Origin of the sequence: Nocardia anaemiae NBRC 100462 (assembly GCF_001612725.1) — a bacterium.
In the GTDB taxonomy this organism is placed as follows: Bacteria; Actinomycetota; Actinomycetes; order Mycobacteriales; family Mycobacteriaceae; genus Nocardia; species Nocardia anaemiae.
The window spans coordinates 1-57,671 of the sequence record NZ_BDAZ01000006.1 but is presented as its reverse complement, the minus strand read 5'-3'; the positions used below and the strand labels follow the sequence as shown (position 1 = coordinate 57,671).

Annotated in this window: 38 protein-coding genes (1 of these 38 running past the window's edge); 25 read left to right on the top strand and 13 right to left on the bottom strand. The window is 67.1% G+C overall.

Annotation, left to right across the window (positions count from 1 at the left end):
• A protein-coding gene (locus NA5_RS05345) for a serine/threonine-protein kinase (protein ID WP_062982522.1) crosses the window boundary here: on the bottom strand, nucleotides 1–904 show its 5' portion. Its footprint begins 1,352 nt before the window's first position; the window shows 904 of its 2,256 coding nt (coding positions 1–904); the start codon lies at nucleotides 902–904; its stop codon lies beyond the left edge, outside the window.
• 775 nt (nucleotides 905–1,679) lie between these two features.
• Between NA5_RS05345 and NA5_RS05340 the strand changes: the two genes are divergently transcribed.
• The 10 genes from NA5_RS05340 (at nucleotide 1,680) to NA5_RS05295 (ending at nucleotide 31,117) form a co-directional block, all read left to right on the top strand.
• Nucleotides 1,680–1,958, top strand: a complete 279-nt coding sequence (locus NA5_RS05340; RefSeq protein WP_084483902.1) for an acyl carrier protein — start codon at nucleotides 1,680–1,682, stop codon at nucleotides 1,956–1,958.
• On the top strand, nucleotides 1,955–3,052 hold the full coding sequence (locus NA5_RS05335; RefSeq protein WP_062982520.1) for an acyl-CoA dehydrogenase family protein: 1,098 nt from the start codon (nucleotides 1,955–1,957) through the stop codon (nucleotides 3,050–3,052). Before NA5_RS05340 ends, NA5_RS05335 begins: the two co-directional genes overlap by 4 nt.
• Complete coding sequence (locus NA5_RS05330; protein ID WP_245672104.1) at nucleotides 3,049–4,026, top strand: beta-ketoacyl-[acyl-carrier-protein] synthase family protein; 978 nt, start codon at nucleotides 3,049–3,051, stop codon at nucleotides 4,024–4,026. Before NA5_RS05335 ends, NA5_RS05330 begins: the two co-directional genes overlap by 4 nt.
• 3 nt (nucleotides 4,027–4,029) lie before the next feature.
• Nucleotides 4,030–5,055, top strand: a complete 1,026-nt coding sequence (locus NA5_RS05325; protein WP_062982516.1) for an HAD-IIIC family phosphatase — start codon at nucleotides 4,030–4,032, stop codon at nucleotides 5,053–5,055.
• Nucleotides 5,052–6,965: a non-ribosomal peptide synthetase gene (locus NA5_RS05320; protein WP_245672103.1), complete on the top strand. Its 1,914-nt coding sequence runs from the start codon at nucleotides 5,052–5,054 to the stop codon at nucleotides 6,963–6,965. The genes NA5_RS05325 and NA5_RS05320 overlap by 4 nt, the downstream gene beginning before the upstream one ends.
• Before the next feature lie 14 nt (nucleotides 6,966–6,979).
• On the top strand, nucleotides 6,980–11,284 hold the full coding sequence (locus NA5_RS05315) for a condensation domain-containing protein (protein ID WP_245672102.1): 4,305 nt from the start codon (nucleotides 6,980–6,982) through the stop codon (nucleotides 11,282–11,284).
• The gene (locus NA5_RS05310) at nucleotides 11,281–12,126 is read left to right on the top strand and encodes a 3-hydroxyacyl-CoA dehydrogenase family protein (protein WP_062982511.1); all 846 of its coding nucleotides are present in this window, start codon (nucleotides 11,281–11,283) and stop codon (nucleotides 12,124–12,126) included. Before NA5_RS05315 ends, NA5_RS05310 begins: the two co-directional genes overlap by 4 nt.
• Nucleotides 12,113–22,600: a non-ribosomal peptide synthetase gene (locus NA5_RS05305; RefSeq protein WP_084483901.1), complete on the top strand. Its 10,488-nt coding sequence runs from the start codon at nucleotides 12,113–12,115 to the stop codon at nucleotides 22,598–22,600. The genes NA5_RS05310 and NA5_RS05305 overlap by 14 nt, the downstream gene beginning before the upstream one ends.
• Nucleotides 22,597–30,231 (top strand): non-ribosomal peptide synthetase, encoded by a 7,635-nt coding sequence (locus NA5_RS05300; RefSeq protein WP_062982507.1) that lies wholly within the window; start codon nucleotides 22,597–22,599, stop codon nucleotides 30,229–30,231. Before NA5_RS05305 ends, NA5_RS05300 begins: the two co-directional genes overlap by 4 nt.
• Before the next feature lie 385 nt (nucleotides 30,232–30,616).
• On the top strand, nucleotides 30,617–31,117 hold the full coding sequence (locus NA5_RS05295) for a hypothetical protein (protein WP_062982505.1): 501 nt from the start codon (nucleotides 30,617–30,619) through the stop codon (nucleotides 31,115–31,117).
• Nucleotides 31,118–31,630: 513 nt separating this feature from the next.
• Here the strand turns inward: NA5_RS05295 and NA5_RS05285 are convergent.
• The 5 genes from NA5_RS05285 to NA5_RS05265 form a co-directional block, all read right to left on the bottom strand.
• Nucleotides 31,631–32,875: a dihydrolipoamide acetyltransferase family protein gene (locus NA5_RS05285; RefSeq protein WP_174555196.1), complete on the bottom strand. Its 1,245-nt coding sequence runs from the start codon at nucleotides 32,873–32,875 to the stop codon at nucleotides 31,631–31,633.
• 11 nt (nucleotides 32,876–32,886) lie between these two features.
• Nucleotides 32,887–33,870, bottom strand: coding sequence for an alpha-ketoacid dehydrogenase subunit beta (locus NA5_RS05280; protein WP_218020054.1), 984 nt, complete (start codon nucleotides 33,868–33,870; stop codon nucleotides 32,887–32,889).
• Between the two features lie 39 nt (nucleotides 33,871–33,909).
• Nucleotides 33,910–34,977: a pyruvate dehydrogenase (acetyl-transferring) E1 component subunit alpha gene (gene pdhA / locus NA5_RS05275; RefSeq protein WP_062982500.1), complete on the bottom strand. Its 1,068-nt coding sequence runs from the start codon at nucleotides 34,975–34,977 to the stop codon at nucleotides 33,910–33,912.
• A 9-nt stretch (nucleotides 34,978–34,986) separates the two neighbouring features.
• A complete protein-coding gene (gene lpdA / locus NA5_RS05270; protein ID WP_062982499.1) occupies nucleotides 34,987–36,441 on the bottom strand; it encodes a dihydrolipoyl dehydrogenase in 1,455 nt (484 codons plus the stop codon).
• Nucleotides 36,442–36,589: 148 nt separating this feature from the next.
• Nucleotides 36,590–37,789, bottom strand: a complete 1,200-nt coding sequence (locus NA5_RS05265; protein WP_062982497.1) for a PucR family transcriptional regulator — start codon at nucleotides 37,787–37,789, stop codon at nucleotides 36,590–36,592.
• A gap of 253 nt (nucleotides 37,790–38,042) precedes the next feature.
• Between NA5_RS05265 and NA5_RS05260 the strand changes: the two genes are divergently transcribed.
• From NA5_RS05260 to NA5_RS05205, 12 genes are all read left to right on the top strand, one after another.
• Nucleotides 38,043–38,714 (top strand): hypothetical protein, encoded by a 672-nt coding sequence (locus NA5_RS05260; RefSeq protein ID WP_063813206.1) that lies wholly within the window; start codon nucleotides 38,043–38,045, stop codon nucleotides 38,712–38,714.
• Nucleotides 38,715–38,719: 5 nt separating this feature from the next.
• Complete coding sequence (locus tag NA5_RS05255) at nucleotides 38,720–39,841, top strand: SRPBCC family protein (RefSeq protein ID WP_062982493.1); 1,122 nt, start codon at nucleotides 38,720–38,722, stop codon at nucleotides 39,839–39,841.
• On the top strand, nucleotides 39,838–40,242 hold the full coding sequence (gvpJ, locus tag NA5_RS05250) for a gas vesicle protein GvpJ (protein WP_157110239.1): 405 nt from the start codon (nucleotides 39,838–39,840) through the stop codon (nucleotides 40,240–40,242). The genes NA5_RS05255 and gvpJ (NA5_RS05250) overlap by 4 nt, the downstream gene beginning before the upstream one ends.
• Nucleotides 40,242–41,000: a GvpL/GvpF family gas vesicle protein gene (locus NA5_RS05245; RefSeq protein WP_062982491.1), complete on the top strand. Its 759-nt coding sequence runs from the start codon at nucleotides 40,242–40,244 to the stop codon at nucleotides 40,998–41,000. Before gvpJ (NA5_RS05250) ends, NA5_RS05245 begins: the two co-directional genes overlap by 1 nt.
• A gap of 3 nt (nucleotides 41,001–41,003) precedes the next feature.
• The gene (locus NA5_RS05240) at nucleotides 41,004–41,258 is read left to right on the top strand and encodes a gas vesicle protein GvpG (RefSeq protein ID WP_062982489.1); all 255 of its coding nucleotides are present in this window, start codon (nucleotides 41,004–41,006) and stop codon (nucleotides 41,256–41,258) included.
• 14 nt (nucleotides 41,259–41,272) lie between these two features.
• Nucleotides 41,273–41,599: a gas vesicle protein GvpO gene (gene gvpO / locus NA5_RS05235; RefSeq protein WP_062982487.1), complete on the top strand. Its 327-nt coding sequence runs from the start codon at nucleotides 41,273–41,275 to the stop codon at nucleotides 41,597–41,599.
• On the top strand, nucleotides 41,596–41,988 hold the full coding sequence (gene gvpJ, locus NA5_RS05230; protein ID WP_062982485.1) for a gas vesicle protein GvpJ: 393 nt from the start codon (nucleotides 41,596–41,598) through the stop codon (nucleotides 41,986–41,988). Before gvpO ends, gvpJ (NA5_RS05230) begins: the two co-directional genes overlap by 4 nt.
• Nucleotides 41,981–42,775 carry a GvpL/GvpF family gas vesicle protein gene (locus tag NA5_RS05225; RefSeq protein WP_062982483.1) on the top strand — a complete coding sequence of 265 codons (795 nt, stop codon included), beginning with the start codon at nucleotides 41,981–41,983 and terminating at the stop codon, nucleotides 42,773–42,775. The genes gvpJ (NA5_RS05230) and NA5_RS05225 overlap by 8 nt, the downstream gene beginning before the upstream one ends.
• Nucleotides 42,772–43,005, top strand: a complete 234-nt coding sequence (locus tag NA5_RS05220) for a gas vesicle protein (protein ID WP_062982481.1) — start codon at nucleotides 42,772–42,774, stop codon at nucleotides 43,003–43,005. Before NA5_RS05225 ends, NA5_RS05220 begins: the two co-directional genes overlap by 4 nt.
• Nucleotides 42,998–43,288: a gas vesicle protein K gene (locus NA5_RS05215; RefSeq protein ID WP_062982479.1), complete on the top strand. Its 291-nt coding sequence runs from the start codon at nucleotides 42,998–43,000 to the stop codon at nucleotides 43,286–43,288. The genes NA5_RS05220 and NA5_RS05215 overlap by 8 nt, the downstream gene beginning before the upstream one ends.
• 68 nt (nucleotides 43,289–43,356) lie before the next feature.
• The gene (locus NA5_RS05210) at nucleotides 43,357–43,800 is read left to right on the top strand and encodes a hypothetical protein (RefSeq protein WP_062982477.1); all 444 of its coding nucleotides are present in this window, start codon (nucleotides 43,357–43,359) and stop codon (nucleotides 43,798–43,800) included.
• A 330-nt stretch (nucleotides 43,801–44,130) separates the two neighbouring features.
• Nucleotides 44,131–44,730 (top strand): FHA domain-containing protein, encoded by a 600-nt coding sequence (locus tag NA5_RS05205; RefSeq protein WP_062982570.1) that lies wholly within the window; start codon nucleotides 44,131–44,133, stop codon nucleotides 44,728–44,730.
• Between the two features lie 72 nt (nucleotides 44,731–44,802).
• On the opposite strand, the gene NA5_RS05200 is transcribed toward NA5_RS05205, so the two are convergent.
• The gene (locus NA5_RS05200) at nucleotides 44,803–45,465 is read right to left on the bottom strand and encodes a S1 family peptidase (protein ID WP_062982475.1); all 663 of its coding nucleotides are present in this window, start codon (nucleotides 45,463–45,465) and stop codon (nucleotides 44,803–44,805) included.
• 34 nt (nucleotides 45,466–45,499) lie between these two features.
• A complete protein-coding gene (locus NA5_RS05195) occupies nucleotides 45,500–45,748 on the bottom strand; it encodes a hypothetical protein (RefSeq protein WP_157110238.1) in 249 nt (82 codons plus the stop codon).
• Nucleotides 45,749–45,964: 216 nt separating this feature from the next.
• On the opposite strand from NA5_RS05195, the gene NA5_RS05190 reads away from it, so the two are divergent.
• Nucleotides 45,965–47,443, top strand: coding sequence for a dynamin family protein (locus NA5_RS05190; RefSeq protein ID WP_062982472.1), 1,479 nt, complete (start codon nucleotides 45,965–45,967; stop codon nucleotides 47,441–47,443).
• A gap of 6 nt (nucleotides 47,444–47,449) precedes the next feature.
• Here NA5_RS05190 and NA5_RS05185 read toward each other — a convergent pair whose 3' ends face one another.
• The 5 genes from NA5_RS05185 to NA5_RS05165 all read right to left on the bottom strand — a co-directional run bounded on the left by NA5_RS05185 (nucleotide 47,450) and on the right by NA5_RS05165 (nucleotide 53,885).
• Nucleotides 47,450–48,874: an Hsp70 family protein gene (locus tag NA5_RS05185; RefSeq protein WP_169811265.1), complete on the bottom strand. Its 1,425-nt coding sequence runs from the start codon at nucleotides 48,872–48,874 to the stop codon at nucleotides 47,450–47,452.
• A 136-nt stretch (nucleotides 48,875–49,010) separates the two neighbouring features.
• A complete protein-coding gene (locus NA5_RS05180; protein WP_062982468.1) occupies nucleotides 49,011–50,855 on the bottom strand; it encodes a dynamin family protein in 1,845 nt (614 codons plus the stop codon).
• 65 nt (nucleotides 50,856–50,920) lie between these two features.
• A complete protein-coding gene (locus NA5_RS05175; protein ID WP_062982466.1) occupies nucleotides 50,921–51,736 on the bottom strand; it encodes a hypothetical protein in 816 nt (271 codons plus the stop codon).
• A 223-nt stretch (nucleotides 51,737–51,959) separates the two neighbouring features.
• Nucleotides 51,960–52,766, bottom strand: a complete 807-nt coding sequence (locus tag NA5_RS05170) for a DUF4344 domain-containing metallopeptidase (RefSeq protein WP_169811264.1) — start codon at nucleotides 52,764–52,766, stop codon at nucleotides 51,960–51,962.
• Between the two features lie 285 nt (nucleotides 52,767–53,051).
• Nucleotides 53,052–53,885 (bottom strand): DUF4344 domain-containing metallopeptidase, encoded by an 834-nt coding sequence (locus tag NA5_RS05165; protein WP_062982462.1) that lies wholly within the window; start codon nucleotides 53,883–53,885, stop codon nucleotides 53,052–53,054.
• 661 nt (nucleotides 53,886–54,546) lie between these two features.
• On the opposite strand from NA5_RS05165, the gene NA5_RS05160 reads away from it, so the two are divergent.
• Nucleotides 54,547–55,368, top strand: a complete 822-nt coding sequence (locus NA5_RS05160; protein ID WP_062982461.1) for an LLM class F420-dependent oxidoreductase — start codon at nucleotides 54,547–54,549, stop codon at nucleotides 55,366–55,368.
• Nucleotides 55,369–55,718: 350 nt separating this feature from the next.
• The coding region (locus NA5_RS05155; RefSeq protein WP_157110236.1) for an ATP-binding protein at nucleotides 55,719–57,671 on the top strand (1,953 nt) is incomplete at its 3' end.

The following is a 57,671-nucleotide window of genomic DNA, read 5'->3' as shown; positions in this document are numbered from 1 at the left end:
CCAGCCGGGCGCCCAGCCAGGCTACGGTTTCCGGCCAGGTGAGCTGTTCCAGTTCCGCACGCGCGTGCGAGGCCTGCGGCTCGAGCACGCCGCCGCTGGTGGTGGCGGCGTCGATTGCCTGTAGCAGCAGCTTGCCGCTGCGTCGGACCGGTGCGGTGCCGCGCATCTCCCGCAGCACACCGAGCAGGGTGCCGCCGGGCACGTACTGCATGTACATCAGCTTCAGATGCTGTTCGGCGAGCTGACGCTGATCGAAGACGCGCACGATGTAGTCGTGGTCGAGTTGGGCCAGCGTCTGCGGTTCGGTGCCGCGGTCGCGGGAGATCTTCACGGCCACCAACCGGCTCATCGATCGCTGCCGAGCCAGGAATACCCGCGCGAAGGCACCGCAGCCCAGCAGCAGCAGCAGATCGAAATCGTCGACGGAGGCACCCGTACCGATGGAGTCGAGGGCATCGAGTGCCTTGGGGTCGGCCAGCAGCGTGCTGCGCAGGCCGCCGACGTCGAAAGTCTCGGAGATGCGCGCCATCTGGGTCGGATAGTCGTGCTCGTACTCGGTGAGGTCGACGTCGTGGCGGGAGCTGCGGGCACTGATCTCCTCGTAGATGAGATCCGGCGGCAGCGGGGCGGTGCGCAATTCCGGGAACTGTTGGCGATAGTCGGCAAGCCGCGGCGCGTTATCGTCGCGCTGCCATCTTTCGTGCAGATCCACTTTGATCAGTTCGATCAGCGTGGTCCGCCGCAGCGCGGGCTCCACAGGCAGGTGTGCCGACAGATCGGGCGGTTCGCTCGATGATTTCCAGTCCCCGGCGAACTGGGCGACCAGCGTCGTCAACGCGGTCTGCGTTGCTGTCGCGTGGGCAACACCGGCGCCGGGTGTGCTCGCGCCGAGGTTCTGGTCCATGGTCGCTCGCTTCGAAGTGATTGAGCCCGGTCCCGCACCGAGGGGTATCCGATCCCTTCGGCACGCACTTCACCAATAGCCTTTCGCCCATGTGCCCATTTGTCCACCCCTGTCCACCCGGCCACCATTAATTCGGCAGCGAAGCTGGCATTCGTCGCCGCCCCGTATCGCCACGGTTTATGAGCGGGTAGGAGAATTCGTCTGTCCGGGGTCGCTGTGCGATAGCTCCGCCTTTGCACAAAATGCGCACCCGGTCGGCGTTACTGCCGATCTGTCCATCTCGCGGACTCGACGGTCTCTGCACGCCGTTCCCGCCGATCGCGGCCGCGTCGATATTGGGAACAGAGGCGAGTGCTCGACGATATCTCGTATGTCGCGCTCGGGCCGAATTTCCTTATCGGAGAACGTAATGTCGCTCGTCGGATTTCCCGACCCTGGAATCCTGCATCCCTGTCGCCGTAATTGGGGTGATTCGCGATTGACGGTGGCTATTCGCGTGCTTCGTGTGCGAAGAACCTCGGTGATCGGGGTGGGTCGATCTGATTTCCGAATCATGCGCGGAGAGTGGGATTTTCGCTTCTTTTGTGGGCTCGTGATCACCCTGCGTGCCGCACAGGCGTACCGAGTAGATCCGTGATTCGGCGGTTGGGCAGAGCACATGGCCCGTGGAAACCGGGGGCTTGTCGGGTGATCACGGCCCGTGTTGTCGTGGTCCGCGGGGGGCGAGGGCGCACGGCCGTTCGCCACCGGATTACGTCGAGAGGTGAGGTTGCGCGTGGAACAGGTGGAGCCGATCGTGGCACGCCGCGCGGAGTTGGCGGAGGAGTTGCGGGTGTACTTCGGCTCGATCGCCGCCGTCGAATTGTCCAGTGACGACGATATTTTCGCGCTGGGCATGGTCAACTCGCTGCGGGCACTGGAGATCGTCGTACACGTGGAACAGACCTACGGGATCTCGGTCGATGTCGAGGATCTCGATCTCGACAATTTCCGCACCGCGGCCCGCGCGGCCGCGTTCGTCGAGCGCAAGCGGTCCGGGAACGGGCCGTCGTGATCGATGTCGAGAAGGTGGTCGCGGCCGCGGAATCGGATGCGGCCCAGTGGGATCGGGCGGGCTTGCCCGACGAGATGATCACGCTCGCGGCCCGGACCGGGCTGCTGGGCGCCGATCGGCCGGTGACATTCGGTGGTGCGGGTCTGGACGCGCGTGAACTCGGCCGGATCGCCGCCACGCTCGGGGAACACTGCACCAGTCTGCGCTCGCTGGTCACCGTGCACGGCATGGTGGCCGCCGCGCTCGATCGGTGGGGCACCGCCGAACAGCGCCGCGACTGGCTGCCCAGGCTCACGTCCGGGGAAGTTGTTGCCGCGCTGGCGGCGACCGAAGCGGGGGCGGGCACCGACTTAGCCTGTGTTGCAACGAGTTTCGCGGACAAGGGTGCGGACCGCATCGTGTCCGGACAGAAGCTGTGGGTGACGTTCGGGCAGGTCGCCGACGTCTTCCTGGTACTCGGCACAGCACCCGGCGGACTGTGCGCCGCACTCGTCGATCGCGACCGTCCCGGCGTTTCCGTTGAACCGGTCGAGGGTCAGCTCGGCATGCGCGGTGCCAGGTTGGCGCACATTCGGTTCGATCGCGTGCGGATACCCGCAGCACAACTGATCGCACCGCCCGGGTTCGGCCTGTCCCATGTCCTCGGCACGGCGCTCGACCACGGGCGGTTCACCGTCGCGTGGGGGTGCGTCGGGATCGCGCGAGCCTGTCTCGCCGACGCCGCCGCGCACGCCGCCACCCGCGTCCAGGGCAGCGCCACCCTCGCCGAGCACCAGTTGATCCGTGCGACGCTCGGCCGCTGCTGGGTGGATGTCGAAGGCGCACAGGCCATTTGCGAAAGCGCGACCGACGACCGGATCGCCGGATCAGCGCACGCCCTCGTCGCGACCGTCGCCGCGAAGTACGCGGCATCCAACGCCGCGGCCGCGGTGAGTGAACGCGCGGTGCAGGTACTCGGCGCGGCGGGGTGCGCACCGGATAGCCGCGTCGGCAGGTTCTACCGCGACGCGAAGGTCATGCGGATTATCGAGGGAGCACAGGAGGTCGCCGAGGTGACCATCGGTGAACACGTATTGCGGGGTGCGCGATGGTGAGCGGGCCGGTGCGGCTTGGCCCGGTGGCGACGTGGTTCCCCGCCACCTCCGCGCGGGTGGCCGGCCTGACCGAACTGGACGAACTTCCGGCGCACCGACGCGAACACGCGCTGGCACTCGGCATCGAGACGGTGCGCACGGCGGGCGAGCTGTCCGAGGTGGACTTGGCCGCGGCGGCGGCGACGGCGGCGCTGGACGAGGCCGGGCTCGAAGCCGCCGACCTCGACGCGCTACTGCTCGTCACGGGGCGCGCGCCGCAGTACCTGCTCGCATCGGAAACGACACGGCTGCAACACCGGATCGGCGCCACCCGTGCCTTCACCGCGGGCGTAGGCGACCTCGGCTGCGTATCGGTCTCCGCCGCGCTGACCCTGGCCGCGGCCCTGCTGCGCGCCGACGCCGGGTACCGCACCGTTCTCGTCGTCGCCGCGGCCAAGACGCCAACCCGCAACCGCTACCGCCCGCCGATGACGATGCTCGGCGACGGCGCGGCCGCGCTGCTGGTCACCACCTCCGGTGGGCGCTGGGAGTTCGTCGACCAGATCCTGCGCAGCGACGGCAAATACGCCGACCTGTTCCGAATCGACTACCGCGACACCCCGTCGCAGGCGTGGACGGAGGCGTGCACCGACGAATCCACCTACTCGTTCCGGCTCGCGGTCGAAAGCAAGAAGCGGTTCGACGTCATCATTGCGGAACTGCTGGAACGCAATCACATTCGGGCCGACTCGGTGGGACCGATCCTGATGCAGAACCTGTCGGGCGGTGCGTTCGCCTTCTGGGAGGAGGCCCTCGGCGCCACGATCGATGCGGCGTGCCGGAGCAATCTGGCGGCATACGGACATCTGGGTTCGGCGGACATGCTGGTCAACCTGGACTCCGCGGCGGCAACCCGGTCATCCGGTGCGTATGCGCTGCTGTTGAACAGCAGTCCGGTGGCGGCGTGGAGCGCCGCCCTGATGCGGAGGGTCTGAGCCATGGCGGCAACGGTGAAATGCCTGGTCTGGGATCTCGACGACACGGTATGGCCCGGCGTCGTGCTCGAATCCGACGGTGGGACTCCCAAACCCGAAGTGCTGCGGGCGATCCGGACCCTCGACGAACGCGGCATCCTGCACGCCGTCGCGAGCCGCGGCGAATTGTCGGTCGCCACAGAACATTTGCGTCGGCACGGTATCGAGGACATGTTCTCGGCGGTCGAGATCGGCTGGGGCCCGAAGTCGGAGGCGATCCGCCGGATCGCCGAATCGCTGAATATCGGGCGCGAGACCATGGCGTTCGTCGACAACGATCCGGTCGAGTTGGCCGAGGTGGCGACCTCCTGTCCCGAGGTACGGTGCTATCCGGCCGATCGCGTACCCGACCTGGCGAACCTACCGGAATTCACGCCGAAGACCGTGACATCAGAAGCGCGGCAGCGCCGGTCCTACTATCGCGCGGAACATGCCCGCCGAGTCGGCGAGGCCGAATTCGCCGGATCCGATGCGGACTTCCTCGCTTCGTTGGGCCTGGTGATGACCGTGCGCGCGGCATCGGAGGCCGACCTTGCCAGGGCCAATGAGCTGACCATTCGCACCCACCAGCTCAATACCACCGGGGCCACCTTCGACATCGACGAACTGCGGGAACTGTGCGCGTCCCCGCGCCACGAGGTGCTCGTGGCATCCCTGCGCGACCGATTCGGCGGTTACGGCACCATCGGGCTGGCGGTCTCGGAGATCCGCGGCTCCGATTCGGTGCTGCTCCTGCTGCTCATGTCGTGCCGGGTGATGTCACGCGGAGTGGGGACGGCGCTGATCCGGGAAATCGTCCGGCGCGCACGCGCGGCGGGGCGGCGGCCGACGGCGGAATTCGTGGCGACCCCGGTGAACCGGGTAATGCTCGTGACCTTGAGATTCGCCGGATTCGAGGTGCTCGAGTCCGACGGCGACCGCGTCCTGCTCGCCTGCACGGTGCCGCCGGAGGACATCAACGGAACCGGCCATGTCGAGGTGACTGGATGAGCACTGCATCGAGTAGCGATTCCATGAGGGGCGGTGGCCGGGTGACGGATGGGCGCACGGTATCGAGCGATTCGACGCCGGGTGATCGATCGACGGACCTACTGCGTGGAATCCTCCATCAAGCCCAGCGGATACCTGACCGCACCGCGCTCGTGGTGGGGGACCGGTCGCTCACCTACCGCGAACTCGACACCGCCACAGCACATCTCGCGCGCCGCCTGGTCGCCGCGGGCGTACGCCCCGGGCAGACGGTGATGGTGTTCCAACGGCAGAGCCTGGACACCGTGATCGGGATGATCGCGGCTCTGCGCGCGGCTGCGGCATGGTGTGTCGTCGAACCGGGCCGTCCCGCGTCGGCGGTGCGTTCGGTGCTGGCGGCCACGACCTGTACCGCGCTGATCGTCGACGGTTCCACCCCGCGTGACGAGGTGGCCGCGCTGGTGTCGGGCACGGCGGCGGTGCTCGATATCGCCGAGGACACCGAGCCATCCGGCGTGGCATTGCCGGACCAGCCGCCCCTGCGGGCGCCCGCCTACGTCATCAGCACCTCCGGCTCGACCGGCGAGCCGAAGGCGGTCGTCGTCTCGCGGGCCAACCTCGCCACCTTGATCGGTTCACGGAACTATCCGTACACCGACGGCGAACTCGTGACATTCTCGGCGATGCGCCTGATCTGGGACGGCTCCCTCTCGGCGCTGGCCTGGGCGCTCACCGTCGGCGGCACCAGCGTGCTCCCGGACGCCCGGATGCTGCCCGATGTCGACGCGGTCGCCGAACTCGCTGTCCGCCATGGCGTATCGCATTTCGTCGCGACGCCCTCGTTCTATCGGGTGCTGCTGCCGCGACTGGTCGAGCTGAAGTCGACGCTGCGGATCGTCACCCTCTGCGGCGAGCCGGTGTCGGTTCGCCTCGTCGAACAACACCGCGAGGTTCTGCCCTCGACAAGCCTGCACAATGAATACGGTCCGACCGAAGCGACCGTCACCTGCATCTGCCACGTCGTCCCGGACACGCCCCAACCCGTCGTGCCGATCGGCACACCGACCGATGGTACGACGGCGCACATTCTCGACCGCTCGCTGCGGCCGGTCCGTTGGGGCACCCGCGGTGACCTGTACCTCGGGGGTGGACAGATCGCCGACGGTTACGCGGCACAGCCTGGACTGACCGCGGCCAGGTTCGTGGCCGACCCGTTCTCGACCGAGCCGGGCGGGCGCATGTATCGCACCGGGGACCTCGCGCGGGTCGACGCGGGCGGTCACATCGAATTCCACGGGCGGGCCGACAGTCAGGTGAAGGTCCGGGGCGTGCGGGTCGAACGCGCCGCGGTCGAGACGGTACTTGCGGGACATCCCGCCGTTCGCGAGGTGGTCGTGCTGGATGCGACGGACCCCGACGATGCCGTGTACCTGGCCGCTTTCTGGGTGCCGGTGGCCGGTTCCGCGCCGACCACGGTTGCCGCGCTGACCGCGCACTGCGCGGAACGCCTTGCGCCCGAATCGGTTCCGGAAAGGTTCGTGGAGGTCGACACTCTGCCGATCGCACCGGGCAGCAGCAAGCTCGACGAGGCGGCGCTGCGTGCCCTGCTGCGCTCCCGTCCCGAACAGCGCACGGCTCCGTCGCGGGATGGCTGGACCGAGAACGAACGGGCGGTCGGCGAGATCTGGTCCGAGGTGCTCCAGCACGACGAATTCGACCGTACGGACCGGTTTTTCGACGTAGGCGGCAATTCCCACCGGGTAGTCGCGCTCCACCTGCGCCTGGAAGCCGGGTGGCCGGGCGCGATCTCGGTGGGAATGCTGTTCGACCTCGACACCGTGGCCGCACAGGCGGACGCGCTGTCGGCGGGTCCGGCGACCCGAATCGAGTCCGAACCGGCGGACAGCTCGCCATTGGCTTTCGAGGTGTGAAGGACACCGTAATCGTGAATACAGCAAACAACGACGACATCGCGATCGTCGGCATCGGAGTGCGCCTTCCGGACGCGTCCGACCTCGGCGAATTCCGTGCGAATCTCGCCGACGGCCGGGACTCGATCGGGCCGATGCCGGACGCCCGCGCGGCGGCGACCGCATTGGACCGCACCGTCGGCTACCTGCCGATGGGACATCTGGCCGACATCCACACCTTCGACTACGCCTTCTTCGAATTGTCCAAACGCGAAGCGTCGCTGATGGATCCGCAACAGCGCATCGCGCTCGAGCTGGCGCACCGGGCGATCGAAGACGCCGGATACGCGGCCGCAACCCTGCGCGAGGCCACGACCGCCGTGGTGTTCAGCGCACCGATGCCCACCTACCACGCCATGGCGGTCGATCCCGGCCCGCTCAGCATGCTGGGCAACCTGCCATTCGGCGTCACGGCCCGCATCGCGCACCTGCTGGGGCTGACCGGACCGTGCTATGCGATCGACAGCGGCTGCAATGCCTCGCTCATCGCCGTGCACCACGCCTGTCGCGAGTTGCGTTGTGGCGATGCGGATTACGCGCTCGCGGGTGGGGTCAGCGTGCGGGCCAACGGTTCTCCGGAATGGACCGCGCAGACGATGACGGAGATCGCTTCGCACAGCGGACAGTGCCGGGCGTTCGACGCCGACGCCGATGGCACGGTACCCGGCGAGGGCGGCGCCGCCCTGCTGCTGACCACACTCGGCCGTGCCCGCGCCGACCGCGCGCCCGTATATGCCGTCATCCGTGGCAGTGCGGTACTGCACAACGGACACTCGTCCGCGACGATCAGCACCCCCAGCGCCGCCGCCCAGGCGCGGGTGATCGCGAAAGCCTGGCGCAACGCTGGGCTCGATCCGCGCGATGCCGGATACCTCGAGGCACATGGGTCCGCGACCCGGTTGGGGGACGCGGTCGAGCTCGAGGGCCTGCGCACCGTGTTCACGGGGCGCTCGCGGCCGCTGCCGATCGGGTCGGTCAAGACCAATATCGGACATCTCGACCATGCCGCCGGAGTCGCCGGACTGGTCAAGGCGGCGCTGACCGTCGCCGAGGGCCGCCTGTACCCATCGCTGCATTTTCGCCGTCCCACCGGCGATTTCGATCTGGCCGCGGCCGGAATCGAGGTGGTCACCCGGCCGCGGCCGTGGTCCACCGAAAGCGGGCCACGTCTCGCGGGTGTCAGCTCCTACAGCCTCGGCGGTGCGAACGCGCACTGTGTCGTGCAACAGGCACCCGACGAACCGGTACTCGAACGACCGCGAGAGCCGGGTCACCGACTCATCCCGATCTCGGCGCGGACCCCGGCGGCGCTGGCCGAGCTGTGCCGCGAGCTGGTGACCACGCTGCGCGGCGGCGAGGTCGATCTCGCCGACGTCGCATTCACCCTCGGCCGGGGCCGCACGCATTACGGCTATCGCGTGGCGGTATGCGCAACGGGCACACAGGATTTCGTCGAGGAGCTCATGCGGCGTTGCGCTGACATCGATCCGGACGGCGAGCAGCCGGTCCCGCCGCGGGTGGCGCTACTGCTCTCGCCCGGTGCGGCGCCCGCCGGAATCGAGCCTGCTCGGCTGCCCGATCAGCTGCCCGCGACGGGTGCCGTTGCCGATGTGCTCGCTGGTCAGATCGCGATACACGATCGGTTGCGCGCCTGCGGTATCGGGTTCGCCGCGATTCTGAGCGGCGCGGCGTCGAAGTTCGCGGCCAGATACCTGCTCGGATCCTCGGCGCCCGTCGATCCGGACGAGCTGGCCAGTGCCGCGGCGGCACCCGTCGTGGACCGCTCCCGACTGCTCGCGGCGGCGGAAACGCTGCTGGCTGCTGGGCCGGTCGTGTTCGTGGACCCGAGTTCGGACGGCATGCTGGGCCGGTTGCTCGCCGAAGACCTGCGGGGCCGTCCCGACGCGGAGATCCTTTTCGGCACAGGGGATTCGGGTAATCCGATCGGTCTCCTCGGCCGCCTGTACGAGCGCGGGGTGAACCTGGACTGGGCAGGGGTGAATGCCGATGACGGTCGCCGGGTGCGGCTGCCGGGACATCCGCTGCACGGCTCCCGATGCTGGGTCGAGCTGCCAACGGCGGCGCCTCCGGTCAGCCTTCCCGCGGTGCCGTCCACTCGGGAACGACCGGAGGATGCGACGGCATGGCTGCGAGCGATGCTGCGCGAACTGCTGCACTCGGAGACCGAAATCGGCCCGGAAGACGACTATTTCGACCTCGGCGGCAATTCGATCATCGCTGTGCAACTGGTCGAGCGGGTCGCCGAGACCTACGGATTCCGGCCCAAGCTGCTCGATGTCTACGAGCGACCCAAGGTCGCCGATTTCGCCGAGTTGCTGCGCACGGGGGCCGTCCCGGCCACGGCCCAGCCGGGCGTGTCGCCGATCACCCGGACCGATGAGCTGGTCATGTCGGCCGGACAGGAGCGAATGTGGTTCCACCACCAGCTCGTTCCGGATACCACGCTCTACAACTACCCGGTGGTCAACGTGCTGCGGGGCGCGATCGATATCGCCGCCGTCAAGGGAACCTTCGAGGACTTCGCCGAGCGGCACGAACCACTGCGCTACAACCTCGTCGAGGTCGACGGAAAGCCTGCGGTCCGGGTCCGGCCGTCGCTCGGCGATTTCTTCCGTGTCGCCGATGTTTCCGGCGCGGCCGACCCGGTCGCCGCCGCGCGCGAGTTGATTCGCGAGGCCGCACTGGCGCCCTTCGACCTGGCCCGGGACCCGCTGGTGCGGGTGCTGCTGGTGGCGCTGGCACCCCAGGAGCATGTGCTGCAGGTGACCTGCCATCACTGCGTCACCGACGGCGCCACCCCGGGCATCCTCGCGCGCGAGATCCCCCAGCTGTATGCCGCCCGGCAGGAGGGCCGGGCCGCCGCGCTCGAACCACTGCCGATCCGCTATCGCGACTACGCGCGGTGGCACCGCGACATGGTCGAGTCGGGCGCCCTCGAGCACGAGCTCGAATACTGGGTGCACCTGCTGCGTGATGCGCCGAAACTGCAGTTGCCCACCGATTTTCCCCGGCCGCCGCGCAAGACGTTCGTCGGCGATCTGGAACCGTTCACGGTTTCGGCCGAGTTGCTGGAGCAGTCGCGCGCGGTGGCGAAGCGGGCGTCGGTGTCGCTGTTCGTAGTTCTGCTGAGCGGCCTGTACGTCCTGCTCGCGCGCCGCAGCGGGCAACGCGACATCGTGATCGGCACGCCGACCACCGGCCGCACCCGCCGCGAACTCGAAGGGCTCATCGGCTTCTTCAACAGCACGGTCGCCCTGCGCGCCGACCTGTCCGGTCCCGCGACGGTGGCCGATCTGCTCGCGCGGGTGCGCGCAATCGTCCTGGGAGCGCTGGAGAATCAGGAGATCCCCTTCGAACGGGTGGTCAACGCACTCGACGACCAACGCGACCTGTCGCGCACCCCGATCTTCGACGTCCTCTACGTCCACCAGGAACTCCCCGGCACGGGCAATCCCCTCGGTGACGGCGAGCCGGAATTCTTCGACCTCGAGCACTCGATACACAACGCGTTCGGCGGATTGCCGGTCGGCACGGCGAAATTCGACCTCAGCCTGATCACCTACGATCGCAGCGACGGCCGGGACATGCTGGCCTGTTTCGAGTACAGCACCGAGCTGTTCACCCAGCGCACGGCAGCCGGATTGGCCGCCGCCTATCTCGATGTCCTGGCCGAGCTGGTGGGGTCGGCCCCCGACCGTCCGATCGACGAGCTCGTGATCCCCGAGACGGCACCGGAACCGGCGGCGGCACTGGAGATTCCGACGGACCGACCGCGCGGTAGCGCCACCATGCCGTACACCACCGCGGCCGTCCGTGCGCCCCTGGACGCGGCGCCCGGCGATGCTGAGCTGCTCGGCGCGTGGATTGCCCTGCTGGGCTGGTATTCCGGTTCGGACGAGGTCGTGGTGGGACTCGCGACGGGTGCGGCCCGCATCGACCTCGCCGACGAACCGGACGGGACCGAACTGCTCGCGCGGGTCACCGCGGCGCTGGCAACACCGACCGCCACCGTCGGCGACACGGCGATCAGCTACCGCGTCTGCGGTCCGGACGCGACGGAGCTGGCGCTCGATCTGGCGCGGGAAGGCGACGCCGTGCTCCTCGAAATGTCTTATGCCACACAACTGTTCGACGAATCTACCGCGCGGGAGATGCTCGGTGATCTGCACCGGCTGCTGCGCGTTCTGCAGGAGACGCCCGACGATCCGGTGCCGGATATCACGCTGCGCAGTATCGAGGCAACGGAGGTGACCCGATGAACGACGTCGTCGCGGTGATCGGAGCGGGCACCATGGGTAGCGGTATCGCGCAGTGCCTTGCGCAGGCGGGATACCGGGTGGAGGTCGTCGAACCCGATCGCGGCGCGGCCGAGCGGGCGCGACGCGGTCTCGACGAGGCGGTGCGCTTGGCACTGCTGCTCGGGCGCGGTGATCGCCGGACCGCATCCGGCATCGGCGGGCGGGTGCGATGGTTGGAGCGGATCGACGAGCTGAGCGCCGTCGGCTTCGTCATCGAGTGCGCGACCGAGCGGATCACGCTGAAGGAGCGGGTGTTCGGCGAACTGGACCGGCGCTGTCCCGAGGACGCCGTGCTCGCATCGTGTACGTCCGCCATCCCGATCGCCCGATTGGCCGCCGCGACCGAACGACCGGATCGGGTGCTCGGCCTGCACTTCATGAACCCGGCGCCCTTGACGACCGCGGTCGAGGTGGTACGCGGCGAGCAGACCGCACCGCAGACCCTGAAGCGGGCCACAGAGCTGATCGCCGCGCTCGGCAAGGAGGCGATCGTCGTCGGCGACCGCCCGGGTTTCGTGTTGAACCGCGTACTCATGCTGAGCATCGCCGAGGCCGCCGCCACAGTGGACACCGGAACGGACGCAGCGACGGTGGATGCACTGTTCGAGCAGTGCCTCGGGCACCGGATGGGCCCGCTGCGCACCGCCGACCTGATCGGGCTGGACAACGTGGCCGACACCATCGAGGTACTGCGACGCGAGACCGGCGAATCGCACTATCGCGTGCCGCCCGCGCTCGCGGCACTCGTCGACGCCGGACACTTCGGGCGCAAGACCGGACGGGGATTCCATGACTATCGCTGAGACGATGCACACGTGGGCACCGAGCGACGCGCAACGCGCGGCGCTCGCGGCCGGTGATCACTGTGTCGACCTGTACCTCGAGCTGAGCGGCCCGGTGGACGCGGAGGCATTGCGATCCGCCGTCGATGCCGTTATGGGGGAATGTCACCTGCTGCACAACGTGTTTCGCGGCGACAACGGCGGCGTGCGGGTGTACGAGATCGTGCCTGTGCCGACCGAGGTGATCGTCGCCGACGGCAGCGATCCGCACCGATTCGTGTCCTCGTGGCTGGCGGAAGAACGCTCGCGCACAGTGGATATCGTCCATGGACCGCTGTACCGGCAGGTGCTGTTCCGGCTCGCGGACGACCGGCTCGGCTGGTTCCAGCGCTACCACCGCCTAGTCAACGACGAACCGGGAATGCTCGCGATCATCGCCAGGGTGCGCGAGATCCTGGACGGAGTGCGCTCGGATCCGCCCGCGAGCGCACCGTTCGGCGCGATCGCGGACCGGCTCGAGAACGAGCGCCGTTATCGCGAGTCGGGCACGTGGGCCGCCGACCGCGCGTACTGGGTGCGGTCCCTGGCCGCCGCGGCCCGTCCCGAACCGATCCCGGTGAGCAGCGGGCCGGTTCCGGTGAGCAGCGGGCCGGTTCCGGTGAGCAGCGGGCCGGTTCCGGTGAGCAGCGGGCCGGTTCCGGTGAGCAGCGGGCCGGTTCCGGCGGGCAGCGGATTGGTTCCGGCGGGTAGGGGGCCGGTTCCGGTGACCGCGGGGCTGTGGACCGAAGTGGCGGCATCGAAGGAGCTCACCAGGATCGCGCGTACCAGCGGTGGTGGCGCCGCCGCGGTCGTGCTGGCCGCCTCGGCCGTGTACGGATCCCGGCTGACCATGACGAGCGAGTATGTGGTCGCGTTCGCCGACGGGGAAACCACGGTGCCGCTGCGGATTTCGGTGCCGCCGCACGCGAGCTTCGACACGATCGCCAAACAGGTGGGGCTGGAACTGCGCCGGGCGCGGCGACACCGGTACATCCCCGACATCGACGAGCCATGGTCCGAATCGCCCGTGCACGGGCAGTGGCCGCTCTCGGTGCGGACGCTTTCCGGCACCGCACTGGACCGGCTGAGCGGATCCGCGGTGACCGCGTCCTTCGGTCGGGGAGACGGGCTCAGCGTATGCGTCGACGACCGTGCCGCGGGAGGCTGGCGCATTACCGTTGCCGCGCAGGAGCATCGGGACCGCGTGGTCCGGCTGCTGGATCGGCTCGCCCGCACATCGCGCGTGCCGATCGGCCGCATCGACCTCACCGGGCTTGATGACATCGAATACCTCGCTGGCCCCCGTACGGAAGACCCGCCGGTGACACTGGCAGCCCTGCTCGCGGACCGGGCTTCGCGCTCGCCGGATGCTGTCGCGCTCGTCGGCAACAGCCGCCGGATGTCCTACGCGGAACTGCACGACGGGTCGAATCGCCTGGCGCGCAGACTGATTCGCCTCGGAGTGGGACCGGAGCAGGTGGTGGCCGTGGCGATCGGTCCCTCGCCGGAGCAGATCTCGGCGATACACGCGGTACTGGCGAGCGGCGGTGCCTACCTGCCGCTCGACCCCGACCACCCTCGCGATCGCCACGCCTACCTGCTCGAGGTCACGCGGCCGGTGTGTGTCCTCACGACCCGGCGCGACGGATTCGACGCGCCACCGGGCACCCAAATGCTCCACATCGACGAACTCGACCTGTCCGGCGAGTCGCCCGCCACGGTGACCGATGCCGATCGGACCGCCTCACTGCGCCCGGAAAACCTCGCGTACGTGCTGTTCACGTCCGGGTCGACCGGACGGCCGAAGGGCGTCGGCGTCACGCACGCCGCCCTCTGCACACACCTCGGCTGGATGCAGGACGCGCACCGACTCGACGGCACCGATGTCGTGCTGCGCAAGACCGCGCTGTCGTTCGACGTGTCGGCGTGGGAGGTGCTGTGGCCCTTCACCGCCGGGGCCAGTGTCGTGGTCGACGATTCCGGAGCGCACCGTGATCCGGTCGAGCTCGCGCGCCTGATCGCCGAGAACGCGGTCACCACAGTGCAATTCACGCCGACTACGCTCGCCGCGCACCGACGCGCGGTTGCTGAGCCGTTCGCGGCGAGCGTGCGCCGCGTACTCGTCGCGGGTGAGGCGATGACGCCCGCCCTCGCCGCGCAGCTGCCCGCGGTCGCGCCGGACGCCCGATACGACAACCTCTACGGCCCGACGGAGGCAACCGTCGCGGTCACCCGGCACGAGATCGACGCGCACGACATCGACACGGTCCCGATCGGCACGCCGTCCTGGGATACGTGTGCTTATGTGCTGGATGCCTGCCTGCGGCCGGTCCCGGCAGGGGTACCGGGCGAGCTCTATCTCGGCGGCACCGCACTCGCTCGCGGCTACCTCGCACGCCCCGGACGCACCGCCACCCGGTTCGTCGCCGACCCGTTCGGTGCTCGAGGACGGCGGCTGTACCGCACCGGCGACATCGTGCGCACCAACGGATACGGGGAGCTGGAGTTCCTCGGCCGCCGTGATTTCCAGGTGAAGTTGCGCGGTATCCGGATCGAACTCGGCGAGATCGAGGCGGTCCTCGCCGGGCAGGAGTCCGTCGCGCAGGCGGTCGCGGCCGTCCACCAGGGCAATCGACTGGTTGCCTACGTCACGGCCGCGGCCGGACACCGCATCGACCCGGAGGCAGTGCAGCAGCGGCTCGGCGAGGTACTGCCGCGGCACATGGTGCCCTCGTCGGTCATCGTGCTCACCGAGTTGCCCGTGAACCGCTCCGGCAAGGTGGACCGAAAAGCCTTGCCCGCACCCGAATTCGAGCCGGTGCCCTTCCGAGCGCCGCGCACCGAGACCGAACGCGAACTCGCCGCCGCCTTCGCCGAGGTGCTCGGCCGCGAAACCATCGGCGTCGACGAGTCCTTCTTCGCTCTCGGCGGCGACAGCATCATGTCGATCCTGCTGGTGTCCCGCGCGCGGGCGCGCGGCATCGCGGTGACGGCGCAGCAGGTATACGAGCACCGCACTGTCGCGCGCTTGGCGGCCATCGCCGAGGCCGCCTACGCGGATGAAACAGTGCGGCTCCCGGAGTTGCCCGGCGGTGGCGTCGGGGAGCTGCCGCTCACACCGGTTATTCGCTACCTGGTCGAGCGCGGCGGCAACTTCGACCGCTTCTGCCAGTCGATCACCCTCGATCTGCCCGACGGAATCGACCGCGGCGCAATGGTTTCCACCATTTCCGCCGTCGTCGATCACCACGACATGCTGCGGTCGCGGCTCTACCGCGATGACACCGGTGAGTGGCATCTGACGGTCGCACCGCCCGGCAGCGTCGATGTCGACTCGTTGATCGACCATGTCGTCCACGACGCTGATCTCGACGGTACCGAGCTGGCGGCGCTGGCCACCGCCGAGCTGAATGCGGCGGTCGACCGGATCGACCCGGCGACCGGCGCGGTCCTGCGGTTCGTCTGGCTAACCCCCGAGCAGCGCACGTCACCCGGCCTGCTCATCATCGCCGCGCACCACATTGCCGTCGACGGCGTCTCATGGCGAATCCTGCTGCCCGACTTCGTCGCCGCGTGGGCGGCCGTCTCGGCGGGGAGCACACCCGCGCTGCCCGGCGTCGGCACATCCATGCGGACGTGGGCGCATGCGCTGGTCGGCGCCGCGCGGGACGAGGCCCGAGTCGCGGAACTGCCGCTCTGGCGCGAAATCGTCGCCGGATCGGATCCCTCGTTCGGTGACCGGCCGTTCGACCCGCTCCGGGATTTCGCGGCCGACGTGGCGCACACCCCGATCGAACTCGACGAACGGGACACCGCCGCGCTCATCACCGCGATACCCGGCCGCTACCGCGCACGGGTGGCGGATGCACTGTTGACGGCGCTCGCGCTCGCGGTTATCCGATGGCGGTCGCGGCGCGGTGAAGACGAGCGGTCGGTGCTGCTGCGCCTCGAAGGCCACGGACGCGAGCAGGACGCGGTACCGGGCGCGGACCTGTCCCGCACCACCGGCTGGTTCACCTCGATCGTCCCGGCGCGGCTCGATCTGACCGGGATCGATATCGACGACGCCTTCACCGGCGGCCCAGCCATGGGCGCCGCGATCAAGGCCGTCAAGGAACAGCTGCGTTGCGCACCCCACAACGGCTTCGGGTACGGCCTGCTCAGATATCTGAACGAGGACACGGCGGCGGCATTGCCGCGCAAGGAGCCGGGGGAGATCTCGTTCAACTACTTCGGACACATCACCGGTGTCGACCTCCCGGCGGAGCTGGCCGGAATCGGCTGGCTGCCCGCTCCCGACTACGCCATGCTGCCGATCCGGCCCGACGCCCGGCGCGGTGCGCTCGGCGCCGTCGAAGTGGATTCCATCGTCCTGGGCAACCGGCTCAGGACCAGCATCGGCTATGCGCGCACGCTGTTCACCGACGCGTCGGGCGGGGAGCTGATTACCCTGTGGCGCGATGCGTTGGCCGCCGTCGCGCGGCATGCGCGGGATCCGCGCACTAGCGGCGGGCACACCCCCTCCGATTTCCCGCTCGTCACCCTCGATCAGGAGGAGATCGAGACGTGGGAGGCACGGTATCCCGCGCTGACCGAGGTGTGGCCGGTCTCGCCGCTACAGGCCGGAATGATGTTCCACGCCATGTTCGATCCCGGCGCGGTGGACGTCTACACGGTGCAGCTGGTGCTGACCCTGGACGGCACCGTCGACGCCGTCCGGCTGCGGTCGGCCACGGCGGCCGTGCTCGAGCGGCACCCGAATCTGCGCGCCGCATTCGTCGTCGGCCGAAACGGATCGCCCATCCAGCTGGTTGCCGAAGAGGTGGCGCTGCCGTGGCGCGAGGTGGATCTGACCGAGGCACCGGCCGGGGAACTCGACCGCGTGCTCGACACCGAACGTGCGACGCCCTTCGATCTCGCGCGACCGCCGCTGCTGCGGTTCCTGCTGGCTCGCGTCGGCGCGGGGCGCACCGAACTGGTCGTGACCTATCACCACCTGCTGCTCGACGGCTGGTCCATACCGCTGCTGCTGCGTGAGATCGTCGCCGGATATGCCGGTGTCACCGGCGCACTGCCGCGTCCCTATCGCCAGTACGTGGAATGGCTTGCCCGACAGGACAAGTCGGTCTCCGCGCAAGCCTGGACGGAGGCCCTGTCCGAGGTGCGGGAGCCGACGCTGCTGGCGGGCGATGCACCCGTGCACGCACCTGCCGTTCTGCCCCTGGAGCACGAGATCACGCTGGACGAGCCACGGACACAACGGCTTTCCCGCCTCGCGACCGAACTCGAGGTGACGGTGAACACCGTGCTGCAGGTCGCGTTTGCAATCCTGCTGGGGCGCATGACCGATCGTGCGGACGTCGTTTTCGGCACCACCGTATCGGGTCGCCCCGCCGACCTGGCTGGCGTCGAATCCATGGTCGGATTGTTCATCAATACGATCCCGGTCCGGGTTCGGCTGGATCCGGGCGAAACCGCGGGATCACTGCTGCGCCGGGTGCAGCGCGAACAATTCGCGCTGTCGGCGCACCACCACGTGGGTCTGCCAGACATCGTTTCGCGCGGCGATGTCGATGAGCGTGGCCTGTTCGACACGCTACTGGTCGTCGAGTCGTATCCGTTCGATGTGGCGCGGCTGCGCGCGGACGCCGCCACGGGCGCTGGCATGGCCATCACCGGGTTGCGATCCCGGGAGGCGACCCACTACCCGCTGACGCTGACCGTTCGACAGCGCGACCGCCTGCACATCCTGGCAGGCTGGCGTCCGGACCTGCTCGACGAGGCGACCGTGACCCGGCTGGGTGAGCGCCTGGTTCGGGTGCTGCTGGCGATCGCCGAGAATCCGGATATCACGGTGGCCGATATCGATCCGCTCGGTGCGGCGGAACGAAATCTGGTGCTGCAGCGCTGGCAACGGCCCGCAGAAGTGCCCGAGGCCACCCTCGTCGACCTCTTCCTGGCGCAGGCGGCCGCTCGACCGGACGGCATCGCCGTGCGGCACGGGGCCCACGCATTGACCTACCGCGAGCTCGACCGTGTCTCCACCGAGCTGTCGCGCACCCTCACCGCCCGCGGGGTACGGTCCGAATCGCTTGTAGCGGTTGCCGTTTCGCGTTCGGTCGAGTTGATCATCGCGATGCTCGGCGTGTTACGTTCCGGGGCAGGCTACATACCGTTGGACCTCGACAATCCCGCGCGGCGCATGGAATTGGTTCTCGCGGAGACGAATCCGGACTGCGTGGTCACGACGGCGGCCGACCGTGCCGCGCTGCCCATCGGTGACCTGCCGTGCCTTGTGCTCGACGGTGGCGGCGGTCTTGTGCCGCCCGATATCACGCCCGCGTCGCCGCGCCCGGACAACGTCGCCTATGTGCTGTACACCTCCGGTTCGACCGGCAGGCCGAAGGGCGTATGCGTGACGCACCGCAATGTCGTCGCGATGCTCACCGCCACCACCTCGCTACTCGACGTCGACCACAACGACATATGGACGATGTTCCACTCGCACGCTTTCGACTTCTCGGTTTGGGAGATGTGGGGTGCGCTCTCGACCGGCGGCACGCTGGTCATCGTGGACCCCGACCTGACGCGCTCGCCGCTACAGTTCGGTGAACTGCTTGCGCGGGAAGCGATTACGGTGCTCAGCCAGACACCGTCGGCGTTCTACACGCTGCTCGACAACGACAGCCCCGCAATGGGTCCCGCCCTGCGGCACATCGTGCTCGGCGGTGAGGCCCTCGACCTGCGCAGGCTGCGCGCATGGTACGACGCCCGCCCGGCCGACCGAACGCGGATCTCGAATCTGTACGGCATCACCGAGGCGACGGTGCATGCCACGCACCAGGCGGTGGATCGCGAACGGGCCGCGTCGGCACGGGCCAGTGTGATCGGTCGCGGCCTACCGGGAATGACCGTGCGCGTCCTGGATTCGCGGCTGCGCCCGGCACCGGTCGGCGCAGCGGGCGAGATCTATCTCGCCGGGCATCAGATCGCCCGGGGCTATCACGCGCGCCCGGCGATGACCGCGGGCCGCTATGTGGCCGACCCACTCGGCGCGCCCGGCGCCCGCATGTACCGCACCGGCGACCTGGCGCGCTGGAACACCGACGGGCACCTCGAATACCTCGGACGCGGCGACGAACAGGTGAAGATTCGCGGCTACCGGATCGAACCGGGCGAGATCGAGGCCGCACTGCTCGAACACGAGTCGGTCGCGCAGGCCGCCGTCGTGGCCCGCGCCGAGGGCTCGCGACTGGTCGCGTACGCGGTTCCCACGCCGGATTCGACACTGGACCCGGCTGCGCTGGAAACGCATGTGGCGCAGTGTGTTCCGCCCTACATGCGGCCCGCCGCCATCGTGGTGATCGACGCGCTTCCGCTGACCTCCAACGGCAAGCTGGACCGTGCGGCGCTGCCCGATCCGGTATTCCGGCCGCAGTCGACGCAGGCACCGCGCACCCCCGCCGAGCGGGCAATAGCCGAGGTGTTCGCCGAGGTGCTCGGCGTCGACCGAGCGGGTGTGGACGACTCCTTCTTCGCCCTCGGTGGGGACAGCATCATCTCGATTCAGCTCGCCTCCCGGGCGCGGGCCAAGGGCCTGCACATCACGCCGAGGGACGTCTTCGAACATCGCACGGTGGCCGCGATCGCCGCCGCGGCACGCACGGTGGATTCCGGCGCCGGGATGCCACGCCTGCCGGAACTGCCCGGCGGTGGGGTCGGCGAGCTCCCACTCACACCCGTCGTGCGCTGGTTGACCGAACGCGGCGGCAGCTTCCGCCGCGTCAATCAGACCGTCACCGTCGAGCTTCCCGTCGGCATCGACCACGACACCCTGTCATCCGGCGTCGCGGCGGTCGTCGACCGGCACGACATGCTGCGCAGTCGGCTGTTCCGCGACGGCAGCGGCGAGTGGCGGCTGGAGACCGTGCCGCCGGGCACGGTCGACCGGGCGGAGCTGTTGCGCCGGTACGAAATCCACGACGCCGACACGCTGCACGCGGTCGCCGTGGCGGAGGCCGACGCCGCGCTCGACCTCCTCGACCCGGCGAACGGCATCGTGGTGCGGTTCGTCTGGCTGGATCCGCGGCACCCGGGCGTGCCCGGTCGACTGATCATCTGCGCGCACCACATCGCCGTGGACGGTGTGTCGTGGCGAATCCTCATTCCCGACCTGTTCGTGGCGATCCAGGCGAGCGCGAAGGCCGCACCGCCGCAACTGGATCCGCCCGGCACATCCATGCGCCGCTGGTCGCACGCCCTCGTCGACGCGGCGCGTGATCCGAGCCGGATCGCCGAAGTCGGTCTGTGGCGGCGCATCTGCGCGACACCGGATCCGCTGCTGGGGGCCCGGCCGCTCGATCCCGGCATCGATGTCGCGTCGCGCATCGCGACGGTGGACGTCGCCGTGGACGAGGCGGTCACCGAGGCGCTCGTGCGGACCGTACCCGGTCTGTTCCACGCCGGTGTGGACGAGATCCTGATATCCGCGCTGGCTGTCGCGCTGCTGATGTGGCGGGCGCGGCGGGGCGAGAACGCACCGGTGGCCCTGCTCCGGCTGGAGGGCCACGGCCGCGAGGAGCAGATCGCGCCCGGCGCGGACCTGTCCCGCACGGTCGGGTGGTTCACCTCGGTCTACCCGGTTCGGTTGGACCTCAGCGATATCGATGCCGCGGCGGCGCTGTCCGGTACCGATGCGACCGGGACGGCGATCAAGGCGGTCAAAGAACAATTGCGGGCCATCCCCGATCACGGGATCGGCTACGGATTGCTGCGCTACCTCAACCCCGACACCGCGGAACTGCTGCCGGGACCGATGCCAGGGCAGATCGGCTTCAACTACCTCGGACGCGTCGACGACCGCGGTGCCGACGTGCTCACCACGCCAGCCGCTCCGGACCCCGACCTGCCCGCGGCCGCCGTGATCGATATCAACGCGATCGTGACCGGCTCCCGACTCCGTGCCGGATTCGCTTATCCCGAAACACTTCTCGACGCCGCCGAGGTGTCGGAGCTGGCCGACCTGTGGGTGCGCGCGCTCGGCGCGATCACCGCCCACGCCGGGACCGCGCACGCGGGCGGGCACACGCCCTCGGACTTCCCACTGGTCCGGGTGAGCGGCGCCGACATCGCGCGGTGGGAGCGCAGCTATGGACGGCTCACCGATGTGTGGCCGCTCGCGCCGCTGCAACCGGGGCTGTACCTGCACGCCATGCTCGCCGAGCCGCTACCTGCCGGTCGCACCGCCGTCGACGTCTACAACGTGCAGGCGGTGCTGCGCGTCGGCGGAGCGGTGGACGGCGATCGGCTGCGCCGGGCCGCGCAGGAAATACTGCGACGGTATCCGAACCTGCGCGCGGCATTCGTGGCCGACAGCACCGGCACACCCCGGCAGGTAGTGCCCGATACGGTCGAACTCCCGTGGCGCGAAGTGGATTTGCGTGCCGAGGGCGAACTGTCCGCACTGCTCGCCCGGGACCGTGCGCACTGGTTCGACCCGGCCAGGCCGCCGCTGATGCGATTCACCCTCGCCCGCCTCGGGGACTCGGCATACGTATTGATCGCGACGTACCACCACATTTTGCTGGACGGCTGGTCGGTGCCACTGGTGATGCGAGATCTCATGGCGCTCTACGGCTCCGACGATCCACTGCCGCCGCCCGGAGGTTCGTTCCGCGCCTACCTCGCATGGAACCACGACCGCGACGCGGCGGCATCCGCGGCGGCTTGGCGGCGGGTACTGGACGGTGTCTCCGCGCCGACACTGGTCGCCCCGGCCACCCGCAACCGGAAAATCACCGCGGCCGCCGCGGAATACCGCTGGGCGCTCGACCCGGACGCCACCACGGCGCTCGGTACAACCGCGATGCAACTCGGGATCACGGTCAATACGGTGCTACAGGTCGCCTGGGCAATTCTGTTGGGGCGCAGGCTCGGCCGTGCGGACGTGGTGTTCGGCGCGATCGTTTCGGGCCGTCCGGGCGCGCTGCCCGGCGTCGAATCGATGGTCGGACTGTGTATCAACACCGTCCCCGTGCGGGTGCGCTTCGCTACGGATATGCCAGCGGCGGCGCTCATGCGAGCCGTACAGGCCGAGCAGGCGGAACTGATCGAGCACCACCACCTCGGCCTTACCGAAATCCATGCCGCCGCTGGGCTGCGGGACACCCTGTTCGACACGGCACTGGCATACGAGTCCTATCCGGTCGACACCGAGCAGCTCACCGCCGTGGCCGCCGCCGTCGGCGGCGTCACCGGCAGCGGCGTCGAACTGCACGACGCCACGCACTATCCACTGACGCTCACCATCACTCCGGGCGCCTCGCTGACCATCCGATTCGGTTACTTGCGTGACCTTTTCGACGAAACACGGGTGGCCGCACTCGGCGCGGAACTGCACGAGTTGCTCGCCGCATTCGTGCGAAACCCGGATGCCGCCATCGAGGAGCTGCGATGACATCGAGCTGGCCACTGACGAGAGCTCAGCAACATGTCTGGGTCGCCCAGCAACTCGACGACACCGGGCGACGGTTCGTAGTCGGCGGGTATGTGCACATCCACGGCACGCTCGACGAGGCGGCGTTCGAGCGGGCGCTGCGCATCGTCGTCGCGGGCGCCGAGACGATGCGGGTGCGGTTCGACACCGATGCCGAGGGCGAGGTCGTGCAGATCCTCGAGGACGCGGCCGACTGGCCCCTGCACCGCAGCAGTTTTCGCGATGCGGCCGACCCGCGCGGGGAGGCGGTGCGTTTCATGTACGCGGCGCTCGACCGGCCCTTTGACCTGCGCAGCGCCCCGCTGTTCGAACACCATCTGATCGATCTGGGCACCGAGGGCACCGCGTGGTTCGTCAGATCGCATCACGCGGTTCTCGACGGTGCCGCCTCGGCCGCGATGATCAAGCGGGTCGCCGACACCTACACCGCGCTGGTCGCCGGTCGACCGGTGCCGGAATCGGTGTTCGACCGGGTGGAAGCCCTGGTAGCGGAGGACATTCGCTACCGCGCCTCCGCCCGGTTCGCCGACGATCGGCGGTTCTGGGCACAACGGCTCGCGATCCCCGGACCCGACGATGCGCCGCTGTTCGCGGGAATCCCGGCGACGGCCGACGTGCCCCGCTACATCCGGCATGTCGGAGCGCTCGACGCACCGGCATGGCATGCTCTCCGAGCCCGTGCGGACGCATCCGGAACCGCATGGCCCGCCTGGGTTTTCGCCGCGATTGCACTACTGCTGCACGCGGATTCGGGCGCGCGCATGATCACCCTCGGCGTCGCCGTGCCCGCGAAACGCTCCCGCACCGCCCTCGGTGTCACCGCGAATGTCGTCCCGCTGCGCATACCGGTCGACCCGTCCGCGTCCCTCGGCGAACTCGTCGGCGCGGTGCGTGCCGAATCCCTGATCATCCTGCGTCACCAGCGGTACCAGCAGGCCGATATGCTCGCCGACCTCAGGGCGGGCGGTGTCGGGGGCGGTATCGTCGGCCCCACGATCAATGTGCTGCCCATGCAGAAGGACCTCCGCTTCGGCACCGACACCGCTACTCTGCGCCATCTTTCGGCAGGCCGCTCCGACGACCTGACGATCGGCGTATACGACAACGGCGAGCCGGTCCTGCCCCTCGTACTGGAATCCAACACGCTCCGGTATTCCGAGCGCGACCTGGCCGCGCACCATCGACGGCTCACCGAGACGATCGCGGCCATCGCCGCGGCCCCGCAGGACCTTCCGGTCGGCCGCCTACGAACACCGGCGGATCACCGCTCGGCGGTCCTGCCGGACTCTGTAGCGCGAACACCGCCGCACCGAACACCGCTGGATGCGGCGCTTCCGACACCGCCGGAGTCCGGGCTCCGATCCTTCCCGGAAGATCCAGCGGCGCCGTCCTCCACTGCGGATCGGCCGCAGACGCTTGTCGACTGGTTCGAGCGGACCGTCACCGAACGCGGCGACGCCACCGCCGTCGTTTGCGGCGCGGAGTCGCTGACCTATGCCGAACTGGACGGGCGTGCCCGGAGGTTGGCCGAGCTCATTGCCGGATATGGCGGGGGCGCAGGGGAATTCGTGGCCCTCGCGCTGCCCCGATCCCTGGATCTCATTGTCGCCATGGTCGCCGTGCTGCGGACCGGCGCCGCCTACGTTCCGCTGGATCCCGGCTATCCGGAGCAGCGGCTGCGGGCCATCGTCGCCGATGCGGCCCCCGCGCTGATCGTCACCGGAGGGGGAGTCGCCCTGCCCGATTCGCTGGCGGCGGTGCCCGTCCTGCGGATCGGGGATCGGCCGCGGGTCACACCGCCCGATCCCCCGGCCCGACCGTCAGCGCGGCACCCCGCCTATGTCATCCACACCTCCGGCACGACCGATCGGCCCAAGGGTGTGGTGGTTACGCACGCGAACGTCGTAGGACTGCTCGCCTCGGCACAGCGGTGGTTCGGCTTCGGCGCCGATGACGTGTGGACCCTGTTCCACTCCACCGCCTTCGACTTCTCGGTGTGGGAGATCTGGGGTGCGCTGTGCTACGGCGGCAAGCTCGTCGTCGTCGACGCCGAGGTCGCGCGCTCGCCGAGTGATTTCCTGGATCTTCTGGTGGCGCAACGGGTTACGGTGCTCAATCAGACACCGTCCGCATTCGGGATGCTGGTCGACGCCCAGGCGGCCAGGCCCGCTGCCAGCGACGAGCTGTCGCTGCGCCATGTGATCTTCGGCGGCGAACCGGTGGAGCCGTGGCGGCTGGCCGCGTGGTGGTCGCGACGCGATCCGCGGCGGACGCGTCTGGTCAATATGTACGGCATCACCGAGACGACGGTGTTCACCACCGGAACGCCCTTGCCGCGCAACCCGTCAGCGGGCGACATCGGCACACCGTTGCCGGACCAGTCCGTATACGTGCTCGACGCCACGCTGTGTCCGTGCCCGCCGGACATCCCGGGCGAACTCTACGTCGCGGGACCCGGCGTCGCCGCGGGGTACCTGCGCCGACCCGGCCGCACCGCCGAACGTTTCGTCGCCGATCCGTTCGGCGCGCCCGGCACCGTCATGTATCGCAGCGGGGATATGGCGCGATGGACCGCCACCGGCACGCTCGAATACCTCGGTCGGGTCGACCGGCAGGTGAAGGTGCGTGGCTTCCGGATCGAGCCCGCCGAGGTCGAGGCCGCCCTGTGCGGACAACCGGCCGTACGTGCGGCTGCGGTCCTCACCGTCGAGTACCACCCCGGTGACCGCAGGCTCGTCGCCTTCGTCACCGGGGACCGGGTCGACGTCGACACCGTTCGCACCGGCATCGCCGAACGACTTCCCGCGCATGCGATTCCCTCCGCCATCCTGGCCGTCGACACGATCCCGATGACATCCAACGGCAAGATCGACGAACGGCGGCTGCGCGCCATCGCCACGAATGGCGCCGCACGCGTCGTCGGCGCATCACCGAGCACCGATATCGAGGCACGGCTGCGCGCGCTCTTCGTCGATGTCCTCGGGGATGACGGCATCGGCATCGACGACGGCTTCTTCGCCTCCGGTGGTGACAGCATTCTGGCCGTGCGGCTGGCGGATCGGGTGCGCGCGGCCGGGCTCGCCATCTCGCCGCGGGAAGTGTTCGAACAGCAGACGGTGCGCGCGCTCGCGCGTACCGCCCGGCCGGTCGCCGCGCCCGCGCTCACCCCGGCCACGCCGAGCGATGGCCACCGGTTCCTACCCGCGACACCATTGCAGTCCGGCCTGCTATTCCACTCCCTGTACGAGCGCGACGGCGAGGATCCCTATCTCGTCCAGTTCGCATTCGAGTTGGACGGCGATGTCGACGCGGATCGGCTGGGCGCCGCGCTGCGATCGGTGCTCTCGCGGCACCCGCATCTGATCGGCCGCTTCGTCGTCGACGACAGCGAGCAGCCGCGGTACGAGATTCGCGACGACATCGAATTGCCCTGGCGCGTCGTCGATCTCGTCGCGACGACCGCTGGCGAGCGCGAGTCCGCCGTCCACCGGATACGCGCGGCGGACGCCAGGATCGACCCGCTCGCGGCACCACTGCTCACGGTCACTTTGATCCGCACCGAGGTGCGGCGCTTTATATTGCTGCTCACACACCACCACGCGCTGCTCGACGGCTGGTCGGTGGGAATCCTGTTGCGCGAGTTGCTGATCGGCTACCGCGGTATCGAGCTGCCGCCCGCGACACCGTTGCACCGGTTCGTGGAATGGTCCGCGGCGCAGGACCGCGACGGCGCCCGCCGGGCCTGGGCGCGAGCGCTCGTCGGCGCAGAACCGAGCAAGGTGGCGCGAGCCGATCGGCAGCCGTGGCAGCGGCCCGAAGACCACACCTTCCGCATGCCCGACGCCATGGTCACCGCGCTGCGGGAACGGGCCGCCGAGCGTGGGTTGACGCTCAACTCGCTGATGCAGGCCATGTGGGCGATGGTGCTGTCGAATCTGACCGGCAGCGATGATGTCGTCTTCGGTATCACCGTATCCGGCCGTGCGGGCGCCGAGATGGAAGATGTTGTCGGGTTGCTCATGAACACGGTGCCGCTGCGAGTTCTATTGGTTCCAGGAGAGTCGCCGCTCGACCTGGCCGCTCGGATCCAGACCGGACGGGCGGAACTGATGGAGCACGACCATCTCGGACTGCCCGACATCGTGTCCGCGGTGGGGGAGACCGACCTCTTCGACACCTCGCTCGTCTTCGAGAACTTCCCCGTCGACACCGGTCTGCTCGCCGACCCGGACCCGGACTTCTCGGTCGCGTCCGTCGAAGTCCGTGGTGGCACCCATTTTCCGCTGACCGTAGTCATCGTCCCCGGCAGCGACGAGTTGACCTTCCGGATCGGTGTGCAGCTGGCCCGCATCGATTGCCTCGCCGACGCGGGCGAGCTGTGGTCGCGGATTCTGGCCGCCTGCGAGGCGCTCGCCGCAGCACAGCAGCCGCTGGTCGGGCGAGTCGTGCTGGTCGAGCCCGCGCGCCGGACCGAGCTCCTCGCCGCCGGACGCGGCATGCGCACCGATATCGAAAACGCCAGCATCGCAGACTGTTTCGAATCGGTCGTGCGACGGTCCCCGCAGGATGTCGCTATCTGGTCCGACGGCATGGAGATCACCTACGCGGAACTGAACGCCCGTGCCAATCGTGTCGCCAGATGGCTGCGAGACCGCGGCGCCGGACCGGGAGTTCCGATCGGCATCGCGCTGCCGCGCTCGGTCGATCTCGTGGTCGCCTTTCTCGCCGTCTACAAACTGGGTTCGGTATGCGTACCGCTGAGCGACCGCTATCCGCCCGCACACGTGCGGCGTCTGCTGCGGTTCACCCGAACCGAATTGGTGCTCGACGATCTCGACGGCGTGGCCGCGGCCACCGACGATGACAGTGACCTCGGTATCGCCATCGCCCCCGACACGGTCGCGACGCTCATGTTCACCTCCGGGTCGACCGGAGCGCCGAAGGGCGTCGAGGTGACCCATCGCAATATCGTGGCCAGGGCGCGCGATCGCGTCGGCCACGGCGACGGGCACGAACGGGTGCTGATGCATCTGCCGCACACCTGGGACATGGTGGTCTACGAGCTATGGCGGCCGCTGCTGACCGGTCGCACCGTGGTGCTCGCACGTCCCGGTGTGCTCGATGTCCATGAATACATGCGCGTGCTGCGCGCGGGCCGCGTCACGTCGATGCTGTTGTCGGCAGGCCTGTTTCACCTACTGGCGGAGCAGGCTCCGGACGAGCTCGCCCGTTTGTCGACACTCGCGGTCGCCGGTGATGTGCTGTCGCCGCGGGCCGCGGTGGCCGTGCGCCGGGGCGAGCACCCGCCCGCCGTGCGGAATCTGTACGGGCCCGTCGAGGCGACGAGCTTCGCGGTGACCTTCTCGATTCCCGACGACGCGTCACCCGAACTGCCTGTCCCGATCGGACGTCCGGCCGACAACACCCGGGTCACGGTGCTCGATTCGGCGCTGCGGCCGGTGTCTGTCGGCGTGTCCGGGGAGATCTATCTGTCCGGTGCGGGACTCGCCAACGGTTACCACCGGGCCCCGGCCCGCACCGCCGAGCGGTTCGTGGCCGATCCGTATGGACCGCCTGGTGCCCGCATGTACCGCACGGGTGACCTCGGCCGTTGGGACGCGGCCGGTCTGCTGCATTTCCTCGGCCGCGTTGACCGGCAAATGAAGATCAATGGATTCCGGGTCGAACCCGGTGAAGTGGAAGCGGCGATTCGCCGCGAACCCGGCATTGCCGCGGCAATAGTCACGGTGCGGCGGGTCGGTCACGGCCAGTCGCTGGTCGCGCACGTGGTCGGGCGCGATGAGGTGGACACCGTGGAACTGCGCACCCGGCTGGCCGCGAGCCTGCCCTCCTACCTGGTGCCGTCGCTGATCGTGCGGGTCGACGAACTGCCCTTGACCAGCACGGGCAAGGTCGATATCGGCGCGCTCCCGATGCCACCCGGCGCTGCTCCCGTTCCGGTCCGAACGCCGCGTCAGCAGGTCATCGCGGCAGCCTTTGCGCAGGCACTCGGCAACCGGGCGATAGGAGTCACCGACGACTTCTTCGCACACGGTGGAAATTCGCTGTCCGCGATCCGCGTCGTCGCCGCACTCCGATCGGCACTCGGCGTCGAGGTATCGCTGCGCGATCTGTTCGAGTCACCGACGATTGCCGCACTGGAGCAGGCGCTCGATCGGCGCGGGCACGGCACGAGGACTGCCCGACCGGGCTTCGCGCACGTCCCCCGCACCGACCCGATTCCGCTCTCGCCCGCGCAGCTGCGCCTGTGGACGGTGAACTATCTCGGCGGGCAGCAACCCGACTATCTGATCGCGACCGCTCTCGACATCCGTGGACCGCTCGACGCGTCGGCAGTCCAGGTGGCCATCGACGATCTGGTCGCCCGGCACGAAATCCTGCGCACCGTGCTGCCCTATGCGGTGGACAGCCCGGTGCAGCGGATTCTGCCGATCGGGTCGGCGCGGCCGGATTTCCGCATCGTCGACGTCGACGGTATCGAAAGTGTCGACCGGGCAATGGAATCGGAGATGCAGCACGGGTTCGACCTGACGGCGCAGCCGCCGCTACGAACCCGCCTGTACCGATTGGGCCGCGAGCATCACGTCTTGTTCGGGGTGGTCCATCACATTGCCGGGGACGGCGAGTCCATGGGCATTCTCCAGCGTGATCTCCTGACCGCCTACGGAGCCCGGGCCGCCAGTCAGGTACCGAAATGGCCCAGTCCAGCAACGCAATTCGCGGATTACGCCATGTGGCTGGGGCGGCTGCTCGCCCCGGATACCCAGGTGCTCGAGCAGCAGAGGCGGTACTGGCGCAGCATGCTCGACGGCATACCGGAACAGCCCGTGCTCCCCGTCGACCGTACCCGCGCCGAGCGGCGGACGAACGCGGCGGCCGCGGTGCCCGTTCTCGTCGATGCCGAAACCCATCGCAGGCTCACCGGGACCGCCCTCGACTGCCGTGTGAGCATCTACATGCTGGTACACACCGCACTGGCCATAGCGCTGCACGGTAACGGCGCGGGCATCGACCTGCCCATCGGGGTGGCATTGAGCGGACGCGATTCGGACGGGCTGCAGGATCTCGTCGGGTGTGTGGTCGACACGGCGGTGGTACGCCTCGACTTGTCGGGCGCGCCCACCTATCGCGAACTCGTCCATCAGGTCCGCGAGCGAGTCCTCGGCGCGTACGAGAACAAGGAGTTCCCCTTCGATCGCCTTGTCGAATTGGTGAACCCGCGACGCTCCCGAACCCATCATCCGCTGTTCCAGGTGATGGTGACCTATCTGCGCGGATTCGACACCGACACGACCCCAGCCGGATTGGCGATCCGGCACCGGCCGGTAGCGGTGCCCCGAACCCCGTTCGAGCTATTGCTGAACCTGCACGAGGAGTACCACCCCGACGGACAATGCGCCGGAATCCGCGGTGAAATGGTGTACGCCGCAGAACTTTTCGATCAATCGACAGTCGAGTCCATCGTCACCGCCCTTACCTCCACACTGGACGTGATATGCGCCGAACCCGACGCCCTTTCGAACCGGCTGTCGGGGGAACGTGCCCTGGAACCATCGAGCTCCCGAAACTGATTCAGCCGATCCAGTGCGGTGGCCAGTGGATGTCGGTATTCCGCGTGTCGGCGTGATGGCGAGGGCATACTGGTCGAGCCGAAGCTGCACCGAGGAGAGACAAGACCCGAAGGGCCCGTTGTGATCACTGCGATCGTCGCTCGTTGTTGCCGAACCTGCTACGCGACTGGCCGACTGCCCGCGTCGACGGTGCAGCGAGCTCGATCGCCGATACAGCTATCCGCGTAACGCCGAATCGATTCGGCCGCAATAGTTCGCCGCACCATCCAGCGCAGCGCTGTACGCGTTGAAAATCCGGACGCGCACAGCAGCTCTCGAACCTGGATTGCCTATCGACGGCGACGAATCCCCTTCACTCGCATGCTTTCTCACTTTGGAGGAACGGATGAACCCATGGACTGAGCGGCTCTGCGTCAACCGGGTCGCCATCGTGTCCGCCTCGGTCCTGATCGCACTGGCGGCGATCGCGTCCTTCATGTTCGGACACCACCTGGCATGGTTGGCCGGAACGCCGCCGATCATCGCATGGCTCTGGCCGATTGTCGTAGGCCTCACGGTGTTCCAGGTCGCGTACTGCTACGTGATGGTCGGAACGTTGCCGTACCGGACCGGAATCATCCGACTGTATTTCGGGGTTCTGCTGCTGGGCGGTGTCGCGGCCGCTGTGGTCGGCAACGCGTTCACCGCAACGGATCCCGGTGAGCTCCCGCTGGTCGCGAAAGCGGTTGTCGGTGCGGTTCCGCCGCTGTGCCTGCTGCTGGTTGTCCTGAACACCTCGATCTTCTTCAGCACGACCAAACCGTGGCTGCACGGTGCGGACAATTACTCCCGACGTGGAGTAGCCGAGACGCCCGTTGTCGACGCAGCCGGACGTCTGCTGTCGTAGCGCGAGGCCGCACGGCTGTTCAGAGCCAGAGCCGATGACAAGGGAGGGGCTGGAGAGCTTCGCGCATATCCCTGTCGATAAGAACCGTCGCCAGTCGCAGGGCGTAGACGGCCTTCGCGAAGGTGTGCGCCGCCAGGGAGTCTGCCCGGTAGTGCAGCGGCGGCCAACCCGGAAACTGGACTGCGACGTGGAATTGCATCGCGGCAATTACATCGTTTCGCCCTAGGTGCAGCTAGGAACGATTGATCCGAAATACGGCCGAGTTCATCCTGAGGCGTTCGTAGGTTTCTCCAAGTGCGCGCGGCATATGTCCGACTTGTCCGGCCCGAAAGAGCTGCCGACGATCATTTCCGATCTGCACGCTGGCCAAACCCCTACAGCTGGGTGATCACCGCGACCCTGCTCGCGATGACGGTGACCACTCCGAGTGGGCTCGATCATCGCGGGCCAGGCGATGGCGCTGCGGTGGATGCCGATCTCCATAGCGCAGGCGATCGCCTCGAGCCCGTCCCATCAGGTGATGATGCGCAGGGGGTGCTCCAGGAGTTCGGTCAACTGCTGGAGGAACCGCGCGGCGGTGGCGCCGTCGATAGCGCGGTGATCGGCGGAGAGGGTGACGCGCAGGATGCTGCGGGTGACGACCTGGGAGTTGTCGAGGCGTAGTTCGTCCTTGGCCGCGCCGACGGCGAGGATGGCGGATTCGGGTGGGTTGATGACGGCGGTGAATTGTTCGATGCCGAACATGCCGAGGTTGGAGATGGTGAAGGTACCGCCGCTCATTTCGTCGGCGCGGAGTTTGCGGTCACGGGCGCGTTCGGCTTTATCGCGGGTTTCGGAGGCGATTTCGGAGATGGATTTGCGGTCGGCGTCGCGGATCACCGGGACGAGCAGTCCGGCGGGGGTGGCGACGGCGATGCCGAGGTGAATTCCGCGGTGGCGCAGGAGTTTATCGTCGGCGACGGAGACATTGACGGCGGGATCGGTGCGCAGTGTGGTGGCGACCGCTTTGACGAGCAGATCGTTGACGCTGACCTTGGTTTTGCCTGCCTGTTCGAGGGTGCGGTTGATCTCCGCGCGGAAGGCCAGCAGATCGGTGACGTCGATGGCACTGGTCAAGTAGATGTGCGGGGCTTGCTGTTTGCTCTCGGTGAGGCGTTTGGCCGAGACCTGCTGAATGGTGCTGAGCGGGATCTCGTCGTAGTCGCCCGCAGGGCTGGTGGATGCTACCGGCGGTGCGGCGGGAGTGGATTCGATAGTGCGGTAAGCGGATTCGACATCCTGGCGGGTGATCCGTCCGCCGGGTCCGGTGCCGGTTACGGTGGCGAGGTCGACGTCGAGCTCGCGCGCGATCTTGCGGGCCAGTGGCGAGGATTTCTTTCGGGTCACGGTATCCGAGGAGACGTTTTCCGCAGCCTCGATCGGATCAGATGGCGCGCCAGGGCCGCTCGACGGGGCGACATGGTCGCTCGCCGTATCCGCAACGCTTTCGGCAGCGGGGTTCGGTACGGCCGTCGCGGACCCGGTTCCGTCACCGATCAGCGCGATGGTATTGCCGATCGGAACCCGCGAACCCGGTTCGAAAAGAATCTGCTCGAGGACCCCGTCCTCGTAGGCCTCGAGTTCCATCAGTGCTTTATCGGTCTCGATTTCGGCGAGGATATCGCCGCGGCTGATCTTGTCGCCGACCTGCTTGAGCCAGGCGACGACGACGCCTTCCTCCATGGTGTCGGAGAGGCGGGGCATGATGACGTCGGGCATGTGATGTCCTCTCAGCGGCGTCGGCCGACGGCCGCGAGTGTTTCCGCGGCGGCGGTATACAGGGATTCGGCGGACGGCAGCGCTATCTGCTCGAGGGTTTTGGCGTAGGGCAACGGGACTTCCGCGGCGGCGACTCGCCGGACCGGGGCGTCGAGGTAGTCGAAGGCCCCGTCGGAGATGGAGGCGGCGATTTCCGCGCCGATGCCGTAGGTGAGCCAATCGTCTTCGGCCACCACCGCGCAGCCGGTCTTGCGAACCGATTCGACAATGGTGTCGCGATCCAACGGCCGCAGGCTGCGCAGGTCGATGACCTCGGCGGAGATCCCTTCGGCGGCAAGGCGCTCGGCGACCTGGCTGGCGATGGTCGCCATGCGCGAGTAGCCGATGAGGGTGATGTCGGTACCCGCACGTGTGATCGCGGCCTTGCCGATGGGCGCGGGCGGAAGATCCTCCGGTACTTCGCCTTTGGTGTTGTAGAGGGCGAGGTTCTCCAGGAACAGGACCGGGTCGTCGTCCTCGATCGCGGCGCGCAGCAGTGCACGCGCGTCGGCCGGAGTGCTGGGCGCGACGACCTTGAGTCCGGGTACGAACGCGTAATACAGCTCGATGTTCTGCGAATGGGTGGCACCGAGTTGTTGGCCGCCGCCACCGGGCGTGCGGATCACCATCGGGACGCTGGTCTGTCCGCCGAACATGCCGTAGATCTTGGCGGCGTGGTTGACGATCTGGTCCAGTGCCAGCAAGGAGAAGTTGATCGTCATGAGTTCCACGACCGGGCGCAGGCCGAGCATGGCGGCGCCGATGGCCGCCCCGACGAATCCCTCTTCGGCGATCGGAGTATCGCGGACCCGCTTTTCGCCGAATTCGGCGAGCAGTCCGGCAGTGATCTTGTAGGAGCCCTCGAAGACGCCGATCTCTTCCCCGATGAGCAGGACGTCGTCATCGCGACGCATCTCCTCGCGCAGGGTTTCGCGCAGCGCTTCGCGATAGGTCATGACAGGCACGGTGGTGTCCTCAGCGGTTGCGGGAAGGTTTCAGAACAGCGGATCGGCGGGTAGCCGTCGGGACTCACCGGCCACCGGGGTGGCGTAGGTGTAGTCGAACAGGCTCGTCGGCTCGGGGTGTGGACTGGCGTCGGCGAATGCCACTGCGGCGTCGACCCCTTCCCCCACTTCGGCTTCGATGGCGGCGACCGCGTCTTCGTCCAGCACACCGGCGGCGATCAGCTCGCGCTGTAGCCGCGCGACCGGATCGGATTCGCGCGCGGACGAAACCGCTTCGGCACTACGGTATTTCGCCGGATCAACCACCGAATGCCCCTTGAGTCGGTGGCTGACGGCTTCCAACAGGGCTGGCTTTCCCTCCCGGCGAGCGGCCTCCACCAACTCGGTAGCGATATCCCGCACCGCGAGCACATCGGTCCCATCGACTCGTTCGCCACGCATCCGGTATGCGGTGGCCCGCTTGTAGAGGTCGGGTTCGGCGGAGGACTGTTCGACGGTGGTGCCCATGCCGGTCTGGTTGTTGATCACCACGAAAACCACCGGCAGGTGCCACAGTGCGGCGATATTCAGCGACTCGTGGAATGCTCCGATATTCGTTGTGCCGTCACCCATTTGGCAGACCACCACATCGTCGCCGCCGCGGTAGTCGATGGCCAGTGCGGCGCCGACGGCCAAGGGCAATTGGCCGCCCACGATGCCGTAGCCGCCGAGCAGTCGGGTGGCGGTGTCGAACATATGCATCGAGCCGCCCCAGCCCTTGGAGGTGCCGGTGGATCGACCGTAGAGCTCGGCCATCACCCGACCGGGTTCGATGCCCTTGGCGATCGCGTAGCCGTGTTCGCGGTAGTTGGTGAACAGGTAGTCGGTCGGGCGCATCGCCGCGGCGAGTCCGACGACGGTGGCTTCCTCCCCGAGGTTGAGATGGCAGTAGCCGCCGATCTTGGCCTGGGTGTAGCCCTGCGCGGTGCGCTCCTCGAAGCGGCGCACGAAGAGCATGTCGCGGAAGTAGCCGCGCAGGGTTTCGGGATCGGTACCCGCGAATGCCTTGCGGGCCGCCGCCTTCGACGTGGATTTCCGGGTAGCGGTGGTCGTGGTCACGGTGACTCCTCAGCGTTTGCGTGGCGCGATGTGTACGGGCAGTCCGAGTCCGGCCAGCGCCGCCTCCATGCCGATCTCGCCGAGGGTCGGGTGGGCGTGGATGGTGTCGGCCAACTCGTCGAGCGTCGCCTCGAGCGAAATCGCCAGTGCGCCTTCGGTGATCAGGTCACTGGCCGAGGGCCCGATGATGTGCACACCGAGGACCTCCTGATGCTGTTGCCCGGCAATGATTTTCACGAAACCCTCGGTCTCGCCGAAGGTCTTGGCTCGGCCGAGGGCCGCGAATGGGAAGCGCGCGGTGATCACCTCGTGCCCGGCGGCGCGGGCGGCGGTCTCGGTGAGTCCGACGCTGGCGATCTCCGGATGGGTGAAGGTGGCCGCGGGAATCACCGTGTAATCGATATGGGCTCGGTGTCCGGCGATCGCATCGGCGGCGGTGAGGCCTTGATGGGAGGCGACGTGCGCGAGCAGCGCCCGACCGGTGACGTCGCCGATGGCGTACACATGCGCGGTGCCGGTACGCAGCTGCTCGTCGACGGTGACGAATCCCCGGTCGTCGGTGGCGATTGCGGCGATATCCAAACCGAGGTCGGCGGTGTTGGGTCGTCGACCGACACCGACCAGTACCACGTCGGCTTCGAGCTCGCGGGCCTGTGGGCCGTCCACAGTGACCCGCAGTGTCCGATTCGACTCTTGTGCAATGGATTTCACCGTCGAACCGGTGAGCACCGTGATGCCGCGCTTGCCGAAGGACCGGCCGAGCGCGGCCCCGATATCGGTGTCCTCGGCGGGAACGAGCCGGTCCTGCATTTCGACGATCGTCACCTCGGCGCCGAAGGTGGCGAACAGGCTGGCCCACTCGGCGCCGACCGCGCTACCGCCGATGATCACGAGCCGCTTGGGCACCTCGGTCAACCCGAACGCGCCGTCGGAAGTGATCACACCCGGCAGGTCGGCGCCCGGAATCGGCAGCCGAGCGGGCACCGAGCCGGTCGCGATGATCACATCACGGGCACTGACCTGCCGGATCGGCGTGGTCGGGGCGGCGGCGTAGCGCGGGCCTTCCGGGCCGATGGGGGAGGGGCCCACCTGGTGCACCTCGACGGTGGTGGGATCGATGAAGCGCGCATGGCCCTCGATGACCGTCACCCCGTTGGCCGCGAGCAAACCCGCGACACCATCGGTGAGTTCCTTGACGATGCCGTCCTTGCGCTGGCGGATGGCGGCGAAATCGAAGCGCACATTGTCGGCGTAGACACCGAAATCCGCTGCGGCGCCGACAGTCTGGAAAACCTCCGCGGATCGCAACATGGCCTTGGTCGGAATGCAGCCCCAATTCAGGCAGACCCCGCCCGGCCGTTCCTTCTCCACCAAGGCGACCGTCAAGCCGTGCTGGGCGGCGCGGATGGCGGCCACATAGCCGCCGGGGCCGCCGCCGACCACCAGAAGATCGAAGTCCGGCACTCGTGGTGCTCCTCGTCTCGAACGATTTCGACTCGGCCCGGGTATGGCGCGAGTCATCATCGACGAGTCTCGTCACCACCCAGCGCACAAACAATCACTCCGAAGCCCAGGAATTCGGTTCCTGAAATGGGCGCTGAGCCCAATTCCGCTACCGGTACTCCGACGCGCCGAGTTGCAGCGCCGCGAGCGCGAGCGAGAGCTCCAGGTAGGAACGCTGCCCTTCGAGCGGACGATCGAGCAGGGCCGAGACGCGTTGCAGCCGGTTGATCACGGTATTGCGGTGGCAATGCAGACGCGGCGCGGCGTTGGCCGCCGAGCAGTTCTCCGCCAGCCACACCGCGAGGGTGTGCAGCAGCGAGTCGCGCTCTTTGACCGGGAGCGCAAGCACCGGGCCGAGGGTTCGGGTGACCAGCAGTTCGGTCAGGTCGGGCGAGCGGACCAGCAGCGCTTCCGGATATCGCTCGTCCAGAGCGACCAAACCCGTTGCGTCCCAGGGCATTGTCTGTATCGCTATCAGGGCGAGTGCGTGCGCGGTATCGACATCCGCGAGTCCACCGACAGCGGGCGACACTCCGGCCAGTCCGCGAATCTGGGGGCGAAGATGAGCAAGCACGGTAGCGCTGTCGTGCCGGGCCAGTGACACCAGCCCGATCGTGGCATCGACCCGGTCATGCCATACCGACCGAATCCCCAACGCGCCCAAGGCGGTTTCGGTGCCCGCCCGCAGCGGCCGCCCCTCGCCGCCGCGAACCGCGACCACCAGATACCCACCCTGGGCGGGCAGATTCAGCTCGCGCGCCACCCGCGCGGCGAAGGTCGCATCCTGCGCGCGCCCGGCGAGCAGATCCTCGATCAGTGCATGCCTGCGGCGCTCATCGCGGCGCACCTGTTCGAGTTCGGCATTGCGATAGGAGGTGACCAGCGCCGAGGACAACCCATCGATCACCGTCCACATCGCGGTACCCGCCTCGCGGATCTCCCGCGCGTCGATCTCATCGGCCTTGTCCAGCAACGCCTCCCAGATGATCCCGCCGCCGAGCCGGAATGTGCGCAACATCGCCTCCAACGGCACCGCCTGCACCGCGCGATGCCTGCCGATCGCCGCGGCCACATCATCGTGTTCGGGATCGGTCGCCGCCCCGTCCAGCAGATCCAGAATCCGGGTCAGATATTGCCGACACCCTTCCCGTAACTCCTTGCGCGGCACCGAGGTGTAGTCGGTCCACTCCGGGTTGTCGGTGAAAATCGCCGATAGCAACCGCCGGGTCAGCACTGGAATCTCCGCCCGGCAGGCCGCGGCCAACTTTCGCGTACCCGCGGTGGCGACCGGATGCTGGGGTGTAGCCATACCGGTCGACGCTACTCAGCGCCGTTGCGGGTTGTCTCGTCGGCGAGGCGTTGCAGGTAGGCGGCGAATTTGACCCCGAACCTCGAAGTCCAACCGCTTTCGCTCGCCGCACCCATGGACCTATCCGATAACCAGGAATACGCTGAAGTTGCCGAATGTGCTGCGTCCCGATCTATCCCACTCTGGACGTCGTGTCTCGGACGTCCCGGCTTCGCTGATGCGTTCGGATGTCGAGGCGAGCAAGGAGTGAGCCGTGAAAGGTGGAGCAAGAATTGCGATAGGGGTGGGCATCGGGTACGTGCTGGGGCGTACGCGCAAGATGCGGTTGGCATTGGCGCTGGCGGGTGCGGCGATGTCGAGGCGGTCGGCCGGAACGTCTGCGGATCTGCTCGAGCGCGGAACATCGTTGCTCAAATCGTCGCCGGAGCTGACCCAGATCACCGATACCGTCAAGGGTGAGTTGCTGGGCGCTGTGCGCTCCGCCGCGGTCACCGCCGCGAGCAACCGCATCGACGCGCTCAACGCTCGACTGCAGCAGAGCGCGATACCCGATTCGCAGGAGGACCGAGGCGAGTCGCGGGAGCCGGATTCGGATGAGGACGAACGGCCTGAGGACGAACTGGTCGAGGAAGAGCCCCCTGAGGAAGAACTCCCCGAGGAAGAACGCGCCGAGGAAGAACCGGCCGAGGACGACGAAGACGAGTACGACGAGGACGATTCCGACCGAGCCCGAGACGAGTACGACGACTCCGAGCGGCCCGGCGCGCGCCCGCGGGCACGCCGCAGCCGTACGGCCGTGCGTAGGACGGCCTCCCGGACTTCGGACCGTTCCGCCGAGCGGAAGGCGCCCTCGCCCCGTCGACGTCGCAGTCGCGTCGAAACCGATGAAGCAGACGAAGCGCCCGTGCGACGCACCAGGAGATGAGGCCGATGGCGGCCAAGACATTGCGTGATACGACGGCCCGAGTCGGCAAAAAGGCCGCCGACTCCGCGGGCCGGGCCACCAAAGCCGCTACCGGGGCGGGGTCGACCATCCAGCGCAAGGCCGAACGAGCGGTCCCGACCAGTCCCCTGCAGCAATCGATACAGAATCTCACCGCAACCCTGGCCGAACGCGCGGCCTCCGGGCTCTCGGGCACGGTATCGAAGACCGCGGACCGGCTGAATCAATACGCTGACGATGGCGGGGGAAGCCTATTTTCGGCGTTGACGGGAGTGGAGAAACTCAGCGCGGGCGCCTCGCCGCTGCGCGCGACGATGAGTGCGGGCATGGACAAGTTGAAGCACACCGTCCGCGACAACTTCGAAGCGGCCAAGGAGTCGATGACCCGCGGCAAAGGCAAGGGGGGCGGCAAGCAGCGTAAACCGACCAATATCATCGAGCACCTCGATCTCGGCGTTCCGATCGACCTGGCCTATGACCAGTGGACCCAGTTCGCGGACTTTCCGAAATTCACCAAGAAGGTCGAGCAGGTCCAGCAGGTCGCGGACGCGAAACTCACCTGGACGGGAAAAGTGTTCTGGTCCAGGCGGACTTGGAAATCCACGATCGTCGAGCAGGTGCCCTACGAGCGAATCGTGTGGCGTTCCGAAGGCGCCAAGGGCTACATCGACGGCGCGGTGAGCTTCCACGAGATCACGCCGGGTCTCACCCGCATCCTCGTGGTGCTCGAATACCAACCGCACGGAGTCTTCGAGAAGACAGCCAACCTGTGGCGGGCGGCCGGTCGCCGGTGCCGCCTGGAACTGAAGCAATTCGAGCGGCACGTCATGACGGAGGCGGTGCTGCACCCCGACGACATCGTGGGCTGGCACGGCGAGATCCACGACAGCAAAGTGGTCAAGGACGACGAGACCGCACGGCGCGAGGAAGACGCCGAAGCCGTCGATGACGAAGATCGAGACGAACAGGAACGCACAGACGAGTCCGACGAGTTCGACGAGGACGAGCAAGACGAGGACGAGCAGCCCGCGCCACGCCGCCGTCGCTCGGGCTCTCAGCGCCGCACCACAGCGGCGCGCAGGTCGAGCGAGAGGAAAGCACGAACATGACCATCGAACCCGCAGGCGGTGGCGGAACCGGCACCATGGCGCGCCCGAATTCCTCCAGCCTCGCCGACGTTGTAGACACGATTCTGGACAAAGGACTGGTCATCGACGCGTTCGCGCGCGTGTCGTTGGTCGGGATCGAACTGGTGACCATCGACGCCCGAGTCGTGGTGGCCAGCGTCGACACATATCTGCGCTTTGCCGAGGCCGTCAACCGGCTCGAAATTTCCACCAGTGAACCCAAGGGCTTGACCGATATCGTCGGCGACGTCACCGAAGGCGCGAGCAAGCACAAGACGAAGGGTGCGCTCGAGGCGGCGGGCGAGAAGGTCAAGGGCTTCCTCGACGACGTCGAGGAGAAGCGTCAGACAGCACCCCGGTCATCCAGGCGCAGGGAGGAATAATGGCTACCGACCACGCCGTATACGTCTATGGAATCGTGCCCGCCGATGTGGAGCCCCAGCCGCACGCCAGTGGTGTCGGCGATCCCCCTAGCGATATCGAAGTGGTGCGGCACGGTGAGATCGCCGCGCTGGTCAGTGACATCGCCACCGATCGCCCGCTCGGCGAGCCCGACGACCTCGCCGCGCACGCCAAACTGCTGGACGAGTCGGCGGCCGTGGTTCCGGTGCTGCCGCTGCGCTTCGGCGCGGTGCTGACCGATGCGCAGGCGGTGGAGAACGAGCTGCTCGCCGAACACGAGGAGGAGTTCCGCTCCGCGCTGGCCGAACTGGAGGGTCGTGCGCAGTTCGTGGTCAAGGGACGCTATGTCGAGAACGCCGTGTTGCGGGAACTCGTCGAGGAAAACGCCGAAGTCGCCCGGTTACGTGAGGAGATCCGCGACAAGCCCGAAGACGCCACCCGCGATGCGCGGATCGCGCTGGGTGAGAGGATCAATCAGGCGATCGAAGCCAAACGCGCCGAGGACACCCGGAGGGTGATTTCCGAACTCGAGCAGTTCGATCCGCTCGTCAACCAGCGGCAGCCCACCCACGAGGAGGACGCGGTGCACATCGCGGTTCTGCTCGACAGGAATCGGCAAGGCGATCTCGAGGATGTGTTGCGTCGGCTCGCCGCGGACTGGGACGACCGTGTCGAGCTGAGCCTGCTCGGACCCATGGCGGCCTACGACTTCGTGACCAAGCAGGCACCCGAGAGCTGAACCATGGGTCTGGTCTCAGCGATCTTGTCGTTGCCCCTCGCTCCGGTGCGCGGCGTGATCTGGCTGGGCGAACTGATCCAGGACCAGGTAGAGCGGCAGCTACAAGATCCGGCGACAGTGCGGCGCGAACTCGAGGAGATCGATGCGGCCGCGGCGGCCGGTCGCCTGTCCGAAGAAGAGCGCAAACAAGCGCAGCAGGCCGTTCTCGATCGACTCCGGCCCGCAGGCGGCACCACAGCGCCCAACCGGAAGGAGTGACTCGCGTGGCACGCATGACCACTCCCGAAAACCCCGAAAATGTGGACTCGGTGTCGGACGAGCCGCCTCCCATCACCGCGGCGCAGGCCTCGGCCGCGGCTATCGAGATCCTCACGGAATTGACCTCCAAGCACGTGGAGGGGGTCACCTCCATGGAGCCGATCGATGACGGCTGGCTGGTCGAGATGGAGGTGCTCGAGGACCGCCGTATCCCGTCATCGGGGGACATGTTGGCGCTCTATGAGCTCGAGCTCGATTTGGACGGAAACCTACTGGCCTACCGGAGAACCAGACGCTACACCCGCGGGAGCACCGACATCGGCAAAAGAGATCGACCATGACGGTGGTCGGAGGCGAGTCGTCCGCACCGCAGCCGTATGGAGGCGGACATCAGTCGACGAATCTCGCCGACATCCTCGAACGGGTGCTGGACAAGGGCGTGGTGATCGCGGGCGATATCCAGGTGAACCTGCTCGATATCGAACTGCTCACGATCAAGCTGCGACTGGTCATCGCGTCCTTGGAGACGGCCAAGGCAGTTGGCATCGACTGGTGGGAGACCGACCCCTGGCTCAACAGCAAGGCCCACACACTAGAGCGACAGGATCACGACCTCGAACTGGAGAACCGGGAACTACGCGACCGGATCGCCGAACTAGAGGCCGGACGCGAGGTCCCGCAATCTATCGAACGGCGCCGCGAACCCAGGGAATCGAGGCGGCGTGACTGATGAGTTCGGCGTCTGGCTGTACGCGGTGACGCGCGCCGCGGACGCCGCGGCGGACTCCGGCTCGATGACCGGCGTGGCGGGCGAGGCGGTACGCATGGTGGTCTCGGATCCGCTGGCGGCGTTCGTCGGATCGGTGCCGCTCGCGGTATTCGGCGAGCAGCCACTACGCCGGAACCTGGAGGATCTGGACTGGCTGGCAGCGACGGCCCGGGCGCACGACGCCGTCGTATCGGCCCTGGTTCGCCGCGGACCGACCGTGCCGCTTCGCCTGGCCACGGTCTTTCTCGATGACGAGCGGGTGTGTGAGCTGCTCGAGACGAGGCGTGCGGACTTCATCGCGGCGCTGACCCTGGTGACCGGCCGCACCGAGTGGGGCGTGAAGGCATACACCGACCGCGCCGCACTCACCGCTGCTGTGGCCGCGGCCGGGTCCACCCGCACGGGGAGCGAAAAGGGCAGGGGCACAGCCTATCTGGCCCGTCGCCGGGCGGAACTGTCCGCACAGGCGACGGTGGAACGCGACGCGGCGCAGCGGGCCGAGCAGATCCACGCGCGCTTGGTTCGACACTCCGTCGCGGGACGTCGCCAAGCGGCGACGGATCCGGCGCTGAGCGGACGCCGCGACTGGATGGTGCTCAACGGCACCTATCTGGTCGATGACGACCGCGCCGACGACTTCACCGCGACCGTGCGTGAACTCGGCGCGGAATTGCCCGGCATCCGACTCGAAATCACCGGGCCGTGGCCGCCGTACTCGTTCGCGGGCGTGGACCAGGAGCCGATATGAGACCGGCCGACCAGAGCGTCGACGGCGAGCGCCGGGTCGCACTCGTCGATCTGTTGGACCGAGTGCTGGCCGGCGGGGTAATCATCACCGGCGATATCAGGCTGGCCATCGCGGACGTCGATCTGGTCGCGATCTCGCTGCGCGCCCTCATCTCATCGGTCAGTACGCTATCCGTCTCCGCGGTCGAATCCGCGGCACACCCTGAACTGGAACCGCCCCGAGATGGATGAAATCGGTGGCATTGCACCGCGTATCGATACCGACCCCGAATCCGTCGAGCGCGGTCTGGTCACACTCGTGCTCACGCTGGTGGAGTTGCTGCGGCAGTTGATGGAACGGCAGGCCCTGCGACGAGTGGACGCGGGCGATCTGACCGACACCCAGATCGAACGCATCGGCACCACCCTGATGCTGCTCGAACAACGCATGGACGAGTTGCGCGACCATTTCGGCCTCAGCCCGGAAGACCTCAACATCGACTTGGGCCCCTTGGGAAAGCTCCTTCCCGACTAACAGGGTGATGCAATAATCCTCGACGCGACCTGCCGGTCCAGGAATTCGAGACGGCCGCTCTGCTCGCGGTGCTGTCGGCGCGGCTGGACGCCGCCCAGGACCGCCTGGAATCGGCCGAATCGCTGACCAGGGACGGCCGCGACCTCGCCGCTCGTGCCCAGACGCGCGAAACACTCGGCGTCCTCTGGTGGACCCGCGGTGAACCCCGCCGGGCCCTTCGGCACTGGCAAGGCGCCCTCACCGCCTACCGCGAGCTCGAAGACGATCTCGGCACCGGCCGCCTCCAGCACCTCGGATCGGCGGTGGTCCTTGCCCCCGAACACGGTGGTTTGCTGCTGGGTAACGACCCTCCGCTCACCAGGGCCGAGGTGCTGCGCCAGGCGGGCGGCCGGCTGGCCGCCGCCCGCCGTCTGCACCCCACGGCCCTGCACGCCGAATACTATGGGCGCCAAGCCGGTTCGACGCTGCACACGGTGGATCGCTGGCCGCTGCCCGCCCCGGATTCGCAATGAACGGAGCGAGCTGCCAGGTGTCCTGGGGGCATAGTCGCGACCGAACGATCAAACCGATATCCGCTAACCGCACCCCGGTGCGGAATAGCGCCAGAAATCGGACCGATGGAACGACCACCCCCCTACCCCGTGCATCAAGTTAGTTGAATTCGCACAAATTACCGGCGAAAAGGCGCATTCTGAGGGGAAATCGGTGCCCGCAGTTCACGACGTACCTCGGATTGGGAACGACGCATCATGTCCACGTCATACGGACAACAGGCACTGCGTCTCGGACCGTACCTAGACGCAGGCGAGCGTGCGCGGGAACACTCAGCCGGTGGTGGCACGCTGTCGCACCGGATAGGCCATGGGAACTGGCATGAGATTCCACTCGATCGCGACGCGCACAGTATGACAATCGGCCGGTCGGAGGCAGCCGATATAACCGTGGCCGCCGACGCGACGGTCTCGCGCCTACACGCGATTATCGAGCGGGTGAGCGACTACTGGGTCGTCATCGATAACGGGCTGTCGACAAATGGGACCTTCGTCAACGGCGAGCGCGTCGACGGGTGTCGCAAACTCGAGTCCGGCGATACGATCCGCTTCGGGAAATCGGTATTCATCTTCACCGACGACCACCCATCCGAAGATGAAATAACGATCGCCCACAGCAGCCTGCCGACCCGGAGTGCGCTGACCGACGCTCAATATTTAATTCTCGAGGCGCTGTGCCGCCCGTACGACGCTCGGACCGGGTTCACCTATCCCGCATCGAACTGGCAGATTGCCCATGAGCTATGCCTCAGCGTTGCCACGGTCAAGACTCACATGCGGGCGCTGTTCAAAATATTCGACGTCGAATCCTTCCCGCAGAACAAAAAACGCATGTTTCTGGTCGAACGCGCGCTCGAAAGCGGCGTGATCGTCAATCACCACGGACGGTAGGACTTCGGATGTTGTCGGCCGCCCATCACCATGCGGCCGCGCGGGAACTCGCTCGGTCCGCAGGGTGAATAACTAGATCGGATGGAAACCCGCTCCGATGTCACCGCGCGCGTTCACATCCTCCATGATTGCGGCGATATTCGCTCCGAGTTCAGGGCCCAGGCACGGAACCCTCAGGTATCCGTTCACCATGCCGACGAGCGTTGTTCCGACCACGACCGGCGCGCCGGAGTCACCGGGCAGGACACATATCTGTGTCCAGGTCCACGTGTTGGTCCGGTACACATCTCCGTAGGCCAGTCCGCAGGTCTGGCCCGTGGTATAGCCTTCCTTGCACGCGATGTCCGGGAACTGCGCCGGACCTCCCAATCCGGTAATCGTCGTGTTCCCAATGCGATTCACGGGTACGACCTTGTCCGGATCGAAGACAATGACGGCGTAGTCCATATCGGGGTTCGAGTAGGCGAAGTTGCCGACAACCCCGGCGTCACGGTTGGCGTCGGCGACGACCGTGGTACCCGCATCATTGCAGTGACCTGCGGTGATCCCGACAAGCCGCCCCGCGGCATCGTGCCCGATCGTGGTGAGCGTGCAGACGCCGAGGTCGTTGACGATAATGCCGGAACCGCCGCCCAATACCGCCGGGCCGGTGGCATGCGCAGTGCCTGCTTGCACCCCGGCCAGCGCTGCGCATGCTGCGAACACAGCCGCAGCCCTCGCGAGTTTCCTGAACATGTCCAATCCGATCGCTCGAGCTGCAACTATCCGGTTATACGAGGCAGATGCCCGTGCCGAACGGGAAGATCGGCGGAATGAAGCAGACCCACCACAGGAACGGGTTCCACCACAGGAGGGCGGGGTCCGCCGCCTGGGGGAGTTGTTCCGAAGCGGGCGCCACTTGGACAGGCGCAGGCGGATTGGCCGGGGCGGGATCGGCGGTAGCAATGCCTGAGCCGAGGGCAATCATCGGTGCGAGCGCTGCCGTTGCGACGGCTGCGCGAATTTTGGTGCTCTTCATGATGGTTCCTTCAACTGGGTGCTTCAGGGACGCCCTCGTCCGTCGAAGGCTTCCCGCACATGAACACCACCAACTCTCCTCGTAGATTGCGCGGAAGATCATCCTCCCCTGGGTTGGAAACCCTCAGACCTTGGGTTGTGTCGGGGCTATCGGCGATGGTCATCGCAGCGAAAGAATCTGCCGCGCCGCGGATGCGATGGCGCGATGATGTTCGATATGAACACCGCGGCGCCGATCGCGAGGGTCGACAGAATCATCGAGCAAGCCCGTCGCGTCTACTTCGGCAACCGTGCCGCTACCGATCCGCTCGAGGAGGGGGCGCGACGGCTGCACGAACCGCTGCGCATCGCATTGGCCGGTGCCGTCAAGGCCGGGAAGTCGACACTGCTGAACGCACTCGTCGGCCAAGATATCGCCCCGACCGACGCCACCGAGTGCACCCGGGTCGTGACCTGGTACCGGCACGGCGCCACCCCGACGGTCATCGCCCGGCTCGCGAACCGCCGGTCGGAGTATGTGCCGATACAGCGCGCCGAGGGTGGTCTGACCTTTGACCTCGGCAAGCTCATGGCGGCGCAGGTGGATCGAATCGATGTCGACTGGCCGGTGCCCCGCCTGGCGCGCACCACGATCATCGACACCCCCGGAACCACCTCATTGTCGAGGGACGTATCCGCGCGCACACTGCGGTTGTTGACTCCGGACACCGGCTCCGCCGGAGCCGACGCGGTGGTGTATCTGTTTCGTTCCCTCGATGATTCCGACCTCGCGCTGATTCGTCAGATCGGCGAGCACGTCGGCGGTAATGCCGGTCCGCTCGGAATCATCGGCGTCCTGTCGCGGGCGGACGAACTCGGTGCGGGCCATCCGGACGCGATGCACTCTGCCCGCGCGGCAGCCAAAGAATTCACTCGCGAGTTGGAAATGACCGGTCTGTGCCAGGCGGCCGTACCGGTCGCGGGTTTGCTCGCCTTCACCGCGAAAACTCTTCGACAGAGCGAGTTCGTGGCTCTTCGCCAGCTTGCCGCCGTGGCACCGGCCGATCTGGAATTGGCCATGCTCTCGGCCGATCGATTCCAGCGCGCCGATTATCTGCCGATTGATGGCGCGACACGACAGCATCTCGTCAGCCGTCTCGGTCTGTTCGGAATCAACATGGCACTGACTCGATTACGGGCCGGTACCAGCGCTTCGGCGGCTCTGGTCGACGAACTGATCGCCCGCAGTGGCATCGGCGAACTCGAGCGCGTCATCGACATTCAGTTCGGTCAGCGCGCCGACGAATTGAAGGCGCATACCGCGCTGCTGATGCTGCGGCAAATATTCGATGCCAACCGGGGCTCGCGGGCCGCACCGCTGCGCGGGGAGGTGGAGACACTGCTCGCGAATGTGCACGGTTTCGAAGAGCTCCGCCTGCTCAGTCGGCTCCGCTCCTCCGAGACAGCGTTATCCGAACACGAACTGGCCGATCTGCAACGGGTGATCGGCGGTCGCGGAACCGGACCGGCCGAACGCCTGGGAATCGAACCATTCGCGGTCGCGGGCGTCGGCCAGGACGTCGCATTGGCGGAGATCCGGCGATGGCGATCCCGTGCCGAACACCCGCTCGCGGATCAGTTCACGGCCAATGCCTGCATCGTGGCGGCACGCAGCGCCGAAGGTGTGCTGAGTGAGTTGCGGCGGGGTATCCGATAGAACCGTTCAGGAAACATGCCTGGTGGGGTAGGGGAGTGGGGTAGTGGTCTCGGCAGACGGAGCCGGATTGGTAACTTGCTCGGTTACCGTGGGCTGCGGCTCGGTCTTCGGCGCGCTGTGCGCGACGATTCCGACAACGGCCGCTGCGAGTGTCGCAATTGCCGCGGCGGCGAGAAGCGCTTGCTTACGACGCCGACTGCCGACCTTTGTGCCGCCTCGAAGTGATTGCGGGGCTACCGAATTCGCGGGTGCGAGATCCACCGGCTGCTCGGTAGCGGCCGGGTCGGCATACCGAGGCGGTTCGGGCGTTACCGGTGGGACAGCGGGTGTCGGAGTCGGCATTGATGGTGGCGATACAGGTGCCGACGGGGCGGCACTTGCCGAAGAACGCGCGAGCAGAGCAGCACCGTTCGCCGATGTGAGGCCCGGTTCGGATTCCGCGATCACCGGTACGTGGAATTGCGCGGACAACACCTCGGTGACGAGCGGGGTCGCCGACGCGCCACCGGCCAGCACCACTGCTCGCACCTCATGAACTTCGATTTCGTTGGTGCGCAAGGCTTCTCGTACGTACTCGGCCGAGGCGACAACCTGCTTTCTGATCAGGTCCTCGAGTTCGGAGCGGACAAGGCGCACATCGTGACGCACCGGTCCCAGCTCCACCTCGACCACCGCGGCCGTTTCGGTGGACAGTGTCTCCTTGGCCTGCTTGCAGCGCAGCCGCAACTCGTTCAGCGGCGCCAGCAGAGCGGGGGCCGCCAGATCGAGGTCACCGAGTTCGCCATCGAGGCCGCGGAGAACGTGCCGCACAATGGCGTCATCGATGTGCTTTCCACCGAATTCCGCGCTCCGGACGGTCCTGCCGATCTGTTCGGTACCCTGGGCCACCGAGACGCTGAGGCCGTTGCCGCCGAGGTCGTACACCACCACGGCGCCGTCGGCTGGCAGGCCACGGGTCGACTCGACTCGCGCGAGGATCGAGCCGACCTCGTCCACGAGTGCGACGCCGGTCATGTCCATCCGGTCGAGCGCCGCCCGAAGCGCCTGCACGCCCTGCGGCTTCCAGTAGCTGGGGTAGGTCGCCGCGATGGTTGGCGGCCCGGCGAAGGCACCGGCGGAATACCGCGTCAGGTACTGGACCGCGCTCGCGACGAGTTTCTCCGGCCGATGGGCGGATCCGTCGGCGGCGACGAGATCGATCGGGTCGCCGACGCGGTCCACGAACCCGGTGACCACCAGTCCGGGGTGCACCGGACGCGCGCCGCTGCCGAGCGGAGACAGCGTCGGCGCCATGCCTTGGGTCATGATCAACGTCGCCTGGTGCTGGGTCGTCTGGACACTGGGGCCGCTGCGCCCGAAACCTCCGGTCGCCGCGTCAGCTGCGGTGACGAAATCGGCCGTGCCGATCTTGATGCCAAGACTGCCGGACATGCATACCTCTCGGTTGATGGTCGCTCGGGATTTGCGCTTATAAATCTCCTGCACGGACGGATCGTCGGCCATATCCCCAAGAGGTGAGCCGGACCCCCGAAGGGGGTGAGGTTCGTTCACCCAAGGTGGAGTCGGTTTACCTGCCCTGCGACTGCGCGGTTCGCAGTCGGGCGGCGCCTTCGCGAATCCTGGCGAGTGCCGCCAAGTTCTGCTCGACCTCCGCGGCGCGCTTCTCCCGCGCGGCGACCTCCATGCCCGCCGCGTCCTGTGCTGCTTTCAGCGAACTCTGCGCCGACGCCAAGGCCTGCTCGGCCGACTCCTTGAAGTGATCGCGCAGCTCCCGCTGCATACTCCGGAGGCGGTCACGGGAGAGCTTGTGCACCTGGAAGGACACGTCGTCGACGTACTTTCGCAGCGTCAGCTGAGCGAGGTTGCGGCGGCGCGCCATTCGTCCGGCACGGTCCTGCTGATAAGCCTTCACGCCGATCACGACTCCCGCTCCGATCGTGATCGGATTCATCATGGCCGCGCCGAGCATGGTCGCGCCCATGCCGATCATCATCGCGCCGCTATAGCCGCTGCGAACCGCGGTCAGGCCCCGGTCGGCCAGCGAAACCTTCAAATCGCGCAGTTCGCCGATCTGTAGCCGGGGGTCGATGAGATCGCCCTCGCAAATGGCTTCGAGCGCGGGAAGATCGATGTCGTCGCCGTCCACCGCGAACGATGCCGCCACCCGTTCGGCCAGTGCCTGAGCGGACTGGTACGCCCAGACGAAATTGTCGCCGACCGCCGTGCTCACCTGCTCCTGCACCCACTCGGTCAGTAGCGGCCATTTCTTGTCCGGATCGCCGTCAGCGAGCTCGGACTCGATGTGCTTGTTGATGCCGCGCAGCCGTTCCCGAAGGTCGTGATCGATCTCCGAATTGAGGTCCGCGACACCGTCGTTCAAAACTTGCTGCCACGACCGCGCCGATTTCGCCTGTGCGTCCGACATCTCCTTGCGAGCCTTCAACTCGGCGGCCATTCGTTCCTGGAAGTTGGGGTCCCGCAAGGCATTCAATTCCGCCTCGAACGGCACGGTCAGATGGTGTGCGACAGATTCGAGATCCCGCGCGATGCGGACGCGCCGTTTGGTCGCTATGTCGGCGAGACCTTCAGTGCGCAGGAACGCGAGCAGATCGGGGTAGCCGGATTCGGCATTGAGTTCCTTGTCGCGCAGGCGCACGGCATGGCCGCGCAGCGTCGAGGAAACCGGAATGATCCGGCAGCCCACCCCGGCATCGGCGAGATGGCGCCGGTCCGCGTCCGCGATTCGCCGCCATTCGGGGTAGATGTCGATCTTCGTCAATGCGATGACGGCGGCGGGGCACAAACCGATCACCTGCCGCACGAACCGAAATTCGGGTTCGGTGAACTCCTGGCTGGCGTCGGTGACGATGACGACAGCATCGGCCAGCGCCACCTCGTTCAGTACTCGCGGGACATGCCGCTGGCCGATGCCGCCGACGCCCGGGGTATCGATGAGGGTCAACCCCTTCGGCAGCGTCGCGGTACTGATGCCGATCTCCGCGCACACCACTTGACCGCCTCGCGCGCGGGGGGACTTCGCCAGATCGGACTGCAGTTCCTCGAATGGCAGCGCAGCCGCGACCGGTGTTTCGGTGTGCGGCATCTCGACTACGAGTTTCGCGCCCGGTTCGTCGGCATGCCCGACGACGGTGACCACCGAAGTGGCTCGACGGTCACCGACAACGCAGACCTGCTCGTTCAGCAGGGCATTGATCAGTTGGCTCTTGCCCTGCTGGCGCAATCCGACCACAGCGACGCGCATGGCGGCATCGGCGGATCGGCGCCGCACCGCCTGGAGGGTGCCGAGCAGGTCTTCCCGATCCGCCGACTGCGCGAGCCGAATCAACCAATCGAACAGGGGCGGGGCGGCAGTGTCGCGGCCGTCCGGGTTCTCGGCTGCTGGCTTATCCACTGGAGCTGTCCTCCGTTCGGTGCGCCGAGCCGATCCACCCGCTGGCAGTTGATCGGCTCGCATGCTCAGAACATGTCCATGGCATCGGCGATGGTGTCACCCATATCGGCCAAGGGCCCCTCGGAAAACCCGTCTTCCGTCGCATCGCCCATGCCGAGGCCGTCGGAACCCGTGTTGTAGATGTCATCGGACGGCAGGCCGTCCATGGAGAGATCATCGATCGGTTGCTGATCCATGGGTTGCTGATCCATGGGTTGCTGATCGATCGGTTGCTGATCCATCGGCGGTTGCTGGTCGGCGGGCGGCTGTTGCTGGTCGACCGGTTGCTGGTCGACCGGCAGTTCGATGCCGGGAATTTCTATCGGCACCGGCGGCTGCTCGACGGGTGGTTGCTGGTCGGCGGGCGGCTGTTGTTGATCGACCGGTTGCTGGTCGACGGGTAGTTCGATGCCGGGAATTTCTATCGGCACTGGCGGCTGCTCGACAGGGGGCTGCTGGTCGACGGGTGGTTGCTGGTCGATGGGCGGCTGTTGTTGATCGACCGGTTGCTGGTCGACCGGCAGCTCGATGCCCGGAATTTCGATCGGCCCCGGCGGCAGTTCGAGACCGGGCACCCCGCCCAGCTGATTCATGATGTCGTCGAATCCGGGAATCTGGCTCGGCTGGGCCGTCATATCCTGCGGATCCGTCGGGGCGCCACCGCAAGCCGGGGCACCGCCGAGCTGATTCATGATGTCGTCGAATCCAGGAATTTGACCGATCTGTGCTGCCACGTCCTGCGGATCAATCGTGGCGTCGCCGACGGCGGGGACTTCGTTCGGGACCGAGATCTGCGCCGCGGCGTCGAATGGGTATTCCTGTGTCAATTCCTTGTCCTCCATGGGTGTCTGTCGTCGAATTGTGGATGGGCCAATCCACGTCTGGACTTCCCGGTACCAATGGCTCGTGATCTATGGTCCGGGCATACGACGGCAGGAAATAGACACCTGAGGTGGAGCAAATCCACACCCTTGGCGGCAGCCATTCGCCCCGAAGGTGAACGCTGTGACCGCCTGCGAAGTCAACTGCGTCCATTGTCCTGGCGAAGCGGGAAGATGACCCCGCCTAGCGCGTAGGGGTGGTGGAATGCGTTTGGGTGGTGGAGGAAGGTGTCCCGCTCGGGGTGTTGCTGCTGCTGGTGGCGGCGGGGGCGCCGAGGTTGGTCTTGATGTAGGGGTTCAGCAGGGTCTCCCACGCCGACTTCATTCTCTTGTATTCGTCGGGACACCCGGCGGCGCGCTGATAGGGCAGGAACCCCTTTACCTCGGGCTCACCTGGTTTGTTCACCAGCACGCCCAGTGCGTCGGGGTTGGAGCCGTAGGCCCAGCATTCCAGGTTGTAGGCGCGTACCTGGCTGAGCGAGTGTTCGTCGGCGAAGCTGCGCGCATCGAGACTTTCCGGATCGTCGGAGAGGGCGAACCAGAAGTCGGACGCCGCGGCCACGCCTGCGGCACCCAGGGGACCGGGGATGGTCAAGAGGACCAAGGTGCCGAGCTGGTCCGCGGAATCCTCTTCGCGTCCCGTCGAGGGGAGCGAATACAGGTTGATCGCCATATGCGCGGACTCGTGGAAGGTGATCATGCGGGTTATGCCGTCGAAGTAGAGGTTGAAAATGTCAGTAGTGCCCAGGTTCTCCGTCGGTTCCGTGGCCTGCGCCTTCGCATATCTGTCGGCGACCGCGAACATCTCGTAACAGAGGACCAGCGACTGATTCTTCGGATCCCAGTAGGCGTTGAAATCGCCACATTCCTTGGCGATGACCGGAATGTCCTTGGGTAGCTTGTACATCGCCTCGAGGGCATCGGTGAGTTCTTCGAGGACCTTGTTGTCTTGAATGGCCTGTTTGCCTTCTTTGGCAAGGTCCGAAGCCATCGCACGCTCGTACTTGGGCACGAACTTTCCGGTGTCCGACACCGTGCTCGTAGTCGCGGCGCTGGTCGTCCCCTGTGACGCGGGCTTTCCTTCCCTATCCGATGAACACGCGGTGGTCGCGGCGGCCAATATCGCCACCGCCCCGGCCCATCGACACCATGTGGAAATCATTGGCAATATGCCTCTCCGAATCGCAGGGCGCCCTACCCGATGATTGCCGGCGACACCATTGCCGCCGCGTAACCGTACGGCGAAGGCGGTTCGTCTGGTTCGCGGACGACTCACCTAGCGCGTAGGGGTGGTGGTGGGAGAATGAGTCGCACTCGCGGTTGGGGTGCTGGTCGCGGTCGGCGGAACGCCGAGGTTGATCTTGATATACGGCTTCAGAAGGGTCTCCCATGCCGCCTTCATCCGGTTGTACTCATCGGGACACCCGTCAGCACGCTGATATGGCAGTTCGCCCTTTTTGTCCGGGGCACCCGGTTTGGCCACCAGTACACCGAGGGTATTGGGTACGGCGCCGTAGTCCCAGCACAACAGGTTGTAGGCGCGTACCTGGTCGAGGGAGTGCTCGTTGGCGAAGGCGCTCGCCTTGAGACTCGCCGGATCGGCGGAAATGTCGAACCAGAAGTCGGCCGCCGCGGCCACGCTGCCGATACCGATGGGGCCGGGGGTGGTCAACTCGAGCAGGGCGCCGAGTTGGTCCGCGGAGTCCTCTTCGCGTCCCGTGGCGGGCAGCGAATACAGGTTGATCGCCATGTGTGCGGACTCGTGGAAGGTGACCATGCGAGTTACGCCGTCGAAGTAAAGGTTGAAGACGTCGGTAGTTCCCAGGGACTCCGTTGGTTCCGTAGCCTGCATCTGCGCATATGTCTTGGCGGTCGAGAACATCTCGTAACAGAGGATGATCGACTGGCTGTCCCGGTCCCAGAAGGCGTTGAAGTCGCCACATTCCTTGCCGATGACCGGAATGTCCTTGGGTAGCTTGTAGATCGAACCCAAGGCGTCGGAAAGTTCTTCGAGGACCTTGTTGTCTTGACTGACCTGCTTACCGTCCTTGGCCCAGTCCGATGCCATCGCACGTTCGTATTTGGGCACGAACTTTCCGGTGTCCGCCATCTTGCTGGTAGTCGCGGCGCTGGTCGTCCCCTGCGACCCTGGCTTTCCATCTTTGTCCGATGAACATGCCGTCGTCGCCGCAACGAGAAGGGCAACCGCCCCGGCCCATCGATACCATTTGGGAATCATTGGAATACGCCTCTCCAGATCGCAGGGCGCCCACTACACGGTGATTGCTAAATGGTAGCAAGGTCGGGTGTGCGGCATGTCGGGTTTCCCTGTACGGTCGCGGCGTCATCTGTGGCGGCGCTATCTTCCGAGGTCGATGGCAATTTTTCTCGCTGTTTTGCCCCGGCTGGCCGTGTTCTCGGTCATTTCGACCTGCGCATACGCCATTGCTGTCGCGTAACCAGTCGAGGATGTAGGCGCATTCACCGGCTGGTCTCCGTGGTCGGTGCGTGGCCCGTGCCGCGACCCAGAAGGCGAGCAGCCAGATATCGGGGAACCGGCGGGGCCACCCCGATCGTCCAACGGCGTACGAGTCGCTTCGGTGGCATCTCTGTTGCCAGTCGCTCCGTCAGCGATGCCGCCACGTAGGCCGGGAAGCGCTGGCTGATCGGCGGTCGTGCCCGCGGCGAAGCGTTGCCAGACCGCATGGTCTACGTGGACCGCCGGTGCGGTTTGACCTTCACATAAATGTGAGGGTTCGAATATTCAGATCATGAAGATAGGAATTACCACCTTCGTTACCGACGAGGGGATCAGCGGTCCGAAACTCGGTGTGGCGCTGGAGGAGCGCGGGTTCGAATCGTTGTTCCTGCCCGAACACTCGCATATTCCCGCGAGCCGGAAGTCCCCGGCTCCGGGCGGAGGCGAGTTGCCTCGGGAGTACTACCGCGCGCTGGATCCGTTCGTCACCCTGGGCGCCGTCGCGGCGGTCACCGAACGGTTGATCCTCGGTACCGGGGTCACCCTGCTGATCCAGCGCGATGTCATCCACACCGCGAAGGAGGTCGCCACGCTCGACCGAATCTCGCACGGACGCTTCGTATTCGGTGTCGGTGCGGGTTGGAATCGCGAGGAGATGGCCGATCACGGCACCGATCCGCGCACCCGTGGCGCGCTGCTCGACGAACAGCTCGAGGCCATCCGGTCGATCTGGACCGACGACCTCGCCGAATACCACGGCCGCTTCATCGATTTCGACCCGATGTACGCCTGGCCGAAACCCGTACAAACCCCGCACCCGCCGATCTTCATCGGTGGTGCGGAAGCGGCGGCCGAACGCGCCATCCGCCACGGCCTCGGCTGGCTTCCCACCGCGGTGGCCGACCCCGCCGAAATACCGGCCCAACTGGCTCGACTCGACGCACACGAGCTGCCCGTCACGGTCGCTTTCGTTCCGGTCGATCCGGCGCTGATCGACGGCTATGCCCAGGCCGAGGTGCAGCGATTGGTGTTCAGCGTGCCGACCCTGCCGGAACCCGAAACACTGTGCGCCCTCGATGCAATCGCCAAGGCGGTCGACCGCTACCTGGTCTGAGTGGCGTGGCGGCGGCGAAGTTGCTGCCGCCAGTTCCACCTCGAGTGAAAGGCTGCAGTTCAACGCATCTGACGACGGTCGGGCGCGAATCGACGCTCGCTCTCGATTGATTGCTTCGATCGCCAGATAATCCGGCTACGACCCGATCACGGGTACGGTACTGGAAGCCTGCCGGACGAGGAATTCCACCACTAGTGTCATAGGCATAAATGAGGAATTTCCCACGATACGCGCGGGTAACCACCTGACGCTGTGTACCTGCGCGCAGTTGAGGTGCAGACTACGCGGGACCGGCAGTCGCAAACCGTCGCCCGACCGGGCCAGTGCTGTGGAGTGGAAGGAGTTGGCGAGTGTTCAGCCGCATCGCCATCGTGAACCGGGGAGAGGCCGCAATGCGGCTCATCCATGCCGTCCGAGATCTGGCCGCGGAGACCGGGCGACCAATCGAAACCGTCGCATTGCACACCGATGTCGATCGGACCGCGACATTCGTGCGCGAGGCCGATATCGCCTATGACCTCGGTCCGGCGTCCGCGCGCCCGTATCTGGATCTCAAGGCGCTCGAGCTCGCTCTGGTGACCACCAAGGCCGACGCCGCATGGGTCGGTTGGGGTTTCGTCGCCGAGGATCCGGCGTTCGCCGAGCTGTGTGAGCAGATCGGCGTCACCTTCATCGGCCCGAGCCCGGAGGCCATGCGCAAGCTCGGCGACAAGATCGGTGCGAAGCTGATCGCGGAGGAAGTCGGCGTGCCGGTCGCGCCGTGGAGCCGTGGTTCGGTGGAAACCGTGGACGCCGCGCTCGCGGCCGCCGCCGAGATCGGCTACCCGCTGATGCTGAAGGCGACCGCCGGTGGTGGCGGCCGTGGTATCCGGGTGATCACCAACGAGACCGAACTCGTCGATGCCTACGAGCGCACCCGGCAAGAAGCCGCGCGCGCGTTCGGTAGTGGCGTGGTCTTCCTGGAACGGCTGGTCACCGGCGCCCGGCACGTCGAGGTGCAGGTGATCGCGGACGGCCAGGGCACAGCGTGGGCGCTCGGTGTCCGTGACTGCTCCGTGCAGCGGCGTAATCAGAAGGTCATCGAGGAGTCGGCGTCACCGGTGCTGCGTCCCGAGCAGGCGGCCGAACTCAAGGCGTCAGCCGAGAGGTTGGCGATCGCGGTCGATTATCGCGGCGCCGCGACTGTCGAGTTCCTGTACCACCCGGGCGACGAGCTTTTCGCATTCCTCGAGGTCAACACCCGCCTGCAGGTCGAACACCCGATCACCGAGTACACCACCGGTTTCGACCTGGTTCGGGCGCAACTGCTGGTGGCATCGGGCGGCAAGCTCGAGGGTGAACCTCCGGCCGAGCGCGGGCACGCGATCGAGGCGCGGCTCAATGCCGAGGACCCGGACCGCGACTTCGCGCCCGCTCCCGGCCGCATCGCGCGATTGGATCTGCCCGCCGGGCCGGGCATTCGAGTCGACACCGGCGTCAGCGAGGGCGATACGATTCCCGCCGATTTCGACTCGATGATCGCCAAGATCATCGCCTACGGTCGTGATCGCGACCAAGCGCTGGGTCGACTGCGTCGGGCAGTGGCGCAGACCAGGGTCGTCATCGAGGGCGGCGCGACGAACAAGAGCTTTGTGCTCGACCTGCTGAACCAGCCCGAGGTCATCGACGCCAGCGCCGACACCGGCTGGATCGACCGGGTGCGCGCCGAGGGGCGCCTCGTATCGCATCGCCACTCCGCGATCGCGGTGGCCGTGGCCGCCATCGATGCCTATGAAGAGGAAGAGCGGGTCGAGCGGCACCGGCTGCTGTCCACGGCGGCAGGTGGCCGTCCCCAGGTGCAGCACGAGAGCGGTCGACCGCACGACCTCAAATTGCGCGGCGTCGGCTACCGGGTGCGCGTGGCACGGATCGGTGCGCATCGGTTCCGCATCGGCATCGAGGCGGGTGGCGAGATGCGTGCCGCCGATGTCGATCTCGAGCGTTTCGACCGCCACACCGGGCAGATCGTGGTCAACGGCACCCGCTATCGGGTGATCACCGGCACGCACGGGCCGATTCATCTGGTCGATGTCGACGGTGTGACGCATCGGATCAGCCGTGACGAGGGCGGCGTCGTCCGCTCACCCGCCCCCGCGCTGGTCGTTGCCACGCCGCTGGAGATCGGCGCCGAGGTCGAGGCGGGAGCGCCGGTCCTGGTACTGGAGAGCATGAAGATGGAAACGGTGCTGCGCGCACCGTTCCGGGCTCGGTTGAAGGAATGCGCGGTTTCGGTCGGCACCCAGGTGGAAACCGGCGCGCCGCTG

What these genes read in the sequence shown, in the direction of transcription:
- NA5_RS05325 (WP_062982516.1), top strand. Translation starts at nt 4,030, where the DNA reads ATGGCGGCAACGGTGAAATGCCTGGTCTGGGATCTCGACGACACGGTA.
- NA5_RS05320 (WP_245672103.1), top strand. Translation starts at nt 5,052, where the DNA reads ATGAGCACTGCATCGAGTAGCGATTCCATGAGGGGCGGTGGCCGGGTG.
- NA5_RS05310 (WP_062982511.1), top strand. Translation starts at nt 11,281, where the DNA reads ATGAACGACGTCGTCGCGGTGATCGGAGCGGGCACCATGGGTAGCGGT.
- NA5_RS05305 (WP_084483901.1), top strand. Translation starts at nt 12,113, where the DNA reads ATGACTATCGCTGAGACGATGCACACGTGGGCACCGAGCGACGCGCAA.
- NA5_RS05300 (WP_062982507.1), top strand. Translation starts at nt 22,597, where the DNA reads ATGACATCGAGCTGGCCACTGACGAGAGCTCAGCAACATGTCTGGGTC.
- NA5_RS05295 (WP_062982505.1), top strand. Translation starts at nt 30,617, where the DNA reads ATGAACCCATGGACTGAGCGGCTCTGCGTCAACCGGGTCGCCATCGTG.
- NA5_RS05285 (WP_174555196.1), bottom strand. Translation starts at nt 32,875, where the DNA reads ATGCCCGACGTCATCATGCCCCGCCTCTCCGACACCATGGAGGAAGGC.
- NA5_RS05280 (WP_218020054.1), bottom strand. Translation starts at nt 33,870, where the DNA reads ATGACCTATCGCGAAGCGCTGCGCGAAACCCTGCGCGAGGAGATGCGT.
- NA5_RS05265 (WP_062982497.1), bottom strand. Translation starts at nt 37,789, where the DNA reads ATGGCTACACCCCAGCATCCGGTCGCCACCGCGGGTACGCGAAAGTTG.
- NA5_RS05255 (WP_062982493.1), top strand. Translation starts at nt 38,720, where the DNA reads ATGGCGGCCAAGACATTGCGTGATACGACGGCCCGAGTCGGCAAAAAG.
- gvpJ (WP_157110239.1), top strand. Translation starts at nt 39,838, where the DNA reads ATGACCATCGAACCCGCAGGCGGTGGCGGAACCGGCACCATGGCGCGC.
- NA5_RS05245 (WP_062982491.1), top strand. Translation starts at nt 40,242, where the DNA reads ATGGCTACCGACCACGCCGTATACGTCTATGGAATCGTGCCCGCCGAT.
- NA5_RS05240 (WP_062982489.1), top strand. Translation starts at nt 41,004, where the DNA reads ATGGGTCTGGTCTCAGCGATCTTGTCGTTGCCCCTCGCTCCGGTGCGC.
- gvpO (WP_062982487.1), top strand. Translation starts at nt 41,273, where the DNA reads ATGACCACTCCCGAAAACCCCGAAAATGTGGACTCGGTGTCGGACGAG.
- gvpJ (WP_062982485.1), top strand. Translation starts at nt 41,596, where the DNA reads ATGACGGTGGTCGGAGGCGAGTCGTCCGCACCGCAGCCGTATGGAGGC.
- NA5_RS05220 (WP_062982481.1), top strand. Translation starts at nt 42,772, where the DNA reads ATGAGACCGGCCGACCAGAGCGTCGACGGCGAGCGCCGGGTCGCACTC.
- NA5_RS05215 (WP_062982479.1), top strand. Translation starts at nt 42,998, where the DNA reads ATGGATGAAATCGGTGGCATTGCACCGCGTATCGATACCGACCCCGAA.
- NA5_RS05200 (WP_062982475.1), bottom strand. Translation starts at nt 45,465, where the DNA reads ATGTTCAGGAAACTCGCGAGGGCTGCGGCTGTGTTCGCAGCATGCGCA.
- NA5_RS05195 (WP_157110238.1), bottom strand. Translation starts at nt 45,748, where the DNA reads ATGAAGAGCACCAAAATTCGCGCAGCCGTCGCAACGGCAGCGCTCGCA.
- NA5_RS05190 (WP_062982472.1), top strand. Translation starts at nt 45,965, where the DNA reads ATGAACACCGCGGCGCCGATCGCGAGGGTCGACAGAATCATCGAGCAA.
- NA5_RS05185 (WP_169811265.1), bottom strand. Translation starts at nt 48,874, where the DNA reads ATGTCCGGCAGTCTTGGCATCAAGATCGGCACGGCCGATTTCGTCACC.
- NA5_RS05175 (WP_062982466.1), bottom strand. Translation starts at nt 51,736, where the DNA reads ATGGAGGACAAGGAATTGACACAGGAATACCCATTCGACGCCGCGGCG.
- NA5_RS05170 (WP_169811264.1), bottom strand. Translation starts at nt 52,766, where the DNA reads ATGGCTTCGGACCTTGCCAAAGAAGGCAAACAGGCCATTCAAGACAAC.
- NA5_RS05165 (WP_062982462.1), bottom strand. Translation starts at nt 53,885, where the DNA reads ATGGCGGACACCGGAAAGTTCGTGCCCAAATACGAACGTGCGATGGCA.
- NA5_RS05160 (WP_062982461.1), top strand. Translation starts at nt 54,547, where the DNA reads ATGAAGATAGGAATTACCACCTTCGTTACCGACGAGGGGATCAGCGGT.